The sequence below is a fragment of the Methylobacterium haplocladii genome, assembly GCF_007992175.1.
GTDB lineage: Bacteria > Pseudomonadota > Alphaproteobacteria > Rhizobiales > Beijerinckiaceae > Methylobacterium > Methylobacterium haplocladii.
On record NZ_BJZT01000007.1, the window covers coordinates 55941 to 111236 of the forward strand.

General features: G+C 69.3%; 52 protein-coding genes (2 of these 52 running past the window's edge). 22 read left to right on the plus strand and 30 right to left on the minus strand.

Features of this window, described 5'->3' with window-relative positions:
- A protein-coding gene (locus MHA02_RS04445; RefSeq protein WP_147076917.1) for an MFS transporter crosses the window boundary here: on the minus strand, nt 1–270 show its 5' end (the start). 1209 nt of this gene lie to the left of the window's left edge; only the first 270 of its 1479 coding nucleotides appear in the window; the start codon lies at nt 268–270; its stop codon lies off the left edge, out of view.
- A 118-nt stretch (nt 271–388) separates the two neighbouring features.
- On the opposite strand from MHA02_RS04445, the gene MHA02_RS04450 reads away from it, so the two are divergent.
- Nucleotides 389–691: a hypothetical protein gene (locus MHA02_RS04450; RefSeq protein WP_147076920.1), complete on the plus strand. Its 303-nt coding sequence runs from the start codon at nt 389–391 to the stop codon at nt 689–691.
- Here the strand turns inward: MHA02_RS04450 and MHA02_RS04455 are convergent.
- From MHA02_RS04455 to MHA02_RS04470, 4 genes are all read right to left on the minus strand, one after another.
- On the minus strand, nt 675–1787 hold the full coding sequence (locus MHA02_RS04455) for an ABC transporter permease (RefSeq protein ID WP_147076922.1): 1113 nt from the start codon (nt 1785–1787) through the stop codon (nt 675–677). The genes MHA02_RS04450 and MHA02_RS04455 overlap by 17 nt on opposite strands.
- A gap of 202 nt (nt 1788–1989) precedes the next feature.
- Nucleotides 1990–2913, minus strand: coding sequence for an ABC transporter permease (locus MHA02_RS04460; protein WP_147076924.1), 924 nt, complete (start codon nt 2911–2913; stop codon nt 1990–1992).
- A gap of 135 nt (nt 2914–3048) precedes the next feature.
- The gene (locus MHA02_RS04465; protein ID WP_147076926.1) at nt 3049–4647 is read right to left on the minus strand and encodes a peptide ABC transporter substrate-binding protein; all 1599 of its coding nucleotides are present in this window, start codon (nt 4645–4647) and stop codon (nt 3049–3051) included.
- A gap of 129 nt (nt 4648–4776) precedes the next feature.
- Complete coding sequence (locus MHA02_RS04470) at nt 4777–5214, minus strand: GlcG/HbpS family heme-binding protein (RefSeq protein ID WP_147076928.1); 438 nt, start codon at nt 5212–5214, stop codon at nt 4777–4779.
- A gap of 139 nt (nt 5215–5353) precedes the next feature.
- Here MHA02_RS04470 and MHA02_RS04475 point away from each other — a divergent pair, with 139 nt between their 5' ends.
- On the plus strand, nt 5354–6076 hold the full coding sequence (locus MHA02_RS04475) for a dihydrofolate reductase family protein (protein ID WP_147076930.1): 723 nt from the start codon (nt 5354–5356) through the stop codon (nt 6074–6076).
- 178 nt (nt 6077–6254) lie between these two features.
- On the opposite strand, the gene MHA02_RS04480 is transcribed toward MHA02_RS04475, so the two are convergent.
- Nucleotides 6255–6752, minus strand: coding sequence for a hypothetical protein (locus MHA02_RS04480; RefSeq protein WP_147076932.1), 498 nt, complete (start codon nt 6750–6752; stop codon nt 6255–6257).
- A 63-nt stretch (nt 6753–6815) separates the two neighbouring features.
- Nucleotides 6816–8726 (minus strand): ABCB family ABC transporter ATP-binding protein/permease, encoded by a 1911-nt coding sequence (locus MHA02_RS04485; protein WP_147076934.1) that lies wholly within the window; start codon nt 8724–8726, stop codon nt 6816–6818.
- A gap of 356 nt (nt 8727–9082) precedes the next feature.
- Between MHA02_RS04485 and MHA02_RS22005 the strand changes: the two genes are divergently transcribed.
- The 4 genes from MHA02_RS22005 (at nt 9083) to MHA02_RS04505 (ending at nt 13631) form a co-directional block, all read left to right on the plus strand.
- On the plus strand, nt 9083–11893 hold the full coding sequence (locus MHA02_RS22005) for an aq_1923 C-terminal domain (protein WP_170249015.1): 2811 nt from the start codon (nt 9083–9085) through the stop codon (nt 11891–11893).
- Nucleotides 11894–11974: 81 nt separating this feature from the next.
- Nucleotides 11975–12451 (plus strand): hypothetical protein, encoded by a 477-nt coding sequence (locus MHA02_RS04495; protein WP_147076936.1) that lies wholly within the window; start codon nt 11975–11977, stop codon nt 12449–12451.
- 200 nt (nt 12452–12651) lie between these two features.
- Nucleotides 12652–13065, plus strand: a complete 414-nt coding sequence (locus MHA02_RS04500) for a DUF1236 domain-containing protein (RefSeq protein WP_147076938.1) — start codon at nt 12652–12654, stop codon at nt 13063–13065.
- A 293-nt stretch (nt 13066–13358) separates the two neighbouring features.
- Nucleotides 13359–13631 (plus strand): hypothetical protein, encoded by a 273-nt coding sequence (locus MHA02_RS04505; RefSeq protein WP_147076940.1) that lies wholly within the window; start codon nt 13359–13361, stop codon nt 13629–13631.
- Nucleotides 13632–13650: 19 nt separating this feature from the next.
- Here the strand turns inward: MHA02_RS04505 and MHA02_RS04510 are convergent, their stop codons facing one another.
- Nucleotides 13651–14169, minus strand: a complete 519-nt coding sequence (locus tag MHA02_RS04510; RefSeq protein WP_147076942.1) for a TspO/MBR family protein — start codon at nt 14167–14169, stop codon at nt 13651–13653.
- 198 nt (nt 14170–14367) lie between these two features.
- Between MHA02_RS04510 and MHA02_RS04515 the strand changes: the two genes are divergently transcribed.
- Nucleotides 14368–15579: a trans-sulfuration enzyme family protein gene (locus tag MHA02_RS04515; protein ID WP_147076944.1), complete on the plus strand. Its 1212-nt coding sequence runs from the start codon at nt 14368–14370 to the stop codon at nt 15577–15579.
- Nucleotides 15580–15641: 62 nt separating this feature from the next.
- On the plus strand, nt 15642–16088 hold the full coding sequence (locus MHA02_RS04520; RefSeq protein ID WP_147076946.1) for a hypothetical protein: 447 nt from the start codon (nt 15642–15644) through the stop codon (nt 16086–16088).
- 116 nt (nt 16089–16204) lie between these two features.
- Here the strand turns inward: MHA02_RS04520 and mdoH are convergent, their stop codons facing one another.
- Complete coding sequence (gene mdoH / locus MHA02_RS04525) at nt 16205–18094, minus strand: glucans biosynthesis glucosyltransferase MdoH (RefSeq protein WP_147076948.1); 1890 nt, start codon at nt 18092–18094, stop codon at nt 16205–16207.
- 205 nt (nt 18095–18299) lie between these two features.
- Here mdoH and MHA02_RS04530 point away from each other — a divergent pair, with 205 nt between their 5' ends.
- Nucleotides 18300–19823 (plus strand): OpgD/OpgG family glucan biosynthesis protein, encoded by a 1524-nt coding sequence (locus tag MHA02_RS04530; RefSeq protein ID WP_147076950.1) that lies wholly within the window; start codon nt 18300–18302, stop codon nt 19821–19823.
- Between the two features lie 47 nt (nt 19824–19870).
- Entirely contained in the window at nt 19871–20737 is an 867-nt protein-coding gene (gene panC / locus MHA02_RS04535; protein WP_170249017.1) for a pantoate--beta-alanine ligase, read from the plus strand.
- 4 nt (nt 20738–20741) lie between these two features.
- On the opposite strand, the gene MHA02_RS04540 is transcribed toward panC, so the two are convergent.
- The 7 genes from MHA02_RS04540 to MHA02_RS04570 all read right to left on the minus strand — a co-directional run bounded on the left by MHA02_RS04540 (nt 20742) and on the right by MHA02_RS04570 (nt 27192).
- On the minus strand, nt 20742–21998 hold the full coding sequence (locus tag MHA02_RS04540) for an extracellular catalytic domain type 1 short-chain-length polyhydroxyalkanoate depolymerase (protein ID WP_147076952.1): 1257 nt from the start codon (nt 21996–21998) through the stop codon (nt 20742–20744).
- A gap of 81 nt (nt 21999–22079) precedes the next feature.
- On the minus strand, nt 22080–22487 hold the full coding sequence (locus tag MHA02_RS04545; protein ID WP_147076953.1) for a ribbon-helix-helix domain-containing protein: 408 nt from the start codon (nt 22485–22487) through the stop codon (nt 22080–22082).
- A gap of 94 nt (nt 22488–22581) precedes the next feature.
- Nucleotides 22582–23787, minus strand: coding sequence for a TMEM43 family protein (locus tag MHA02_RS04550; protein WP_147076955.1), 1206 nt, complete (start codon nt 23785–23787; stop codon nt 22582–22584).
- A gap of 174 nt (nt 23788–23961) precedes the next feature.
- The gene (locus tag MHA02_RS22585) at nt 23962–24336 is read right to left on the minus strand and encodes a hypothetical protein (RefSeq protein WP_238180191.1); all 375 of its coding nucleotides are present in this window, start codon (nt 24334–24336) and stop codon (nt 23962–23964) included.
- 248 nt (nt 24337–24584) lie between these two features.
- Nucleotides 24585–25475 (minus strand): YdcF family protein, encoded by an 891-nt coding sequence (locus tag MHA02_RS04560; RefSeq protein WP_373318338.1) that lies wholly within the window; start codon nt 25473–25475, stop codon nt 24585–24587.
- 110 nt (nt 25476–25585) lie between these two features.
- Nucleotides 25586–26557, minus strand: a complete 972-nt coding sequence (locus MHA02_RS04565) for a cell division protein FtsX (RefSeq protein ID WP_147076957.1) — start codon at nt 26555–26557, stop codon at nt 25586–25588.
- Nucleotides 26557–27192: a cell division ATP-binding protein FtsE gene (locus tag MHA02_RS04570; protein ID WP_238180195.1), complete on the minus strand. Its 636-nt coding sequence runs from the start codon at nt 27190–27192 to the stop codon at nt 26557–26559. Before MHA02_RS04570 ends, MHA02_RS04565 begins: the two co-directional genes overlap by 1 nt.
- Nucleotides 27193–27450: 258 nt before the next feature.
- Between MHA02_RS04570 and MHA02_RS04575 the strand changes: the two genes are divergently transcribed.
- From MHA02_RS04575 to MHA02_RS04585, 3 genes are all read left to right on the plus strand, one after another.
- Nucleotides 27451–28248 (plus strand): zinc-ribbon domain-containing protein, encoded by a 798-nt coding sequence (locus tag MHA02_RS04575; protein ID WP_147076961.1) that lies wholly within the window; start codon nt 27451–27453, stop codon nt 28246–28248.
- A 57-nt stretch (nt 28249–28305) separates the two neighbouring features.
- Nucleotides 28306–28875, plus strand: a complete 570-nt coding sequence (gene hpt, locus MHA02_RS04580) for a hypoxanthine phosphoribosyltransferase (RefSeq protein ID WP_147076963.1) — start codon at nt 28306–28308, stop codon at nt 28873–28875.
- Between the two features lie 182 nt (nt 28876–29057).
- Entirely contained in the window at nt 29058–29423 is a 366-nt protein-coding gene (locus MHA02_RS04585) for a response regulator (protein ID WP_147076965.1), read from the plus strand.
- Between the two features lie 130 nt (nt 29424–29553).
- Here MHA02_RS04585 and ggt read toward each other — a convergent pair whose 3' ends face one another.
- The 4 genes from ggt to MHA02_RS04605 all read right to left on the minus strand — a co-directional run bounded on the left by ggt (nt 29554) and on the right by MHA02_RS04605 (nt 34844).
- Nucleotides 29554–31311 (minus strand): gamma-glutamyltransferase, encoded by a 1758-nt coding sequence (gene ggt, locus MHA02_RS04590; protein ID WP_147076967.1) that lies wholly within the window; start codon nt 31309–31311, stop codon nt 29554–29556.
- 141 nt (nt 31312–31452) lie between these two features.
- Nucleotides 31453–32328 (minus strand): transporter, encoded by an 876-nt coding sequence (locus MHA02_RS04595; RefSeq protein WP_147076969.1) that lies wholly within the window; start codon nt 32326–32328, stop codon nt 31453–31455.
- Between the two features lie 411 nt (nt 32329–32739).
- Nucleotides 32740–33615 carry an SDR family oxidoreductase gene (locus tag MHA02_RS04600; protein WP_147076971.1) on the minus strand — a complete coding sequence of 292 codons (876 nt, stop codon included), beginning with the start codon at nt 33613–33615 and terminating at the stop codon, nt 32740–32742.
- Between the two features lie 71 nt (nt 33616–33686).
- A complete protein-coding gene (locus MHA02_RS04605; protein ID WP_147076974.1) occupies nt 33687–34844 on the minus strand; it encodes a YihY/virulence factor BrkB family protein in 1158 nt (385 codons plus the stop codon).
- 205 nt (nt 34845–35049) lie between these two features.
- On the opposite strand from MHA02_RS04605, the gene MHA02_RS04610 reads away from it, so the two are divergent.
- The 3 genes from MHA02_RS04610 to MHA02_RS04620 all read left to right on the plus strand — a co-directional run bounded on the left by MHA02_RS04610 (nt 35050) and on the right by MHA02_RS04620 (nt 36131).
- Entirely contained in the window at nt 35050–35352 is a 303-nt protein-coding gene (locus tag MHA02_RS04610) for a hypothetical protein (protein WP_147076976.1), read from the plus strand.
- Between the two features lie 103 nt (nt 35353–35455).
- On the plus strand, nt 35456–35899 hold the full coding sequence (locus MHA02_RS04615; protein ID WP_147076978.1) for a DMT family transporter: 444 nt from the start codon (nt 35456–35458) through the stop codon (nt 35897–35899).
- Nucleotides 35900–35927: 28 nt separating this feature from the next.
- Nucleotides 35928–36131 (plus strand): hypothetical protein, encoded by a 204-nt coding sequence (locus tag MHA02_RS04620; RefSeq protein WP_147076980.1) that lies wholly within the window; start codon nt 35928–35930, stop codon nt 36129–36131.
- 32 nt (nt 36132–36163) lie between these two features.
- On the opposite strand, the gene MHA02_RS04625 is transcribed toward MHA02_RS04620, so the two are convergent.
- Nucleotides 36164–36496, minus strand: a complete 333-nt coding sequence (locus tag MHA02_RS04625; RefSeq protein WP_147076982.1) for a hypothetical protein — start codon at nt 36494–36496, stop codon at nt 36164–36166.
- A gap of 55 nt (nt 36497–36551) precedes the next feature.
- Nucleotides 36552–37466: a manganese catalase family protein gene (locus tag MHA02_RS04630; protein ID WP_147076984.1), complete on the minus strand. Its 915-nt coding sequence runs from the start codon at nt 37464–37466 to the stop codon at nt 36552–36554.
- A gap of 204 nt (nt 37467–37670) precedes the next feature.
- Between MHA02_RS04630 and MHA02_RS04635 the strand changes: the two genes are divergently transcribed.
- Genes MHA02_RS04635 through MHA02_RS04650 form a run of 4 tightly spaced genes read left to right on the plus strand, consistent with a single transcriptional unit; the run spans nt 37671 to nt 40999 of the window.
- Nucleotides 37671–38813: an acyl-CoA dehydrogenase family protein gene (locus MHA02_RS04635; RefSeq protein ID WP_147076986.1), complete on the plus strand. Its 1143-nt coding sequence runs from the start codon at nt 37671–37673 to the stop codon at nt 38811–38813.
- A gap of 4 nt (nt 38814–38817) precedes the next feature.
- A complete protein-coding gene (locus MHA02_RS04640) occupies nt 38818–39561 on the plus strand; it encodes a PIG-L deacetylase family protein (protein ID WP_147076989.1) in 744 nt (247 codons plus the stop codon).
- Nucleotides 39558–40151 (plus strand): class I SAM-dependent DNA methyltransferase, encoded by a 594-nt coding sequence (locus tag MHA02_RS04645; protein WP_147076991.1) that lies wholly within the window; start codon nt 39558–39560, stop codon nt 40149–40151. Before MHA02_RS04640 ends, MHA02_RS04645 begins: the two co-directional genes overlap by 4 nt.
- Nucleotides 40148–40999 (plus strand): glycosyltransferase family 2 protein, encoded by an 852-nt coding sequence (locus tag MHA02_RS04650; protein ID WP_147076993.1) that lies wholly within the window; start codon nt 40148–40150, stop codon nt 40997–40999. Before MHA02_RS04645 ends, MHA02_RS04650 begins: the two co-directional genes overlap by 4 nt.
- A 33-nt stretch (nt 41000–41032) precedes the next feature.
- On the opposite strand, the gene MHA02_RS04655 is transcribed toward MHA02_RS04650, so the two are convergent.
- From MHA02_RS04655 to MHA02_RS22590, 5 genes are all read right to left on the minus strand, one after another.
- Complete coding sequence (locus MHA02_RS04655; RefSeq protein WP_147076995.1) at nt 41033–44524, minus strand: AAA family ATPase; 3492 nt, start codon at nt 44522–44524, stop codon at nt 41033–41035.
- Nucleotides 44525–44528: 4 nt separating this feature from the next.
- The gene (locus MHA02_RS04660; RefSeq protein WP_147076997.1) at nt 44529–45797 is read right to left on the minus strand and encodes a metallophosphoesterase family protein; all 1269 of its coding nucleotides are present in this window, start codon (nt 45795–45797) and stop codon (nt 44529–44531) included.
- Nucleotides 45798–45915: 118 nt separating this feature from the next.
- Nucleotides 45916–46845 (minus strand): VOC family protein, encoded by a 930-nt coding sequence (locus tag MHA02_RS04665; RefSeq protein WP_147076999.1) that lies wholly within the window; start codon nt 46843–46845, stop codon nt 45916–45918.
- Nucleotides 46836–47741, minus strand: coding sequence for an SMP-30/gluconolactonase/LRE family protein (locus MHA02_RS04670; protein WP_147077002.1), 906 nt, complete (start codon nt 47739–47741; stop codon nt 46836–46838). Before MHA02_RS04670 ends, MHA02_RS04665 begins: the two co-directional genes overlap by 10 nt.
- Nucleotides 47741–48670, minus strand: coding sequence for a DoxX family membrane protein (locus tag MHA02_RS22590; RefSeq protein ID WP_238180419.1), 930 nt, complete (start codon nt 48668–48670; stop codon nt 47741–47743). The genes MHA02_RS04670 and MHA02_RS22590 overlap by 1 nt, the downstream gene beginning before the upstream one ends.
- Nucleotides 48671–48797: 127 nt before the next feature.
- Between MHA02_RS22590 and MHA02_RS04685 the strand changes: the two genes are divergently transcribed.
- Nucleotides 48798–50369: a GMC family oxidoreductase gene (locus MHA02_RS04685; RefSeq protein WP_147077005.1), complete on the plus strand. Its 1572-nt coding sequence runs from the start codon at nt 48798–48800 to the stop codon at nt 50367–50369.
- Nucleotides 50370–50381: 12 nt separating this feature from the next.
- Here the strand turns inward: MHA02_RS04685 and MHA02_RS04690 are convergent, their stop codons facing one another.
- On the minus strand, nt 50382–51305 hold the full coding sequence (locus MHA02_RS04690; protein ID WP_147077007.1) for an alpha/beta fold hydrolase: 924 nt from the start codon (nt 51303–51305) through the stop codon (nt 50382–50384).
- Nucleotides 51306–51466: 161 nt separating this feature from the next.
- On the opposite strand from MHA02_RS04690, the gene MHA02_RS04695 reads away from it, so the two are divergent.
- The gene (locus MHA02_RS04695) at nt 51467–53437 is read left to right on the plus strand and encodes a potassium transporter Kup (protein WP_373318390.1); all 1971 of its coding nucleotides are present in this window, start codon (nt 51467–51469) and stop codon (nt 53435–53437) included.
- Between the two features lie 12 nt (nt 53438–53449).
- On the opposite strand, the gene MHA02_RS04700 is transcribed toward MHA02_RS04695, so the two are convergent.
- The gene (locus MHA02_RS04700) at nt 53450–53758 is read right to left on the minus strand and encodes a hypothetical protein (protein WP_147077010.1); all 309 of its coding nucleotides are present in this window, start codon (nt 53756–53758) and stop codon (nt 53450–53452) included.
- Nucleotides 53759–53995: 237 nt separating this feature from the next.
- Nucleotides 53996–55296, minus strand: the 3' portion of a protein-coding gene (locus tag MHA02_RS04705) for an acyl--CoA ligase (protein WP_174804647.1). It continues 229 nt past the right edge of the window; the window shows 1301 of its 1530 coding nt (coding positions 230–1530); the start codon falls outside the window, past its right edge — the gene reads right to left on this strand; its stop codon occupies nt 53996–53998.

Sequence of the window (55296 nt, forward strand, 5' to 3'; positions counted from 1 at the left end):
GCCGACGAGGTAGGAACTCGCCGCCAACCCGACATCGAATTCCGAAAAGGACATCGGCGCCTTGCGGAGCGCCCCGACGAGGGAGCCCGCCAGCGTCACCTCGAGCCCATCGAGCACCCAGGTGATGCCGAGTGCAATAATGACGAGGACGTGGAAGCGGCCCCAGGGCAGTCGGTCGAGCCGGGCGGCGATATCGGTGTCGATCACGGTGCCCATCGGCACGCGCTCGGGCGCCGTGGCCCCGGATTGGCCTTCGACCTTGCTCGCCATGACGCCTCGTTAACTTTGCTTGAAGACAGTTGTGGGAACGCACGGCGAATCGATTCGGACTCATCGGGTCGGAAAGGCGCGTGACGGCTCAATGGCTCGTCTCACGGGCCATGCCACCATGTCAGCCACCCTTCGCATCACCACCCTGCTTCTGGCCGCGGGCTTGACCGGAGCCATGGGGATCACCGCCGCTCCTCCGAAGGCCGCGGACGGTACGCTGGGCCGTGACCGCGCGGTCGTCGACCTCTCCGGTGCCGAGCGCTGGGCGCTACGCCCCACCAGGGTCACCGCCGCCGCAAACCTGACGCAGCGGCCGGGCTCCAAGACGATCGCGCTCTCGGATCTCCCGACCGAGCGGCGCACGGTGCGGGTGATCTACCAGGGCTACATGACGGCGGAGGCCATCAGCGCGGCTCGCTGAGGCGTGGATCGAGCGCATCGGCAAGCCCATCGCCCAGCAGGTTCAGGCTGACGAGGCTCACCACCAGAAGGCCAGCCGGAGCGGCGAGCATCCAGGGCGCGGATTCCAGTGCCCGCGAGCCTTCCGCGATCAGCACACCCCACGAAGTCGCCGGCTCCTGCACGCCGAGACCGAGGAACGACAGGAAACTCTCCAGCAGGATGACGCGCGGCACCAGCAGCGTCGCGGCCACCACGATCGGTCCCAACGTGTTCGGGACGATGTGGCGGGCGAGGATGGCCGGCGTGGTCAGGCCCAGCGCCTGTGCCGCGCGGACGAAATCGCGGCTCTTGAGGCTCATCGTCTGGGTACGGACGATGCGGGCCATGTCGAGCCACTCCACCGCCGCCACCGCCACCAGTACCAGCCAGAGGCCGGCGCGAAAGAACACCAGCAGCACGATCACGAAGAACACGAAGGGCAGGGCGTAGAGGATGTCGACCACGCGCATCATCAGCGCATCGACTGCCCCGCCGAGCATCCCCGACACCGCTCCATAGGTGACGCCGACGAGCAGCGCGGCGAGGGTCGCCGTCAGGCCGATCAGCAGCGAGATGCGGCCCGCCACGAGGCAGCGGGTGAGGAGGTCTCGCCCGAGGACGTCGGTGCCGAGCAGGAAATGCAGTTTCTGGACGCGTGCCTCGACGACGAGCCGGCGTCCGTCTTCCGAGCGTTCCAGGATGGTCGGCGGCCCGAACAGGTCGGAGCGGGGCAGGTAGCTCAGGCTGCGCTCGTCGATTCTTTGTGAGGCTGTGAGCGCGAGGCGAACGATACCGTCCCGTTCCGAAAAATCCTCGACGGTCAGTCGCATGCGGAAGGCGAGCCGGTCGATCGCCGGCCGCACCGTCTCGGGCCGCGGATGAGCCTCGAAGCCGGGCGCGGTCCGCACGAGATCCGGATAGATCCGCTCCGGCGTGTGGCCCGTCATGAACGGACCGAGCAGGCAGGCGAGGGCCACCGCAACGAGCGTGAGAAGCGCTGCGAAGGCCGGGCGGTTGCGGATCAGGCGTCGGCGGGCGAGGCCGGCGAGCGATGTAGCCGGGGTAGCGGTGCTCATCGGACCGGAATGTTCCACGTGAAACATTCGCGGCCGTGGCGGCTCTCCGGCTCGGTTCGCTCATGCTGACGTGCCCGCGCAGCTGGCCTCGAAGGAGGCCTCCAGCCAGCCGCGCGATCCCTTGGGGCCGCCTGCGAGGCGTTCTCGTCGCTGCGACACCTCAGGAAGCGGGGGCTTGTTTGGAGAGCCGTCCCACCAGCTGTCATGCCCCGAGCCTCAGCCGCGGGTCCAAGACGGCCGCCAGCAGATCCGCAACGAGGTTGAACGCCACCACCATCACCGCGACGAGCACCACGGTCCCCATCACCAACGTGTAGTCCCGGTTCAGCGCCCCATCGACGAAGTAGCGCCCGATCCCCGGTAGCCCGAAGATGGTCTCGACGATGACGGAGCCGGTCAGCAGGGCTGCCGCCACCGGGCCGAGGGTCGAGAGTACCGGGAGCAGCGCCCCGCGCAGGGCCTGCAGGGCGACGCGCCAGGGAGGCAGACCCATGGCGCGGAGCGTGCGGATATGCGGCTGCGTCAGCACCTCGTTGAGGGCCGAGCGCGTGAGCCGGGCAATGGCGGCGATCTGCGGCAGCGCCAGGGTGATCACCGGCAGCACCAGGTTTCTGGGGTTGCCGCCGTCCCAGCCGCCGACCGGGAGCCAGGCGAGGCTGAGCCCGAAGACGATCTGCAGCAACGGGGCCGTGACGAAGGTCGGAACGGCGAGGCCGAGAGAGGCGCCGATCCCGACGAGGCGGTCCGCCATGCGTCCGCGCCGGAAGGCGGCAAGGGTGCCGAAGCCCAGCCCCAGCAAGAGGGCCAGCGCCAAGGCGAGGCTTCCGAGCGTCGCCGAAACCGGCAGGCCGCGGGCAAAGAGATCATTCACGGTGAGGTCGCGAAACGAGAAGGACGGCCCGAGATCGCCTTTGGCCAGCGAGAGCAGGTACCGGCCGTATTGCACGATCAGCGGCTGATCGAGCCCGTAGAGCCGCTTGAGGTTCTCCATCGCTGCCGGCGGCAGCGGCCGTTCCAGATCGAACGGGCCGCCGGGGGCGAGCCGGATCAGGAAGAAGCTCAGCGTCACCACGACGAAGAGGGTCGGAATGGCCTGAAGCAGCCGGCGGAGGGCGTAGGCGATCATCGGCCGGGATGTCCCGCACACACACCGTCATTGCGAGCCGCAGGCGAAGCAATCCAGGACCAACAGGCCGACGTCACACACGCGGCCCTGGATTGCTTCGCTGCGCTCGCAATGACGGCGTTGGACATTACTCACCTACGACAGCGACAGAAAGCGCGTCGGCGCAACGTTGCGCAGGTTCGGGTGGACGCCATGCAGCCGGGGCGAGACCAGCGCTTTCGAGCGGTAGTGCAGCACCGGGATCCAAGGCAGTTCGTTCACCACGATGGTTTCCGCCTCGAACAGGAGACCGGCGCGCCGGGCGACGTCGCGCTCGGAGGCAGCCTTAACCAGCAATCCATCGAATGTCGGGCTCGACCACTTCCCGGCGTTGAACCCGTCATTGCCGGTCTTCAGCAGAAACAAGAAGTTCTGCGGGTCGGCATAATCGGCGTACCAGGAGTAGCGGGCGAGGTCGAAATCGCCGCCGTCCCGCAGGTAGGCGAAGTGGGTCTTGGCGTCCGTGTTGACGAGCCGGGTCTCGATGCCGAGGCCGCGCCACATGTCGGCCAGCGCCACCGCCGTGTTGCGGTTGTTGTCGGTCGTGTTGAAGCGGTACTCGATTGTGAGCGGTGTCTTGCCGGACCCGTATCCGGCCTCCGCCAGCAGCGCCCGCGCCTGCTCCTCGCGGTCGATCGGCAGGATCTCGCGGCCCGGCAGTTCCGGTGGATCGCGGTAGTTGTCGAGGCCCGGCGGGCAGAGCGAGTAGGCCGGCCCCATGGTCTCGCCCCAGACGGCCTGGGCTAGGAATTCGCGGTCGATCATCAGCGACAGCGCGCGGCGGATGCGGACGTCGTCGAACGGTTTCTTCCGCACATTCACCGCGATCGCCATCAATCCCAGCACCGGGCTGAGCTGGACCTGATCGCCGAAGCGCCGCCGCAGCGACACCATCTGGTCGGCCGGAAGGTCCGACAGGGAATCGACCTCGCCGGCCGCGTAGCGCCGCACGGCGGCCGAGAGATCCGGCGTCGGGATAAAGGCGACGGTCTCGATCGGGATCGCGGCGCTGTCGCGAAAATGCGGGTTCTTCGTCAGCGTGATGCGGTCGTTCGGCACCATGTCGACGAGGGCGTAGGAGCCGTTCGAGACGAGCCGGCCGGGCCGGGTGAAGGCGTCGCCGTATTGCGCGATCGAGGGCCGGTGCACCGGCAGCGAGGTCTGGTGCGTCAGGAGTTCGAGCAGGTAGGGCACCGGCTCGGCGAGGACGATCACCACGGTCCGCGGATCCGGCGCGGTCACGCCGAGCGTCTCCGGCGCCGCCTCCCCGCGGTTCACCGCGGCGGCGCCCCGGATCGGATAGAGCACCTCGGCATATTTCGCCGCCGTCTTCGGATCGAGAATGCGGCGCAGGCCGAACACGAAGTCTTCGGCCGTGACCGGATCGCCGTTCGACCAGCGCCCGTCGGAGCGTAGGGTGAACGTGTAGGTCAGGCGGTCGTCCGAGACGATCCAGCTCTCGGCCGCACCCGGGATGATCGTGCCATAGTTGTCGTAGGTGAGAAGCCCCTCGTAGAGGTCGCGCAGGATATGCGCTTCGGCCACCGTCGAGGCCTTGTGCGGATCGAGCGTCTCCGGATCGGCATCGTTGCCGCGCCGGTAGTTTTTGGTGCTAGCCTGCGCGGGTTGCCCCAGGGACAGGCCGAGCCCCAGCGCCGCACTGCCCTTGAGCCAGGAGCGCCGGGCGATCGTCATGGGCGCCCGGCTCGCGCCTCGCCCGTCATTGCGAGCGCAGCGAAGCAATCCAGGGCCAACGCGCCGACGTCACGGGTGTGGCCCTGGATTGCGTCGCCTCCGGCTCGCAATGACGGATGGGTCATTCTGTCAGGCCCCGGTCTCCGCGCGAAAGCCCGCGGCCTCGATACCGGCCACCGCGCAGATCTCGTCGTTGTCCGAAGTGTCGCCGGAGATGCCGACCGCGCCCAGCAGGCGGCCCTCGACGTCACGGATCAGCACGCCGCCGGGCACCGGCACCAACGCATCCGGCCCGACGAGATGGCTCACCGCCGCCACGAATTCTGGCTGGGCCTCGGCCCGCTTGGCGATGGCCCGCGAGCCGAGGCCGAGCGCCAGCGCGCCATTGGCCTTGCCCCGCGCGATCTCGGCGCGGCGCAGCGAGGTGCCGTCCTCGGCCGCGAGGCTCTTGAGGGCGCCACGGGCGTCGTAGACCACCACGCAAAGCGGCTTCAGGTCGCGCTCACGCGCGGTCTGAAGCGCTGTGGCAACGAGGGTCTGTGCCGCGGAGAGCGTCAGGTCGGGCATCGGACTTCCTCGATCGGTAACGTGGCAAAGGCCAACGTCGATAGCGCGCGGATGGGCAGGGTTGCAAACACGCGCCCTGGCCGTCGCGTGCGCGCAATCTAGTTGCCGCCACCGACTCCACTTCCGGAAGAGGTCCCGCATGACGACGACCGAGCGTCCCCACGTCATCTGTCACATGACGAGTTCGGTGGATGGCCGCATCAAGACGCGGCGCTGGACGACTCTCGACGCCGACGACCACTACGAGACCATCCACGAGCGCCTCGACGGCGACGCCTGGATGTGCGGCCGCATCACCATGCAGGGCTATGCCGACAGCGCGAAGCCGCTGTCCGAACAGCCCGACGCCAGCGAGGCCATCGACCGCTCCGACCACATCGCACGGACCGACGCCGCCGCCTACGCGATCGCGCTGGACGCCCACGGCCGCCTCGACTGGGGTGCCCGCAACGACATCGAGGGCGACCACGTCGTCGTCGTGCTCACCGCCGCCGTTTCGGACGACCACCTGCGGCGGCTGCGTGCGGGAGGCCAGTCCTACATCATAGCCGGCGAAACAACTGTCGACTTCCCGCTGGCCCTCCGGAAGCTGCGCCAGCATTTCGGCATCGCGCGGCTGCTGGTGGAAGGCGGCGGGCGCATCAACGGCTCGATGCTGAAGGCCGGCGTGGTGGACGAGCTGAGCCTTCTCGTCGCGCCGGCCGTCGATGGGCTCATCGGCACTCCGGCCCTGTTCGACGTCGAGGGGGGTGAGGACGAGAGTCTGGCATCCAAGTGCCGGCTGACATTGACGGGTTGCGAGCAACTCGACGGCGGGACCGTGTGGCTGCGCTATGGGATCAGTACCGTCGAGGCATCGTAAGGCTCAAAGGCAGGACCGTTCGAATGGAACGGTCCTGCCACCACCGGCGCCTCGCCGGTGGCAGCCCATCAGCGAGTGTCGCGTTCCAGGATCGGCCGTAGCCATGCTTCGAGGCCCGCTGGCGTGGGCAACGCAGGATGAGGGGCGTCGTGGCTGCCAAGGAGCGGCAGCGCGATCGTCACTGTCCCGCTAGACAGGTCTGCACCACCTCGCGGTACCCCGCTTCGCCCACATCGCTGCGCTGGAGCCGCACCGTCTTCGGGCCTGCCTGCAACTGCACCTCGCTCGCCCCCCAGATCGCCTTCCAGACCTCGCCGCCCTTCTCCAGGGCGACGGCGGTGACGTCCCAGTTGAAGGTGTAGTCGGAGAGGGCGACCTTCGAGACCTGCAGGCCGAAGCTCGCGCCGCCGGCGGCGACGCTGCCCTTGCCGTTCGCCTTGGCGAAGACGGCGGCGGCCTGCTTGGCGTCGAGGTTATGCACCGTCGCAAAAAAGTCGCCGGGGGCGGCACAGCCGATCTCGGCGATCAGGCATTCGAGCGCATTGTCCTCGTCGCAGAGCGAATCGTACACGACGATCTTGGCCGCGGCGTCGTCCTTGACGATGCGGCTGCGCGGCGCGGCTTCCCCCGCGACGGGGGCGAGGCAGAGCAGAACGACGACGAGCCGCTGGATCACGCTGGCGATCTCCCGGCGGCTTTTTTGCAAGGTGCCGCCGGGACTTCGATACCGCGAAGATGGTTAAGGGGCCGCAACCTCGAGCTCGCGTTCGTCCGCGTCGGTCTCCTCCACCCGGGCCAGCGCCTCGCGCGCCGCATCCTCCTGGCGCTGGCGGTTCCAAAGGGCGGCGTAGACGCCGTTGCGGGCCAGCAGCGTGGTGTGGTCGCCGCGCTCGACGATGCGGCCGTGGTCGAGCACCAGGATCGCGTCGGCGTTCACCACCGTCGAGAGCCGGTGGGCGATCACCAGCGTGGTGCGGCCCTGGCTGACCCGGTCGAGGGCCGTCTGGATGTCGCGCTCGGTGAAGCTGTCGAGGGCCGAGGTCGCCTCGTCGAGGACGAGGATCGGCGGGCCTTTCAGGATGGTGCGGGCGATGGCGACGCGTTGCTTCTCGCCGCCGGACAGCTTCAGCCCGCGCTCGCCCACCGGGGTGTCGTAGCCTTCGGGCAGGCTCTCGATGAAGCGGTCGATCTGGGCGGAGCGGGCGGCCTCGCGCACCTCCGCCTCGGAGGCCTCCCAGCGGCCGTAGCGGATGTTGTAGCCGATGGTGTCGTTGAACAGCACGGTGTCCTGCGGGACCATGCCGATGGCCGCGCGCAGCGCATCCTGGCGGATCGCGGAGATGTCCTGGCCGTCGATGAGGATGCGGCCGCCCTGCGGCTCGTAGAACCGGAACAGCAGGCGCGAGAGCGTCGACTTGCCGGCGCCGGAAGGGCCGACGATGGCCACCGTCTGCCCGGCCGGCACCTCGAACGACACGCCCTTGAGGATCGGCCGGCTGGGGATGTAGGCGAAGCGCACGTCCTCGAAGCGCACCGTTCCGCGCGGGACCCGGAGCGGGGGGGCGCCGGGCTTGTCCGCGATCTCGGGGTTCTGGTCGAGGATGCGGAACATGTCGTCGATGTCGATCAGCGCCTGTTTGATCTCGCGGTAGATCATGCCCATGAAGTTGAGCGGCATCGCGAGCTGCACCAGCATCGTGTTGACGAGCACGAAGCCGCCGATGGTGGCGCGCCCGGCCATGATGTCGGTGGCGGCGAGCCACATCACGCAGGTCATGCCGAGGGTGAAGATCACCGCCTGACCGGCATTGAGCACGGCGAGCGAGACGTAGGTCTGCGTCGAGGCCTTTTCGTACTTGGCCATCGAGCCGTCGTAGCGCTCGGTCTCGCGGGACTCGGCGCCGAAGTACTTCACGGTTTCGTAGTTCAGGAGTGAGTCGACGGCCTTGGAGTTGGCGTCGGTGTCGGACGCGTTCATCCGCTTGCGGATGGCGATCCGCCACTCCGTCGCCTTCCAGGTGTAGCCGAGATAGGCGGCGATGGTGACGGCGACGATCGCCGAATAGTGCCAGTTGAACTCCCAGGTGAGCAGGCCGAGCACAAGCGCCAGCTCGATGATCGTCGGCACCAGCGTCAGCACCATCAGGCGCGACAGCTCCTCGATCCCCGAGCGCCCGCGCTCCAGCACGCGGGTGAGGCCGCCGGTCTTCCGTTCGAGGTGGAAGCGCAGGGAGAGCCGGTGCATGTGCGCGAAGGTGCGGAGCGCGAGGCGCCGCACGGCATGCATCGCGACCTTGGCGAAGACGCCGTCGCGGATCTGCGTCAGCGCCGCCATGGCGATGCGCGAGAAGCCGTAGAGGGCGATCATCGCCACCGGGATCGCCCAGATCCCCGTCGGGATTTTTTCCGCGTGCGCGCCCTGGGGGGCGCCCACCGCCGCCACGAGGGCGTCCGTCGCCCATTTGAAGGTGAACGGCATCACCATCGTCAGGCTCTTGACGACGAGGATCAGGCCGAAGGCGAGAAAGATCCGGCGCTGCAGATCGGGCCGGCCGGCCGGCCAGAGATGCGGCCAGAGCTTCTTGTAGGTGGCCAGGAGGCCGGGGCGCTGCGGCGCGCCCTCCGCCGCGGGGGCGGGTTGGGTTGTCATGCGGGAGGTTTTTCTTACGCGGAGGGTGACCGGGCGGCATATAGGGACATCGCCGCGCCGAAGCACCTGCTGCCATCGCAGACCGAGTCCGCGCGGGGCTTCGGCCGCGCGTCGCGGACAGGCGGCTTCCGATCCGGCCTCATAATTTCTGCCGATACAGACAAGTTCCTGAAGCAATTTGGGACGTACGGACAAGCCGCCGGCCGGACGGTCCGCCTCCGCCCATGCATAAGTACAGTTCGCCATTGTCCCGCTTCGCGAATCGGTGACCTCTGGCGGCCGGAGCGGTCGGGATCGTTCCGCGGGAACGGCTTGGTTCCGACATGGGCCGCCGGCGACGTGCGGCCTCCTTCTTGATGAGTGTCACGGTGCTGAAGCTCGCTCCCCTGCTCCTCACGTTCTTCCTCGTGCTTCAGCCGGCCTTCGCCCAGGCGCAGGGCCTGACGCTGAACCGCATCAAGTCGCTGCTGGTGGAGGCGGGCTTCAAGGACGCGCGGGTCGAGGACAGCCTCGTCCTCGTCGACGGGCTCGGCCGCTTCGACAGCCAGGCCGCGGTCGGGCTGGCCGAGGACAAGTCGACCTTCATGATCTCGACCAATTGGGACATTCCGGCCGAGAAGCAGAAGGCCATCCCCGCCCTCAAGATGCTGACGGCCAACAGCTACGGCTATTTCGTGTTCGCGCTCGTCGGCGACGAAGGCGAGCTCTCGCTCAACATCGAGGCGACCTACGACAGTTCGCTGATCTCCAAGACGATGCTGCGCAAGGCCATCGAACAGTTCGTCGAGACCGTCGACGGCAACGAGGAGATCTGGAACACCGACAAGTGGGTCGCGGAGGGCAAGGGCGCCAAGCCCGAGCCGGCGAAGCCGGCCGTGGCGAAACCTCAGCCCCCGGCGGCCCTGGCGCAATCGGTGGCGGCGGCCGTGGCCGCGGTGGCCAGGCCCCTGGCCATGCCGCGCCTGCTGTTCGCGTCGCGGAAAGCCAATGGCTTCGGAGACGTCGCGCCGCGGCCCTCCGCCGCCTTCCCGCAGGGCGACACGCTGCTGGTCTATCTCGAGGCGGCTGGCCTAAGCGTCGCCCCGGGCGAAGGCGGCAAGAACCGCGTCGGCATCGCCGTCGACTACGAGGTTCGGACCTGGGCGCGCCAGAGCGTCTACGCCCGCAAGACCGATCTCGACCAGACCGTCCCGGTCGAAGGGGCCGAACAGCCGCCGCTCTACGTGACGAGCGCCATGGCGTTTCGCGATCTGGCGCCGGGCTCCTACGTTCTGACCTTCTACCTCCGGGACACGCTCAACGGCCGCACGACGCAGGGCGACCTCCCGTTCACGGTGGTGCCGGCCGCGGCGCCGCGGGCCGAGACGCCGGCTGCCGCTGCGCCCGCCGTCCCCCCGGCCTCGGCGCCCCCGCCCGTGGCGGCGATCCCGCCCGCCGCACCGAAGCCCGCCCCCCGTCCCGCCGCCCCGCCGGCTAAGCCCGTCATCTCCGCGCTCGGCAGCGACGGCCTGCTGGCGCTCGGCCTGCGCGCCGGCCGCGACGGCAAGATCTACGCGGCGCCGCGCATCGAGGTCCGCGGAACCGCCATGTCGGCCGACGATCTCGCCAAGCTGCTCGATCCCGCGACGGCGGCCAAGCCCTGGGAGCGCCTCGTCGCGATCACGGCGCGCGAGATCACCGTCCCGGAGATCCGGATCGAAACCGCCGCCGATCTCGGGGCCGAGACCGTCGTGCTGCGCGACGTGCGCGTCATCGACGTGGCGCAGGGCCGGTTCGGCTCCGTCACCGTCGGTGGCGGAGATTTCTCGAAACCCGGCGAGGTCGGCGGCAAGATCGGCAGCTTCACGCGGCTCGACGTCGCCGCCCTGGATCTGGCGCTGCTGGCATCCCTGGAGGAGCCGGCCAAAGAGGCTGCCGGCGAGGCGAAGCCGGTCTACCGCAGCTTCGCGATCGAGGGGCTCTCAATCCCGGGCGTCGCTCCCGGGGATGTCACCCGGATCGCCCGGATCGCCAGCCGCGACGTGCGGGTCCGCCCCCTCGCGCAAGGCTGGCGCGGCTTCGGCCAGCAGATCAAGCCTCTCGGCGACGACGATGCCCCGGCGCAGACCCGCATCGCCGCGCTCGCGCCGATGGCGGACCTCCTCGATGCATTCGAGCCCGGCAGCCTCGACGTCACCGGCATCGAGGTCGTGACCAGCGTGCCGACTGCCAGCTCGGTTCGCATCGCCCGCATGGGGTTCACCACGGACCGCGACGGGCCGGGCGAGGTCCGGGCCGACGGATTGACGGTGGTCTCGCCGGAGGGGCAGGTGCGCCTCTCCTCCTTCGCGGTCGAGGGCATCTCGCTGCGCTCCGCCATCGCCGGGATGCGGACCGTCGCGTCCCAGGGCTCGACCGAGCTCGGGCCGGCGGACATCCGCCGCCTGGTTCCGCAGATCCGTGCGATCCGCTTCGGCGGCACCGACGTGGATGTGACGCAGGACGGGGACGGCCCCCTGCGCTTCTCGATCGGCGCGGTCGAACTGGAGACGGCCGACCCGGTTGACGGCGTCCCGACCGGCCTGCGCTTCGCGATCAACAACTTCGTCGCCCCGATCGCGGCGGCGCAGAGCCTCGATGCCACGGGCCAGGTGGGAGCACTCGGCTACACCACCCTCGGACTGACGGGGCGGCTCGATCTCGGCTGGAACGAGGCGGCCCGGCAGGTCGTGCTGAAGGAGCTCTCGATCGACGGAGCCGGCATGGGCACCGTCACCGCCCGCGGCGTCGTGGCGAACGTCTCGAAGGACGTATTCAGCCCCAACCCCTCCCTCGCCACCGTCGCGGCGCTCGGCACGGCCATCGAATCCCTCGATATCGATATCGAGGACCACGGCCTGCTGCAGCGCGCCCTCGCCGCCAAGGCCGCACAGGGCGGCGGGACCGTCGATTCCGCACGGACGGAGGTCGCGGCCATGGCGACGCTCGGGGTGCCGGCCCTGCTCGGCGACGCACCGGACGGCAAGACTCTCGGTCAGGCGCTGGGCCGGTTCATTGCCGCGCCCGGCCGGCTTCACATCGGCATCAAGGCGAAGCAGCCGCCGGGCCTCGGCATCGCCGATTTTCAAACCGTGTCAAACCCGGCCGCGTTCTTCGACAAGGTGCAGGTGGTGGCGGAGCCACGCTGAGCAGGTTCCGGACAGGACGAACTAGCCGGCAGAGACGCGCTGTCTCGCGGCATCCAAAGACGCAGGGGCCCGAGCTTCGTGATGAAAGCCGCAAAAATCCTGTTGGTGCTCGGCGCGCTCGCCGCCCCGGCCCCGGCGACCGCCGAGAGCCTGACCCTCAACCGCGTCAAATCCCTTCTCGGAGAGATGGGTTTCAAGCCCAAGCCGACCGAGGACGAGGCACTGACGCTCGAAGGCTTGGGCAGCCGCGGGGCCAACCTCTTCTTCAGGCTGTCGAAGAACGGCACGGCGCTGACGATCTACAAGGCTTGGCCGATCTCTGCGGATAAGCAGGACGTTATCCCGGGCATCGCGATGCTGAAGGCGAACAACGGCCACCCGTTCAGCTTTGCCCTGTTCGGCGAGCCGGGAGAGCGCGCCTTCGACATCGAGAAGACCGTGGACGGCGCCCTCGTTTCGAAGGCCATGCTGCGCAAGTCGATCGACCAGATGCTCGAGATGATCGACAGCAACGAAGCGCTTTGGGACACCGATAGCTGGCCGATCAAAGCGAAGTAATCGTGCGCCGGGTTCCAAGCGCGGGGTCGAACAGCTGCGATTGGGAGGACGAGCGGAAGGATCTTCGCAGCCGCGCGGCGGCTTGGAGAAAGCGCGGCCCTTCTCGATGTTTCGATGCATCCCTTTCCGAGGTGACGACGTTACCGGGCCACGTCCGTATCGCTACTGCGGTGCGGAATCACCGAAACGGAGTTGCTTCCATGACGCTCAAGACCCTTCTCGCCGTATCCGCCTTCGCCCTCGCGCTGCCGATGGCCGCGCAGGCCCAGGGCACCGTCCGTGGTGCGGAGCGCGGCGCCCAGGAGGGCGGCGATGCGGCTGGTCCGATCGGTGCGATCGTCGGTGGGGCCGTCGGCGCCGCGACGGGCACCGTCGGTGGCATCCTCGGCGTCGAGGATCGTCCGCGCTTCCGCTCCTACGTCCGCGAGCGGAACGTCCGCTCCTACGATTACGACGGCCGCGTCGCCGTCGGTTCGGCGCTGCCGAGCGCCGGCGTGACCTATTACGACGTCCCGAGCGAGTACAGCGTCGCCCGCGGCACCCGCTACACCGTGGTCAACGACACCCCGGTGCTCGTCGACAGCCGTGGCCACATCGTCGAAGTGCTCAACTGAGCCTTTCGATTTCGGCGGCTCGTTCGAAGCCTGCCCGAGACGGCCCCGGCGCCCAGCGCCGGGGCCGTTTTGTTGAATCGCTGCTGTTTTCGTCCACTGGTCGACAGTTTTCGGGTATTGCTGCGCAACGCTTGAGCGCCTCGCCCGTTAAGAGGCTCGAAGGACGCGCTGTGCAGGTTCAGCCGCAGTGTCCCGCGGTTTTGCGTCGAGAACCTGCGTCCGACCACCAGTCCGAACACGTTCGTGCCGGCTTGCCGAGGCGGGCTCATTCGGCGATCCGAGGCGCACCCGTCATGACCAGCGACGACGACACCAAGCTCCCGGAGCCGGTCCGCGACCATCTCGGCCAGCAGCTCCGCACGATCTACACGGTCGGCGAGGACAAGCCGCAGTTCCTCGGTGACGAGGCCGGCGTGCCCGAGGAATTCGCCCCGCAGATCGAGCGGCTCGAAACCCGCCTCAAGACCCACGAGGAGGGCACCGAGGCGGTCGAGCAGGCGCTCGACAAGATCCTCGACGCGTTCGGCGTCGTCGGAGAAACCAAGGCGCCGGGCCGGGCGGTCTGAGATCCGGCCTCGTGCGCGATCAATTCAGCTGCCAGATCGCGGCATTGAGCAGCGTCGCGAAGGCGACCCAGGCGGCATAGGGCACGAGCAGCCCGGCCGCGGCACGATCGAAGCGCCAGGACAGGCGGATCGTCCAGAGAATCATCACCAGCATTGCGAGCGAGACCACGAGCCCGGCCCCGATCGCGTGCGCGGCGAAGAAGACCGGCGTCCAGGCGGCGTTGAGCGCGAGCTGCGCCAGGAAGGCGGCGAGCGCCAGCCACCAGGCCCGGCCCGTCGGCCCCGCCACCGGCCGCGCTCCGAGCAGCCGCCAGAGCGAGACCGCGATCATCGTGTAGAGGATGGTCCAGGCGACCGGGAATGCCCAGTTCGGCGGGTTGAAGCTCGGCTTCCGGATCACCGCGTACCAGCCCTCGATATTCGACCCGGTGGAGAGCGAGCCGACCGCCGTGGCGAGGGCCACCGGAAGGATCGCGGCCGCGATCCGGGGAAGCGTGGGCAGCACGGGGCGCGCGGGCACCGCGAGGTGGTCGGTCATGGGTGTTCGTGGTCCTCAGAGCATCATGCGGGAACGTGGAATCCGGCTTCCCGACAACATCGTGCGGTAACACGGAGCTATCGGGTGCTGCCGTTTCGGCGAAAGAGCAGTGTCCGATCAAGGATCGTGGCCGTTGCACCGGCGGGCCGCATCGCCCAAGGCAGTGGCTCGTCGTGAGACAACGCCCGGAGAGACATCATGCCTCCCAACTCGCAGCCGCCCGATCCGGATGCAGCGGAGCCGGGCGACGAGCCGGCTGCTCCTTACGCGAAGCGGACGCTCGCCGCACAGGCCATGGGGCAGATCGACCCGGTGACGAAGGCGGTGGTCCCACCGATCCACGTCTCCACCACGTTCCAGCGAGACCCGGACAACGCCTACACCTCCGGCTTCGCCTACGGCCGCGCCGACAACGCCACCGTGCGCGAGGCCGAGAGCGTCATGGCGATGCTGGAGGAGGCCGAGGGGGCGTTGCTGTTCGGCTCCGGCATGGCGGCGGCGGCGGCGGTGTTCTGCGCCCTCGAGCCGGGCGACCACATCATCGCACCCCGGGTGATGTACTGGGGCCTGCGGCGCTGGCTGCAGCAGGAGGGTCCACGCCTGCAACTGTCCGTCGATTTCGTCGATACGGAAACGCCGGAACGGCTCCGTGCGGCCATGCGGCCGGGTGCGACGAAGCTCGTCTGGATCGAATCGCCCGGCAACCCGCTCTGGACGGTCACAGACATCGCGGCGTCGGCCGAGATCGCCCATGCGGGGGGCGCCCGCCTCGCCGTCGATTCGACGGCAGCCTCGCCGATCCACACCCGGCCGCTCGGGCTCGGGGCGGACATCGTCATGCACTCGGCCACCAAGGTCCTGAACGGCCATTCGGACGTCATCGCCGGCGTGCTGGCCGTGCGGCAGGCGGATGCGTTCTGGGAGCGGATCACCGCGATCCGCGCCGGCTGGGGGGCGATCCTCGGTCCGTTCGAGGCCTATCTGCTGATGCGCTCGCTCCGCACGCTGCATCTGCGCGCGAGCGCGCAGGCCACCGGCGCTGCGGTGCTGGCCGAGCGCCTCTCCGGCCATCCGCTGGTGAGCGGCGTGCTCTATCCGGGCCTGGCCGGACATCCCGGCCACGCCATCGCCGCCCGGCAGATGGAGAACGGCTTCGGCTTCATGCTCTCGATCCGGGTGACGGGTGGGGAGGAGGCCGCCATCGCCACGGCGGCCCACGTCAGGCTCTGGAAGCGCGCGACCTCGCTCGGCGGCGTCGAGAGCCTGATCGAGCACCGCGCCTCGGTGGAGGGGCCGGGTACGCCCTGCCCGCCGGACCTGCTGCGGCTCTCCACCGGCATCGAGGACCCGGGCGACCTGTTCGACGATCTCGATCAGGCCCTGCGGGCAGCGCATGATAGAGCGCGGTAACCGGCACCGTATCGTTTTCGGTTTCCGCGCGTTGTCCGGCCAAATCCACTGGAGCCGAGACGATGCGACACCCGATTCCGATGCTCTGCACTGCGCTCGGTCTGACCTTGCTGGCCGGTTCCGCCCTCGCCGAAGGGCCGCCGGATCTCGACGTCGAAAAGACCTGCCGCTCGTCGGGGCGGGTCCAGGTCGGCTTGAGCGAGAAGGAGAGCCAGGACGGCTGCCTGCGCTCGGAGCGCGCGGCCCATGACGAGCTGAAGAAGCGCTGGAGCGAGTTCAGCCTCGACGCCAAGGCGCAATGCTCGAAGCAATCCGAGGCCGGCGGCTTCCCCTCCTACGTCGAGACCGTGACCTGCCTCGAACTCGCTACCGGGACCGTCCCGGCCCAGACGAACGGCGGCGACCCCGCGCCGAAAGGTGCCGCGACCGGAGGCGAAAAAGGAAGCCCGCTCACTGCGGAGCCCTCGCCCAAGGAGCGCACCAACCCGATCGACGTGCTCAACAAGTAGCTGCGAGGCGACGGGCTTTTCCCCCAGAAGGGCTACGGCCTGTACGGATCCGATCCACCATCCCGCCCGCACCTCACGGCGAGAGTGTGGGTGGGGCGGAGGGAATGCGAGCGATCTCAGCGCGACGAAGGCGCGTCGACTGCCGGGATCCACACGCCCGGACCCGTCGTCCCGGCCGGGGCCGGCACGGGCAGCCGGCCGTGGTGCAGTTCGGCGAGTTCGCGGGCCGGCCGGGTGTCGTCCTCGGTGAGGAAGAGGCCACGGGCCTTCGAGCGGAGACCCAGCGTGCTGCTGCTGGTCAGCACGCTCTGGGCCGGGCTCGCGAGCAGCGCCAAGGCGACCGGCCCCATCCAGAGCGCCAGCCACGGGTCGGCGGCGTAGGCCAGCAGCGCGGTGAGTGCGAGGCCGACGACGATCCCGTCGCTCTGCAGGCGGCAGGCCTCGCGCCACGGCACGCGGCGGTCGTCGCGGGCCTGGGAATCCCAGCGGACCACGCGGCCGGCGAGCGTCGTCAGCACGGCGCCGGAGGCGAACAAGGCCATCACCGGCCAGAGCAGGATCCAGGTGACCTGCTCGATCGCGGCGCTCTTGAGCAGGGAGCCGGTTCCGCCGAAGGCACTGCGGCGCTCGGGCGAGGCGAGCACGTAGCCGAGGCTCAGGAGCTTCGGCAGCGCCATCACCGTCAGGACGAGGGCGGCGAGGATGTGGGCGGCCGCCGTGCTGCCGGTCAGCCCGTAGCCGAGGAGGCCGAGGTCTCCGGTGCGCACCGCCTGGACCGTTCCGAGCGCCAGGAAGGCGACCCAGACCGGATAGGCGAGATACATCAGGATGCCGACGGTCATGTGCCAGCGGCTCGCCCAGCCGAACCCCTTCATCGGTGCGACCCGCCCGTGCTGCAGGTTGCCCTGGCACCAGCGTCGGTCCCGACCGAGGAGGTCGATCAGGTTCGTCGGCATCTCCTCCCAGGTGCCGCCCATCTCCGGCAGGAGATGCACGTCCCAGCCGGCCCGGCGCAGCAGGGCACCCTCGACGATGTCGTGACAGAGGATCTCGCCGCCCAGCGGAGCCTTGCCCGACAGAACCGGAAGCTCCGCGTTCTGCGCGAAGGCGGCGATGCGCAGGATCGCGTTATGACCCCAGTACGAGCCGTCCGGCCCCTGCCAGGTCTCGAGGCAGCGGAGCGAGAGCGGCGCGTAGAGCCGCACGGCGAATTGTTGGATGCGGGCGAACAGCGTGTCGCGGCCGGCGGCGTAGGACACGGTCTGGATCAGCCCGGCCCGCGCATTCTCCTCCATCAGCCGTGCGAGGCGGCGCATGGTGGCGCCGGTCATCAGACTGTCGGCGTCGAGCACGATCATGAAGTCGTATGCGTCGCCGTGGCTGTGGCAGAACTCGGCGATGTTGCCGGCCTTCCGCCCGAGGTTCTTGTCGCGCCGGCGGTAGCGGATCGTCGGCATGCCGTGGCCTTCCGACTCGGCCCAGGCCTGGATGCGCGAGAACTCGTGCTCCTCGACGGCGCTGACCGCGCCCTCGCGGGTGTCGGACAGGACGAACAGGTCGATGTCGGAGCCGTCGCCGCCCTCGCGCTGGAGCGAGCGCGCCATGACGCGGACCGCGGCGAAGACCGCGATCGGGTCCTCGGCGTGGATCGCGACGACCGCCGCCGTGCGCGACCGGCCTGTGGCACGCGGGGCGATCGTCTCCGAGCGGCGCTCCAGCGCCGACTTCACCCGGTCGCCCATCAGCGCGGCGGCGAGCCCGTAGACGTATTGCCAGGCCGTGAACACCTGCCAGGCCATGGCCAGCACGAACAGGACGAGGACGCTCCAGGCGAGCGCGCCCACCGGCACGCCGAAGGCGGAGACAGCCGCCCAGGCGATCGCCGCGGTGGTCGCGAGCGTCGGCAAGGCGAGCGCGAGGCGGCGCAGCAGGAACGAAGGGCGCCCGGCGTCGTTGGGGGCCGGTCCCTCGACCCCGGGAGCTTCGTGCGACAAAGGTGAGGACATGCGGGTCGCGAGGGCTCGATGAAAGACCGGGACCACCCGCCCGGATCAGGAGGATGGATTGCGTGAGCGCCCCGAGACTGCTTCGGCCCGGACAGACGGGTCCCGGGAGGCTCGCTTCTCGCGGCGAGGATTGTTGCGGACGTCGCTCGCGTCGGCCGCAGGCGTGCTTCTGCCTAGTGCGTTCGACCTGAATGGTGCCAGAACGATGGCGCAGAATGCCGCTCCCCCTCTTCCGGAGATTCCGGCGACCTACGAAAGCTTCGTCGAGCGCGCGAAGTCTCTCGCCGGCCAGACTTATCGCCCGGCGCCCGAGGACCTGCCGCAGGAGCTCGCGGCCCTGAACTACGATGCCTACCAGCGCATCGTCTTCCGGCCCGAGAAGACGGTTCGTCTCGGCAATCGCTTCTCGCTGCAGCCCTTCCACCGCGGCTTCCTGCAGCGCAAACGCGTCGACATCGCCCTGCAGGCCGCCGACGGGTCGTCGCGGCGGCTCGACTACGATGCAGCGCTGTTCGATCTCGGGCCGGCCCTCCAGGGGCGGACGTTTCCGCCGTCGCTCGGCTATGCCGGCTTCCGGCTGAACTTCGGGTTCGACCCCGCCAACCCCGCTGCCCAGGAGGAATTCCTGGTCTTCCTCGGCGCCTCGTATTTTCGCCTGCGCGGCAAGGGCCAAGTCTACGGCCTCTCGGCACGGGGCGTGGCGGTGAACACCTTCGGCCCGGGTACGGAAGAATTTCCGGATTTCACGGCGTTTCGGATCCTCGAACCGAGCGAAAACTCCGAAAACATCACCATCTTGGCGCTGCTCGACGGGCCGAGCCTGTCGGGCGCCTACCGCTTCGTGGTGACGCCGGGCGATCCCGCCCACATCGCCGTCAGCGCGTCGCTGCATCCGCGCCGCGAGATCGCGCGGCTCGGACTGGCGCCGCTGACCAGCATGTTCCTGCACGGGGAGAACGGCGCGGGCGCGCGGGGTGCCGAGCCGTTCGACGACTTCCGCCCCCAGGTTCACGATTCCGACGGCCTCGTGGTGGAGACGGCGGGCGACCGGCTCTGGCGGCCCCTCGTCAACGGGCGCAGGACCACCGCCATCTCGGCTTTCGAGACGAAGCCGCTGCAGGGCTTCGGCCTGCTCCAGCGCGACCGGCGCTTTGCCGATTACTTGGATGTCCAGGCCCGCCACGAGGACCGGCCGGGGCTCTGGGTGAAGCCGGAGGCCGGAAGCGCGGCCTTCGCGTCCGGCGCGGTACAGCTCTTCGAGATCCCGACCCGAGAAGAATACACCGACAACATCGTCGCCGCCTTCGTGCCTACGGCGAAGGTCGTTCCGGGCCAGCCGCTCGATCTCGCCTACGGCCTGACCACGGTCGGCGCCGAGCCGGTTTCCCTGCTGCCGGGGTCGCCCGCCCGCGTGGTCTCGACCCGCGTCGGCTCGGCCGAGCGCCTGCGCCCGACCAATCCGCCGAGCCCGCAGCGCCGCCTCTACGTCATCGACTTCGCGGGCGAAGGCCTGCCCACCGACCCGAACGCGCAGATCGACGTCGCCCTCTCGGCCAGCGCCGGCGCCTTCGTCGATCCCTTCACTGAGCGGGTCCCCCAGACCGGCGGCTGGCGCCTCTATGCCGAATACCGCCCGCCGAACCCGCTCCCGCCCGGCGACGTCGTGTTGCGTGCGCGGCTCTCGCATGCGGGCCGGGCGATCACCGAGACCTGGGATGCGGTGGCGTAGGCGGAGCTCCACGCCTACATCGGCGGCCGAGACAGGAGCCGTCCCCCGTGCCCACCACGATCCCCGTCGTCTTCGAAGCCGTCGATCCGCTGCGCCGTCAGGTCCGCGCGTGGCGGAGTGCGGGCGACACCATCGTGCTCGTGCCGACCATGGGCGCGCTGCACGAGGGCCACCGCGCCCTCGTCGCCTACGCCAAGACCAACCTCGGCCGGCGGGTGGTGGCGAGCATCTTCGTGAACCCGACCCAGTTCGGGCCGACCGAGGACTTTTCGCGGTATCCGCGCGACGTCGCCGCCGATCTCGCGGCGCTCGGCGAAGCCGGTGCGGATGCGGCCTACGTGCCGGGCGCCGAGACGATGTACCCGGAGGGCTTTGCCAGCCGGATCGAACTCGACAGTCCGTCCGAGGGCCTGTGCGGCGCGTTTCGCCCCGGCCACTTCTCGGGCGTCGCCACGGTGGTGACGAAGCTCATCAACCAGGCCCAGCCCGACATCGCGCTCTTCGGCGAGAAGGACTTTCAGCAGCTCCAGGTCATCCGCCGGGTCACCCGCGACCTCGACATGCCCGTGGCGATCGCCGGCATGCCGACGCTGCGGGAGGCGGACGGCCTCGCCCTGTCCTCGCGCAACCGCTACCTCAGCGCGGCCGAACGCGCCGTGGCGCCGCGCCTGCACGCGGTGCTCGCGTCGATTGCAAAGGACCTCGCGGCGGGTGGCGAGGCCGGTCCGCTCGTTGCGGACGGTCTCGCCACGCTGGAGGCCGCGGGCTTCGGGCCGGTGCAGTATCTGGAGGTGCGCGACGCCGAGACGCTGAGCCCGGTCGCACGGGTCGAGCGGCCAGCCCGCGTGCTGGTGGCGGCCTATCTCGGCAGGACCCGGCTCATCGACAACGTCGCCGTCGCGCCGGGCGCCTGACCGTTCAGTGCCGCAACGCGCCGAGCCTGTGCTCCGCGAAGAAGTCGAGCATGGCGCGGGAGGCGTCGGGGCCGAGGGGGTCGGTGTAGCTGCTCGTCTTGCTGCCGCCGGACCAGGCGTGGCCCGCGCCGTCGATACGCCAGGACTCGACCTGGACGCGCCCCTGCCCGTCCGCATAGCGCGTGCGGGCGTAGCGGTGGCCGCCGGGTTGCGTGCCGCTCTCGCGGCGGGGTGACAATCCGGCAATTCCGGCCTGGGCCAGCACCTCGTCGCCGTTCTTCGGGTTCACGGTGGCGTCGTTCGCACCGTGGAAGACGATGGTCGGCACGCGCACCGCATCGCTCGCCTGCCCCGTGCCGAAGCCCGAGCCTCCGCCGGGCTGCTCGGCGCCCGGCGCCCCGGCCCGCATCGCCATCAGGGCGGAGGGCAGGTCGCGGGCGCAGCCGGCCGCCAGCCCCGAATGGACCCCGACGCCCGCGAAGAGGTCCGGATAGGCTCGGGCTACGTTGACCGCCTTGGCACCGCCGGCCGACAGGCCCGCGATGTAGACCCGCGACGGATCGATCGGGTGCTCGGCGAGAATCGCACGGGTGAGCCCGGCGATGATGCCGGATTCGCCGCGCTCGCGGCCCTGGTCGTTGGGCTGGAACCAGTTCCAGCACTTCTGGGCGTTGGCGCCTTGGATCTGGCGCGGATAGGCGACGTAGATGCCGTCCTGCTGCGCCAGTTCGTTCATGCGGGTGCCTGCGGCGAAGTCGTCGGGCGACTGGGTGCAGCCGTGCAGCATCACCACGAGGGGGCGCGGTCCCGTCTGTCCCGTGGGAATGAACAGCTTGTAGTCCCGCGTGCCGGCGGCGTTCGAAAAGCTGCGCTCGACGAAGCGCGGATCGCTCGGACCGCGGCGTTCCGGTTGCGTTCCGGGAAGGTCGAAGCCGCCCAGGCCCTTCGAGAGCGGAGCGAGGCCGCGCAGGCCCTTGAGCACCTGACCGAGCCCCTCGCGCAGGCCCTTGGGCAGGATCGCGGCGTGCGTGTCGGCATCCATCGGCTCGGGCCGGGTCGCCTGCGCCCTGAACGTGCCGGTCTCGTCGGCGACGAGATCGATGGTCGGCGACGTCTGGCCGTCGGTTCGGGATGCGGGCGTCCGCTCCGAAAAACCCCGCTGGAGCAGCGCGGTGGCTTCCTGCAGCTTGCCCGACTGCGTGAGGCGGGCCGCTTCCGTCAAATCCGAAATGTTCGGCATCGTGAAGGCATGGTCGGTCATCGGAATCGCTTTCTGCGAAGGCCCGACACGCCGCCCCGAGGCGCGCGTCATCGGGTGATGAAGGGAAAACCGCGAACAGAATCAGCGGAGGCGGTCGGCCAGGGCTGCGCGGACGGCCGGGCTCGCCTGGAGGCTGCCGAGCACTTCGATCGAGGCGATGGTGGCGCGGGCGAGGTCCGCCGGCACGTCGGCGGCGATCACGGCGAGGCCGAGCACCCGGATGTCGAGCATCTCGCCGGCCGCCTGCACGGTCTCGAGATCGGCCCGCCGGAAGTGCCGCAGCCCGAGCTCGACCCTCTTGCGGGCCACCGACTGCCGCGTGACGTCGGCATGCCGCTCGACCTGGTTGCGGATCGCCGTGCGGATGAAGTCGCTGCGGTTGGCATAGACGCCCTCCGACACGAGCAAGTCGATATGCCCGAGATCGACATAGCCGAGATTGATCGTGATCTTCTCGGTGTCGCCAGCCTTGGTGGCCGCCTGTCTCATCGAACCATCTCCTGACCATCCGTCTGGATGGTATATGGAGGGCCTATGCTGCGTTGCAACCCCGGCGGAGCGTGCCTCCGCCGCGGCAGGATCCTCAGGCCGGAGCCAACCGGGCGGGGCTGCGGCGGCGCAGGCGCAGCTGCCGGAAGGCCAGGGCCAGCACGACGGCGCCGGCGATGATGCCGCCGGCGAGCAAGGGCCGGTAGACGAACCAGGCGATGGCCATCACCGTCGGCCCGACCACCAGGGTGGCGACGAGGGCGACGAGGAACGTCGCGCCGCCGACGAGGCTGCCGAGGATCGGCACGTAGCTCGCCAGGATGTTCACCGGCGCGAACAGCATGACGAAGCCGACCAGCAGGAACAGCAGCGCGACGGCCCGGATGATCCAGGTGAACAGCCGGTTGTCGTCCTGGCCCATCTGCACGACGGCGTCGGCCGAGTGGGTGCCGGTATAGCCGAGCAGGATCTCCTGGCCGTTGCTGGCGCGGTAGGCTTCGAGCCCACCCGGCTCCTGCCGCCCGATGAAGGAAGCCGGCCCCTCGGGGACGATCTTGTAGGTGATGCGCATGTCGCCGACACGCGGGCTGTCGGGGCTCTCGCCGGCATAATAGCCGCCCCCGCTCGCCTGCACCGGCCGGCCGAGCGCCTTCTTCGCGGTCGCGACGCCCGCTTCGTCGACGGGGGTGTCCTCGGCCCCGCCGAGCAGCAGCACGGCCTTGGCGCCCACCGGAACCGCCCCGACCATCGCGTCGGCAGCGCCGAAGTCGCGGCTCTTGAGGGTGAAGGCCGGGTTCTGGTGGCCCGAGGGCGCGTGGAAGCTGCCGGAGGAGACTGCGCTCGACGACCACTCGCGGGAATAGGTGAACTTGCGGTCCTGGCCCGAGCCGGATTCCTTCTCGTGCCACTGGTACATCTCGACGTTGCGCGAGAGCTTCAGCCCCTTTGCCTTCACGCCGAGCGCGTCGTCGGCGACGCCCTTGGCGCTCGCCGTCGGCCCTGAGACTTGAATGAGTTTGTCGTTATAGGCCGGGTCGAGCCGGTCCGCTGGGACCGAGTGGACCAGCCGCCCGACCTCGTCGAGGGCGCGGGCGACCTTCACCGCATGGCCCTCGTTCCAGAACAGGCCGGCGCAGGCCAGCGGGATCAGGATGAGGCCGACGACGAGGGCGCCGATGCTGTCGCCGAGCCGGGCGCCGATGCCCTGGGGCGCGGCGACCTCGTCGGCGCCGCTGGCGAGCGCGGAGCCCAGTGTTTCGTCACCGCTCGTGGAATCGAAGGTCCACTCGTCGTCCGCCATGTCATCCCCCGGTCCGCCGTAGTCTCGACGGTCGAGACAAGCCTAGCAGGGGCCGCGGGCGCCTTCGATACTGAATTTCGGCGCTACGTCGTCTTGGGACCGGAAAAGACACCGGCATCAGACGTCCGAATTGCAATCCCCGGATGTTCTTGGGGGGCGCTCGCTACCGCAAGCTCAGTTGAGATAAGCGCGGATCGCGACGGGGGCGAGCATCTCGCCGTCTTCGGTGACGATCCAGGGCTGCTTGGTCGGGTCGGCCAGCACCTGCGCTGCGGCGCTCAGCGCTTCGCGCAGGCTCGCGTAATGCGTCGAGACCGCCCGTGCCGCGTCGCCCGCGAAAGCTGGCCACACGGCGAGATCGGCCGGCCGTTCGAGCGCTTCGGTTTCCATCACGTCCATCCTTCCCGTCGCGGGATTTTCTGGGTTCGCCCTGCGCCGGATATTCGATGCAGCGGCGCCCGACCCGATGACCATCGTCCCCGGCTCTTGAATGCGCGGTGACGTCGGCAGCAGGCCTTCGTTCAGAATCGTATTGTTGCACTGCAGCATAAACAAAAGATGTGCACCATCGCACGTCGGCGTCTCACGCGCCCCGCCCGGAGGGGGCTGGCGATGCCGTAATCCGATCCGGCATCTCGGCGTGGCGATGTCTCGGAGCTTTCAGATGCTGGTGCCGCTCGTCTCGCGCCGTCGGCGTGGCACCCATCGGGCTGCGGGATCACCGTCCGCTACGCCGCAGGCGTCTGAGATGGGACTGTAGCTTCTGGCGGATCGGCCGGACACGGTCCGCGCCGCGCTCAGTTCGCCGCGTGCAAATGCGGCTCGGCCACCATGCGCACCGGCGCCTTCGAGGGCTTGCCGCGTCCGATCAGCACCGCGAAGTGGGATTGCTCGGGATCGCCCTCGATCCGGGTGCGCAGCCAGGCGGCGAGAAACTTGACGTATTCGGCCCCGACGAGACGGGCGACGGCGGGGTCCTGCCACCAGCGGCCGATCTCGAACCCATCCGTGACGACCGGGTAGGGCACCACCGCCTCGCCGTCGGTGAGGGCGTGCTCGATCTCCACCAGGGTGCGCGGCATGTGGTAGTTCGAGGTCACCACAGCGATCGTCTCGAAGCGGTTGCGGCGCATCCAGCGCCGGGTCTCGATGGCGTTGCCGATGGTGTTGCGCGCCCGGTAGTCGAGGTCGACACAGCAATCGATCCAGCGGCCCTGGCTCGGATTCAACCGCGCAATCTCCTCGCGGCTGGTGCGCTCGTTGACCCCGGAGATCAGCAGCCGGCGTCCGTAGCCCCCGGCCAGCAGCTCGATCGCGTCGCCGACGCGCTGGGCGCCACCGGTCAGCGCGACGATGCCGTCGGCGCGGCCGCTCGGCCGCCGCTCCATCCGCTCGATCGTCGCCACGAACGCGAGAAACCCGCCGAACAGCGCGACCGCTCCGAGCGCGCCCGCGCCGAAGAGCGCGCGCCGGACGAAGCGCAGCCGGGACGGCGGTCGAGGGACGCTCAGGGCCTGCATGTCTCGGTTGCCGTCATGCGCCGGGCGGGCGCGGTCCCGGAAGCCGGCATTCTGCCATGCCCAGCCGACAGCCTCCAAGGCCGCCACCGGGGCGGTAATGCTGAGGTCGCGCGTCCTTATGAGCGTGCGCAGGGTCATCCTCCCGAGCGTAGCCGCGATTGCGGCCATGGAGAGGCGCAAACTCTCCTCCTGCACGGGTTTACGAATGGTTAACGCCATCTGGGGGCGAATCCGCAAGTGCCGCTGCGGACTCGCGAAAACGCGCTCCGATGCCTGGCTCAGTCGAGGAACCGGCGCACGGTGATGCGCGAGACCACGCCGGTGACGACGGAAGCGATCACACCGATGAGGACGATGATGGCGTAGCCGCGCCAGCTGATCTGAAAGGTGCCGAACAGGGCCTCGATCTCGTCGCCGGCCGGCCCGGAGCGCGAGATGCGGGCCAGCACGCCGGCAAGGGCGAAGGCGAGGAGCGCCGCGCCCGCGCCGATGGCGCCGCCGCGCAGGCCGAGGCGGAAGAACCGGCTCTGGAAGGCGCGGGCGATGTAATCGTCGTTGGCGCCGACGAAGTGGAGCACCTCCACCACCTCCTTGTTGCCGGCCATGGCCCCGCGGGTGGCGAAGATCACGGCGAGGCCCGTCGCGGCGAGCACGAGTGCAACGATGCCGATGCCGATTCCGACGAAGGTGTTGGCCATGGTCGAGAGCCGCTGCAGCCAGAGCGCGTGGTCGTCGAGGCTGGCGACGCCGGGCAGCGCCTCGGTCAGGCTTGTCCGCAGGGCCTTGAGGTCGGGCGCCTTGTCGGAGGCGAGCTTGAGGGTGATGAGCCGCGGCACCGGAAGGTCCGAGAGATCGAGGCCGCTGCCGAGCCAGGGTTCGAGCAGACGTTCGGATTCCGCCTTGGTGAAGACCCGCGCCTCGGCGATGCCCGGCGCCGCCTTGGCGATGCCTTCGGCGCGCGAGACGTCGGCGTCGATGTTGCGGCCGGGGCCGGGGCGGACCTGGACGGTGACCTCCTGCGCCACCGCCCCCTGCCACTGCCCCGCGCTCGACGCGACGATCTCGGCCGCGCCTGCGCAGAGCGCGGCGAGGAAGGTGAGGATCGCGATCACCGCGGCGAGCGCCCGGCTCGCGGCGGAATCCGTCGGCACCAGCGGCGCGTTCCGGCGCAGGGTCGGGGGCAACGGCGGTTCTGCAGCCTCGGGCGGCGGAGCGGCGGCGGGGCGAGACGGCGCGCGGGTCTCGGCCATCAGGTTTCGATCCGCAGCCGGCCGTCGCCGAGGACGAGGCGGCGGGCGTCGATCAGGTCCATCAGCCCGAAATCGTGGGTGGCGATCAGCACCGAAGTGCCGAGCTTGTTCAGCTCCATGAACAGCCGGAGCAGGCGCCGCGCCAGCGTCGGGTCGACGTTGCCGGTGGGCTCGTCCGCGAGCAAAAGGTCCGGCCGGGCGATCAGCGCCCGCGCGATCGCCGCACGCTGCTTCTCGCCACCCGAGAGCAGCGGCGGCAGCACGTGCATCCGCTCGCCGAGGCCGACCCAGCGCAGCAACTCGACGACCTCGGCCCGATAGTTGGTCTCGGAGCGGCCCTGGACGCGCAGCGGCAGGGCCACGTTCTCGTAGGTCGTGAGGTGATCGAGAAGTCGAAAGTCCTGGAACACCACGCCCATGCGCCGGCGCAGGCCGGTGAGCGCGTCGCTGGAGATGCCGCTGACCTCCTCGCCGAAGACCGAGACGAGGCCGCGCGTCGGGCGCACCGAGAGCAGGATCAGGCGCAGCAGCGTGGTCTTGCCGGCACCCGAGGGGCCGGTGAGGAACTGGAACGAGCGCGGCGCGATCTCGAAGCTGACATCGGACAAGACCTCCGGCCCCAGGCCGTAGCGCATGCCGACGCTCTCGAAGCGGACCGCCGGCGCCTCCGCGCCGGACAACAGGCTGCCCGTCTTCGTCCCAGCCACGTGTACCCCGCCTCGCACCCCGCCCGCCAAGGCCCGCTCCGTCGCGTGGATCGTTCGCAAGGATCGGATCAGCCGGGCCGGCTTCCGCCCCGTTTCACGGCCGGTTAACCCTGTTCGCGCAACAACCGTTTCGGTCCTTTTTCCGCGCGCGGCAACCCGCCGCCGGAAGTGCCGAACCGATTTGCCATGCTGATCGCCTGCCCGGCCTGCGCCAGCGAGTACGAGATCGAGGGCGTCCTGGTGGGCGCCGAGGGGCGCTCCGTACGCTGCGCCGCCTGCAGCGAGACCTGGTTCGTCGGGCCGGAGAGCGAACAGCCGGACGACGCGGTCGACGCCTGGGAGGCCGCCTTGCACGAGGAGGTCCCGGAGGAGACCGTCGCGGCGCCGAGCCCCGTCATCGACCAACCCGTTCCGCCGCCCCGCAAGGCGAAGGCGAAGCCGTCTCCGAAGACATTGGCCATTCCGCGTCTATCGCCAGCCCTCGCCGCCGGGCTGGCCGTGTTCGCGATCCTGCCGCTGGCCCTGCTCGGCCGGGCCACGGTCGTCCGGGCGATGCCGCGGAGCGCCGGCCTGTTCTCTGCCGTCGGCCTGCCGGTGAACCTGCGTGGCGTCGCGTTTCGCGATGTCACTGCGTTCCGCAATCCGGCCGAGGGTGCGAACCCCACGCAGCTCGTCGTCGAGGGAGACCTCGTCGGCGTCGCCCGCGAGCGCGTCACGGTCGCATCGCTTGAAGTCGAGCTGCGCGATGCCCACGGCCAGTCGGTCTACCGCTGGACGGTCCCGCCCTCGCGCGCCGCACTCGAACCGGGCGAGACGGCACGGTTTCGGGCCAGCCTCTCGGCACCCCCGCCCCACGGCTCTCAGGTGCTGGTGCGCTTCACCGATGCGGACGCTTCGGAGGCCAAGCAGGCGGCGAAGGCCGCCGCTCCTACGGAGCCGGAGAAACCGGCCCCCGCCGCCGATGCGGGGCACGGCCATCACTGAGGCCGTGGCACGGTCGGGCACGCGTGCTATTGAGACGATCCCGACAACGAGGCGTGCATGACCTCTGCTTCCCGACGCGTTCGCGTCCTGTTCGACGAAGCCGCCATCGCGCGGCGCAACGAGGAACTCGCGGCCTCGATCCTCGCTGCCAAGCCGGAAAACCTGCTCGTCGTGGCGGTGCTCAAGGGCAGCTTCATGTTCGCGGCCGACCTGCTGCGCGCGCTGCACCGGGTCGGCCTGTCGCCGCAGGTCGAGTTCGTGCACCTGTCGAGCTACCGCACCGCCACGGTCTCCTCCGGTCAGGTCGAGATTCTTCGCGATGTCCAGAGCGAGGTCAGGGGGCGCGATGTCCTGCTCGTCGACGACATTCTGGAGTCCGGCCGCACCGTCGTGTTCGCCAAGGATCTGCTGATGGCGCGCGGCGCCAAGCGCGTGCTGACCGCGGTTCTGCTCGAAAAGCCCGGCAAGCGCGCCGTGACCATCGACGCGGACTTCGTGGGCTTCACGTGCCCCGACGTGTTCGTCGTCGGCTACGGCATGGATGCGGCCCACGCCTTCCGCCAACTCCCCTTCGTCGGCCTCGTCGACTACGACAGCACCGACCCGGACCTCTTCGGCGGGGCGTAAGCCCGGCCGCCGAGCGGAACGGCCGCGGTTCCTGCACGTTGGCTGCGCGCGTGATCGCGACGACACGTCGCGTCTCACGCCGCTCTTCGCATCGGCCGCAGATGCTTGACAGCCCCGTCGCGTCCGCGCCTGTTTCCTGCGATACCGTTCGGTATCTCCTCCCACGGTTCGACACCATTCCCATGGCGCGCATTCTCCTCGTCGACGACGAGGACACCATCCGCGGTTTTCTCAAGCGCGGGCTCGAGCTCGACGGTCACGCCGTTGTCACCGCGATCGACGGTAGCGACGGGCTCGACCGCCTGTCCGAGGCCTCGGGCGATTTCGACCTGATGCTTACCGACATCCGCATGCCGCTGATGGACGGCATCGCCTTGGCGCTCGCGGCCAAGCGCGACTATCCGGACCTGACGATCCTGCTGATGACCGGCTTCGCCGACCAGCGCGAGCGCGCCCGCGGCCTCGACGCGATCGTTCTGGATGTTCTGACGAAGCCGTTCTCGCTGGCGGATCTGCGCTCGACGGTGAAGCGGGCTCTGGCGGCATAGGACCGGTTGTTCGGCACTCCGGGGCTCGCCGCAGGCGAGAACCCGGAACCCACCCGGCACGCTGCGGCCAGTCCTGGGTTCCGGGTTCCGCTGCGCGGCCCCGGAATGACGATAAGGGTTCTGAATATCGTCAGTACCCCTCGGCCAGCGTCCCCCGCTGACGCTGGTCCGATGCGCCTGCGATCAGGCGCCCATCGAACATCACCGAATTCGCGGAGCCCGAGGGCGCGCCGACCTTCACCTGATAGCCCTGCTGCTTCAGCAGCCCCACCGTGTCGGGCGAGACGCCCTCCTCGACCATCAGCACGTCCGGCTGCCACTGGTGGTGCACCCGCGGCGCGGCGACGGCCTCGGCGAGGTTCATGCGGAAATCGAGCACGTTGACGATCACCTGCAGGACCGTGGTGATGATGCGGCTGCCGCCGGGGCTTCCCGTCACCAGGAAGAGCTTTCCATCGCGAAACACCATGGTCGGCGTCATCGAGGAAAGCGGCCGCGCGCCCGGCGCCACCGCGTTCGCCTCGCCGCCGACGAGCCCGTAGGCGTTGAGCGCGCCGGTCTTGGCGGAAAAGTCGTCCATCTCGTTGTTGAGAAGCACCCCGGTGCCCTCGGCCACCAGCCCGATCCCGTAGGAGAAGTTGAGCGTGTAGGTGTTCGCGACGGCGTTGCCGGCGGAATCCACCACCGAGAAATGCGTGGTCTGGTCGGGCTCGAAGGGCAGCGGGTTGCCGGCCTTGATCTCGGCTGCGGGCCGGGCGCGGCTCGGGTCGATCTGCCGGCGCAGGGTCTCGGCATAGGGTTTGGCGATCAGCCCCGCGACCGGCACCCTGGTGCGCGCCGGGTCGCCGAGCCACGCGGCGCGGTCGGCATAGGCCGGCTTCATCGCCTCGGCCAGCGTATGGATCGCCCGCGCGCTGCCGGTGCCCATCCCGGCGAGATCGTAGCCCTCCAGGATGTTGAGGATCTCGATGAGATGGACGCCCCCGGAGCTCGGCGGCGGCATCGAGACGATCTCGCTGCCGCGATAGGTGCCGCGCACCGGCGTCCGGATCTCGGCCCGGTAGGCGGCGAGGTCGGCCGCCGTCATGATCCCGCCTGCGCCCTGCACCGCCGCCGCGATCCTCTGCGCGATGGCGCCGGTGTAGAACGCGTCCGGTCCGCCCTCGGCGATCGCGTGCAGCGTACCGGCGAGATCGCGCTGCACGAGGTTCGCCCCGCGCTTCAGGACCTGGTCCCCCTGGAAAAAAATCGCGCGGCTCGACGGCCATTGCCCGAGCAGGCCCGAGGCGCGGGGCAGGGAATCGGCAAGGCCCGATTCGACCGGGATGCCCTCGCGCGCCAGGGCTTCCGCCGGCGCGATCAGCTCGGCGAGGCTGAACTTGCCGGAGCCGTAGTGGCGATGCGCCTCGGCGAGGCCGCGCACGGTGCCCGGAACGCCGACCGCCTTGCCCGTGCGGGTCGAGGCGGCCTTGTCGGGCTGGCCGTCGGCGCCGAGGAACATGCCTTCGGTCGCGGCCCCCGGCGCGGTCTCGCGAAAATCGATCGCCACGGTCTCGTTGCGGTCGGCCAGATGCACCAGCATGAAGCCGCCGCCGCCGAGATTGCCCGCCCGCGGCAGGGTCACGGCGAGGGCGAAGCCCACCGCCACCGCCGCATCGACAGCGTTGCCGCCGCGCTTCAGGATGTCGACGCCGATCCGCGTCGCATGCGCCTCCTGCGACGACACCATACCGTGGCTCGCCAGCACCGGAAGGACGCGGGCGTCTTCCGCCTGTAGCGGTGTCGTGCCGAGCGACCCGGGCGTCGGGTCGGCCTGGGCGAGCGCCGGTTCTGCGAGCAGAAGCAGGCAGGCGAGGGAAGCGGCGAGGTGGCGAGTCGCTGACGGCATGTTGGCGACATAGCGCACGGTCTCATGGAGACACGTGTTCGTGGTTCGCATCGCCGCAAACGAGAGCGGCGGACTGCTCCCAGCCCGCCGCCCTGTCGTCAGGATCGATGGCCGCCGCGCCCCGCCCCGGGCGTCCGGCCGTTACGGCTGGTTGCGGGCCAGAAGGCCGCCCATCGGCGCGCCGGGCTCGGCCTGTTTGTAGAGGAAGAAGACGCTGCGCAGCCAGCCGCGGGTGTCGTAGCCACCGTAGTTCCGCTCGATCACGTCGCGTGTCACGTAGGCCTGGATGAAGAAGTCGCCGAAGTTGTAGCCGACGAGGCCGCCGACGGCGACCTGGCCCTGGTGGCGATAGTTCAGCCGGTTCGTCGGCAGGTCGGTCGAGCCGAAGGCGACCGGGCCGATCTCCCACTTGCCGAACTTCTTCGTCGCCGTGACGTCGAGGTTGAGGAAGTCCGGGTAGAAGGCGCCCTGCTTGTTGGTGGCGTCGAGATAGGTTCCGTAGAGGAGGTTGCCCGTCACGTTCCAGCCATCGCCGTTATAGGTGGCGGCGAAGCGCTGCTGGATCGAGCCCTGGTTGATCAGGAACTGCGTATCGATCGGCAGGTAGCCGCCGAGCAGGTAACTGACATTGAAGTTGCCCGAGAGCTTCCAGGCGAGCTGGGCCGCGACCAGCGGCACGCCGATACCGCTCTGGTAGCGCCCGCCGGCCGCGGCCGAGCGGGCCGCCACGACGGGTTGGATGTAGATGAGGTGCAGGCGACCGCCGAAGATGTGGACGCCCGGGACCCAGACGACACCCGGCAGGTTGATGTTGCTCTCGGACTGGACGGGCGAGGTGTCGCGGATGCCGAAGCTCGACGTGTCGAGCAGGATCAGGCCGATCGGCAATTGGGCGCCGGTGGGCAGGCCGAGGGTCTGACCCGGCTGCGCGGCCGAGGCGGCGTGGGCTGCCGTGCCCGTGAAGCTCAGAACGAGCGCACCGAGCGCCGCGACGGTCCTGCGAAATCGAGCCTTCATCCTGCACCACTCCGGGGCTTCAAACCGGCGCCTCGCGGATCCCGAGGCGCACTTGAGCGGTTATCCTTGCCGGAATTCTAAATACATGCACGGACTCAAATGCAGTCGAATTGCTTCAAGTCCAAGGTGTCGCGCAAACGACACGGTCTAAGTTAAATAAAATCTCTGTGTGGTGGAATAAAACCGGAGAGATAGACGTGCTGTGATCGGATACTTGCTTGTCGCTTGCGCTATCTGCCGTGGCGACGGCGAGCCGATAGACGCGGCGCGGGGTCGCATCCGTCAAGAAGTATCCTGAGGCCGTCGAACGATCGCTGCGGCGGTGGATTGTGCGGCAAGCGCCGAAACGGCGCGGTAACAGCCGGGGCAAGACGCGCGGAGCGTGCCCCGATCCCAGCCCGGCGCAGGTATCTAGAAGACGGGCATGGCCCCCGCGACCGTGATCAACGCACCCGACGTGTAGCTGCTCTCCCCGGAGGCGAGCATCACGTAGGCCGAGGCGAGTTCGGCCGGCTGGCCCGGGCGCCCGAACGGTACCTGGTCGCCGAAGGACTTCACCGCGTCCTCGCTCATGCCGCTCGGGATGAACGGCGTCCAGATCGGCCCCGGCAGCACGCCGTTCACACGGATACCCTTCTCGGCCAGTAGCTGCGAGAGGCTGAGGACCATGTTGCTGAGCGCGCCCTTGGTGGCGCTGTAGGCCAGGAGCGTCGGCATCGGGTGCTTCGAATTCACCGAGGAGGTGAAGATCACCGAGGCGCCGGGCTTCAGGTGCGGCAGCGCCGCCTTGGTCACGTAGAACGGGCCGAACACGTTGGTGCGGAAGGTTTTCTCGAAGATCGCGTCCTCGATGGCGTCGAGCCCCTGGTTCGGCTGCTGGAAGGCGGCGTTGTTCACGAGCACGTCCAGGCGACCGAATGTGGAGACCGTGCGTTCGACGATTTCGCGGGCATAGGCCGGATCGGTGATGTCGCCGGGCAGCAGCAGGGCGCGACGGGCCGCCTTTTCGATCCAGGCGCCGACGGCTTCCGCATCCGCCTGCTCCTCGGGCAGGTAGGCGATCGCCACGTCCGCGCCCTCTCGGGCATAGGCGATGGCGACGGCCCGGCCGATGCCGCTGTCGCCGCCGGTGATCAGCGCGGCTTGGCCTTCGAGCTTGCCCGAGCCCCTGTAGCTCGCTTCGCCGTGGTCCGGCTGCGGCGTCATCTTCTCGGTCTTGCCGGGAAAGCTCTGGGGCTGCCCCTCGAAGGGCGGGCGCGGATACTGGTTCAGCGGATCTGTGGTCACGAGGGCCTCCGGTGGAATGCCGCGACAACCATTCGGTCCTCGCGGTGTTCCGGGAGGCATGCTCCGCTGCGCTAACTGGCCGCTCCGACCGTGTCGGCCATGCGGGCCTCGCGGGTGCCGAGCGGCTGCGGTGCGCCGACCGTGGTGTCTTCGGCCGTCTGGTGCTCCATCTCGGCGTTCACTTGGGCGCCCATCAGCACGATGATCGTCGAGATCCAGATCCAGGTCATGAAGCCGATCGCGGCACCGAGCGACCCGTAGGTCTGGTTGTACTTGCCGAAATTCGAGACGTACCACGAGAACAGCAGCGAGCCGGCGAGCCAGAGGAAGGCGGCCAGCACCCCGCCTGGCGTCACCCAGCGCCAGCGCGGCGCATCCCGGCTCGGGCCGTAGCGGTAGAGCAGCGCCAGGGCGCCGATGACCACCAGAAACAACGCCGGCCAGCGCAGCAACGCCAGCCACCAGGCGTTCTCGCCCAACCCCACGAACGCGAAGACGATCGGCAGCACGACGATGGCACCGAAAGCCGCCACGATGAACAGCAGCGCACCGGCGGTGAAGCTGAGCGAGACGAGATTGAGGACGAAGAAATTCCGCTTCTCGCGCTCGTTGTAGACGAAGTTGAGCGCGTCGAAGACGTGCTTCATGCCGCCGTTGGCGCTCCACACCGAGAGTACGATGCCCAGCGCCAGGGAAAAGCCGAGGGTGGCGTCGCCCTTCTCGTTCAGCCGCTTGACCTGTTCGCCGACGATCTCGAGGGCGCCGGCGGGCAGCACGCCCTGGAGCGCGGCGAGGTTGTCGTTGATGGTCGAGGCGTCGGCAACGAGACCGTAGATCGAGACCAGGGCGGCAACCGCCGGAAAGATCGCCAGCAGGGCGAAGAAGGTGACGCCGGCCGAGACCAGCATGATCCGGTTCTCGCCGACATCGCGATAGGTGCGCATCGCGACGTCCTTCCAGCCCTTCGCCGGGATCTGCGTCGGGCTCCTGGCTTGCCGGCCCCGGTCCGGTTCGGATCGGGCGACGGCGTGCGCTTCGGCGCCTTCATGGGATGGCGAGGGCTCACGGGCGGCCGGCGTGTCGGACTGCCCCGACGCGGCGGCCTTCGCGGCGCGCCTGGGCAGTGCGACCACCCCGATCAAGGCCGCGCCGAGGGCGGCGGTCCAAAGCAGGCCGGCATTGCGATCCGGGCTGGCGATGACCGCCTTGCCCTCGGTTGAAAGAGTCATTCGCCACCCTCGACACGCTGCCCACCGGCGGTGAACGCGGCACGCCGATCGATCGTGCGTTCGCAGCTCACAAAAAAGTGAGCATCTTCACGAGGGTCTCGGCTTGTTTCGGATTCCGGTGGGCTGGCGCCCGGATCGGTCCCGGCGGTGAACCTTCGGCCGTGCGGCCCGTTGCCGAGGCTCTCTACACCGTAGGATTCTGCGAATGTCCAAGACGATCACGGCTGCGTTCACGACTCGCCGCGACGCCGAGATGGCCGTCGAGCACCTCGTGCAGGAGCATGGCCTCGACAGGAACGCCGTCCGCATCGAGACGGTCTCGGACGCGAACACGGCAGGGACCGAGCCGGCCGGCGGCGACGTGGAGGGCGGCCACGAGAAGACCGCGACCGAGGGTTCGCCGGCCCTGGCCGGCAAGATCAAGGTCTCGGCGGATGTCGACGAGGCCGCGGTCGACAAGGTCCGTTCGTCGTTCGAGACCTACGGCGGCACCGGGACGGCCGCATAGACCCCACGGCATCCGCCTTTGCGGATGCGACGCCTGCCCTCGCCGGAGGCGCAGGACCTCCGGTCAGCCGTCATGGCCGCACCGAGCCGATCGGACTTGCGCCATGTGGTACCTTTACGGCTTCGTGCTCCTGGCCGGCGTCGCCAACGCCGTCCAGGCCGGGCAGAACGGCGCTCTGTCGAAGGGGCTCGCGCAATCCCTGACCGCCGGGCTGATTGTGGCCGCCGGGACGATGACCTGCATTCTGGCAGCCGGTCTCCTCTCCGGGCGTCTGGCTTGGCCGACCTACCAGCAGGCAGCCGAGATGCCGTGGTGGGCCTGGTTCGGCGGATTGATGGGCGGCGGCATCATCCTCGTGCAGTTCGTCGCCGCCCGCCAGGTGGGAGCCGCTCCGTTCCTCGGTCTGCTCGTTACCGCTGGCGTGCTGACGTCGATCGTGCTGGACCATTTCGGCTGGATCGGTTTCGAACAGCATCCGGCCGGGATCTGGCGCATTCTCGGTGGCCTGCTCATGGTCGTCGGCGTCGCCCTCGTCGCCGTGTCCTGAAGACGAACACCCTCGGAGACCCACGACCATGACGGCCAGCGAATGCGACGACCTCAACCGTGCGCGGGACGCGCTGACGCGGCAACGCAGCGCCATCGCCAAGCGGCTGTCGGGCATCGAGCTGGCGCCCGTTTCGATGGCCGAGGACCTGACGCGGGTGCTCCTGGCCATCGAGGCCGTCGATCGCGCATTGTCGGATGCCGGACGCCCGCATCTTCCGGCCGAAATGTGAGGGCCGCAGGCGTGCCAGCACCTCCGTGACGGTCAGGCGGTCCCCTCGGACTCCGGCAACGCGGCGTACCACGCGGCATAGTCCGTATTTCGGGCCATGCGCCGGTTCAGGTCGGGCGTGCCGTCCGTCCACCAGACCGGGCCGCGTTCGCCGAGCGCCGTCTTGGCCGCATCGACGGCCGCCCGCGCCTTGGTGATCGCCGCCGGATCGCCGTCACGCTTGCCGTGTTTGACCGCCCGTCTCGCGTCCATCAGCGCGTGCACGAGCTCGTCACGCCGCGCCGGTTCGAGGTCCGGCCGCTGGCGCCGCCACAGCCGGCCCCGCACGACGATGTAACGACCGTCGGGCGTCACCACCGGGCTCATCACGAAACCTGTCGTTCGGCCCGGCACGATTTCGAGCGCCGGGCCTTCGTCATGCTCAGCGGCTCTTCTTGTAGAGCTTGCTCGCGATCTCGAAGATTTCCTGCGGGGCATAATCCGGGGCGAAGGCGCCGTAATTCCCGTCGAGTTCCGGGATCTTGCCGCCCTCAGGATAGCCGTCGACGATCTCGAGCTGGCCCGGCGGATCGCCCGGCAGCGCAACCTCGTCGTTCGACCAGACGCCGGCAGCCTCGGCGTAGTCATCCGGGCTGAAGCTGTACAGGCGGCGGTGGCTCCCCTCCTGGAGATACTTCTGGCACTCAGGGATCTTGTCCAGAACGATGTTCGGCGTCGGCAGCATCTTCTCGATCTCGACGCCGGTGAGCTTCTTCAGCGCGAGCGCGTAGGCATGGGCGTGCACCGAGCCGCGCACCAGCAGGTAGCCGCAGACCTCCCGGCCCGTCGGGTCCTTCAGGGTCTCGTAGACGCGCAGCTTGTGGATGCGGGCACCGCATTCGAGGTGGAAGTTGTGCAGGAGGTCGATGATGAGGTTACCGGTCGTCGTTACCATGTCCATGTTCCAGGACGCGGCGTTGGAGTTCATCGGCATCGCGCCGCCGCCGTTCGACAGGAAGCTGCCGGCGAGCCGGATGTCCTGCATGTCGTGGAACGGCGCCTTGGAGATGTCGACGTTCTCGGTGTCGTCGCCGGGGCCGTTGTTCAGCATCGCCACGCCGGTCGAGACCAGCTCGACATGGCCGAGCTCCTCGGCGAAAATGCTTGAGACGAGGCTGTAGAATGGCCGCAGCTTGGTCTTGTTGCGGAAGTTGAAGCTCTGAAACATGTAGTTTCCGAGCGTCGACATCTCGCCGTACTTGCCGCCGAGCAGCTCCTGCAAGGCCGCCGCAGCGTTCGGATCGGGACGCTTGGGCTGGGGAAGCTCGGCCTGGAGCTTGTCGATGCGCATGAACATGGAGAAGAACCTTCTCGTTGGGTGACGATCCGTACGGCTACCCACCGCGTCGAAGGGATGTTCCGGAAAACACGAAAGCTGTTTGGCCGCATGGGACACGATCGACCGATCATGGACGGTCGGACGTTGGATCGAAGCATGCGACAGCAGCGCGCGGCACTTGCCGGCCGAGACGGCTGACCGAACAGGACGATCATCGCGACGATGCTGGCCACCCTCGACCCGACGCCCGCGAGCCCGTCTTCGTTTCTCGCGGAGGCCGAAGCGGCCGTCGCGCATGCGACATCCCTCGGTGCAAATCTCGACCGGCACGACGCGTTTCCGACCGAGGCCATCGGGCATCTGCGCGAGAGCGGGCTGCTGAAGGCGCCGCTGCCAGTGGCGCTCGGCGGCATCGGTCTCTGCGAGCGGGACCAGGTCGCCGCGCTGCGCGAGGTCCTGTTTCTCGTCGGGCGCGGCAGTCTCGCGCTCGGCCGGCTCTACGAAGGCCATGTCAACGCGCTGGCCCTGATGATCCGCTACGGCAGCGCAACAACGCGGGAGCGTCTCGCCGGGGAGGCGCGGGACGGGCACCTGTTCGGCGTCTGGAACACCGAGCCGGATCCGGGCGGCCTCTCGCTGACGCACGACGACGGACTGCGGCTCGAAGGCGCCAAGAGCTACGCGTCGGGCGCCGGCCACGTCACCCGGCCGCTGGTGACGGCACGCACCGAGGACGGGCGGCGGCTGATGCTGGTGGTGCCGCTCGAACCCGGCACGCGCGCCGACACGACGGCGTGGCGGGCGCACGGCATGCGCGCCACCGCCACCGGCACGCTGGCCTTTTCCGGAATGCGCATCGACGCCGACGCGGTGATCGGCGCACCCGACGACTACTTCCGCCAGCCGATCTTTTCCTGCGGGGCTTGGCGGTTCCTCGCGGTCCAGTGCGGTGGCATCGCCGCCGTGTTCGAGGCGCATCGCGCGCATCTCCTCAAGACCGGCCGCGGCGGGGATCCGCACCAGCGCGCCCGGCTCGGAGCGGCGGCGACGGCGGTCGAGACCGCCCGCCTGTTCGTTGCCCGCGCCGCCACGGCCGCAGCGGGGGCGGAAGCCGATCCGGAAGGCGCGGTCGCCTACGTCAATCTCGCGCGGGGCGCCGTCGAGCGGGCGGGGCTCGACGTGATCGAACTGGCCCAGCGCTCCGTCGGACTGTCGGGCTTCCTCGAAGGGCATCCGCTGGAGCGACGCGTGCGCGACCTCGCGACCTACCTGCGCCAGCCCGCCCCCGACTACGCCCTGGCCCAAGCCGCGGGTCATATCCTCGATGCGCCGGGTCCGTTCCATGCGCTCTGGCAGAACCTGTGACGCCATGCGCGCCGACGCTTTCTTCGCCGCCCTGGAGCGCATGCCGGTCGCTCCGTTGGAGGCGATCCTCGGCACCGGCGGCCTCGTCGTCGTGGCCCCCCATCCCGACGACGAATCCCTGGGCTGCGGCGGCCTGATCGCGCTGGCCTGCGCGGCGGGACGCGCCGTGCGCCTCGTGGTGCTCAGCGACGGCTGCGGCTCGCACACCCACTCCCGCACCCATCCGCCCGAGCGCCTGCGCGCCTTGCGCGAGACGGAGACGCTGAACGCGGTGGCGGAACTCGGGCTTGCCGCCGGGCACCTAAGCTTCCTGGGGCTTCCCGACGCCTCGGTGCCGAGCGGCGGCCCGGACGCCGAAGCCGCTGCCCGGGCGATCGCCGCGGCGGCCCGGGCCTGCGAGGCCGGCGCGGTCTGCGTCACCTGGGGCCACGACCCGCATTGCGACCACCGGGCCGCCGCCGCCATCGTCGCCCTGGCCCGGCCGCACCTCGGAAACGCACGCGTACGCGTCTTCGCCTATCCGGTCTGGGGATGGACCCTGCCGCCCGAGACCGAGGTCGGCCCTCCACCCGCGGGCGTTCGGCTCGACGTCGCCCAAAACATCGCGGCCAAGCGCCGGGCCATCGCCGCCCATGCCTCCCAGACCACGGCGCTCATCGCCGACGATCCCGGCGGCTTCCGGTTGGAGCCGGCGATGATCGACCGGCTCTGCGGCTCCCATGAAGTCTTCGTCGAGCTGCCCGCATGAGCCGCCACCCGACCTCGCTGTCGCCCGACTACTTCGCCGGGCTCTATGCCGACGATCCCGATCCGTGGCGCTTCGCCAGCAGCGACTACGAGCGCGCCAAGTACGCCGCGACGCTGGCAGCTCTGCCGAGGCCTCGTTATGCCGCTGCCCTGGAGATCGGCTGCTCGATCGGCGTGCTGACCCGCCAACTCGGCGGCCGCTGCGATGCCCTGACGGCGCTGGACGTCGTGCCGGCCGTACTCGACACGGCGCGAAAGACCTGCGCCGACCAGCCCCGGATCCGCTTCCTGCAGGCCGCCGTTCCAGGCGACTGGCCGGGAGGGCGCTACGACCTCATCCTGCTCTCGGAGGTGGCGTACTACCTCGACCGGGCGGATCTCGAACGCCTCGTCGCCTGCGTGAGAGAGGCCCTGCTGCCCGGCGGCGACGTCGTCCTCGTCCACTACCTCGGCGCGACCGACTACCCGCTCTCGGGCGACGAGGCAGCCGACGGCTTCATCCAGGGAGCCGCTGGCTTCGCCGGCATCCTCGCGCAGTCGCGCACGGCCGAGTACCGGCTCGACGTCCTCCGAAAAGCCGGTGCCGCATGAGCATCGTCAGCGTCGTCACCCTCAACAAGGGCCGCCGCCCCCATCTCCTGCGCCTGCTCGAAGGCGTTTCGCAGGGAGCGCCGCCGGATGAGTGCGTCGTCGTCGAGATGGGCGGCGATACGGCCCCCCTGCCCGATCCCGGTTGCCCGGTGCACCGGGTCCAGCGTCCGAGCGACGGCCTGCCGCTGGCCGCCGCCCGGAACGCGGGACGTGCTGCGGCCTCCGGCGAGACGCTGATCTTTCTCGACGTCGATTGCATTCCGTCCGCCGATCTCGTCGAAAACCTCGCTGCGGCTTTGCGGGAGCACGACGGCCTCGTCTGTTGCGAGATTCGCTACCTCCCGGCGGGCGCGGTGGCAGATGGCTGGACGGCGCAGGGTCTCGACCGCGTCGGACAGCGGCATCCCGTCCGAAAATTCCCGACGCAGGGCGTCGTGCCGGCCGAAAAACCCGGATTGTTCTGGTCGCTCGCCTTCGCGGTGCGGGCGGCGACCTTCGATCGCCTCGGCGGCTTCGATGAAGGGTTCGATGGCTACGGCGCTGAGGACACCGATCTCGCCTTCCGCGCCGAGGCCCTCGGCGTTCCTGTGTTGTTCACCGCCGGCCCCCGCGCCTGGCACCAGCACCATCCCTCATGCGACCCACCGCTCCAGCACTTTTCGGACATCGTCCGCAGCGCCCAGCGCTTTCGCGAGCGGCATGGCCTCTGGCCGATGGAGGGCTGGCTCGATGCCTTCGCGGAGCGCGGGCTGATCGCCTGGGACCGGGGTGACGCGCTCACGGTGCTGCATCCGCCGACACCGGCGCAGATCGCCGAGGCGCGGCTGGCGCCGGACCGGGCGTTCTGAAGGGCTCTCGATCGACTGCCGCAGGGATGGCGTTCACGCCGCCGGCAGGGCGCCCGACAGTTCGTGAATCCGCACCGACGGGCTGATCGTCCGTGCCACGTCGCAGAGATGACGGTGGTGGGTGAGGTAGACGACCTGACCGATGCCGGCCATCTCGGCGAGCAGGCGAAAGGCTTCCTCGGCGCGGAAGTCGTCGAAGGTCTCCATGATGTCGTCGGCGATGAAGGGCAGCGGTGCGCGGGTCCGCACGAACTCGTCGTAGCCGGCGACGCGAAGCGCCAGATAGAGCTGGAAGCGCGTGCCCTTGGACAGCTCGCTCGCCTGCTTCGAGCCGCCGCCTGCGGCCAGCGCGATCAGGGTCTCCGCATCCTTGCCCGGCTGCGCCGCGAGCCCCGTATAGGCGCCACGGCTGATGGTGCGGAAGGCCTCCGAGGCGCGGGCCATCATCGCGCTGCGGTGGCGCTCGCGATAGACGCGCAGCCCATGCTCGGTGGCGGCGGTGCCGGCCCGAAGCTGCAGGTAGCGGAGCGCCCCGTCTTCGATTTCGAGCAGCGTCGTGCGCCGCTTCCCCTCGATCTCGGCGACCGTGTCGTCGCCGCCGATCGCCTCGACTTTGCCGATGGCGTCGCTGCGCTGGGCGAACAGCTCCTGGCAGAGCCGGTCCTGATCGCCGAAGCGCGCCTTCAGCTCCGAAAATTCCGCGTCGAGGGCCTGTCGGTCGGCGTCGTCGAGCACTTTCTCGGCTTGCCCGATCGCGTCGAGCCGCAGGCCGTCGAGGATGTCGTACTCGGCCGCCTCGGCCTGCGTGCGCAGCTCGCTACGCCGGGCGACGTCGGCGAGCCGTGCGGCGACCGCTTCGAGCGTGGCGACGCCGAAATGCGCGGTCATCGCTTCCTTTCGCCCGGCATGGATCGCCAGTGTCGCGTCGAGGGCGGCCTTGCGGGTGGTTGCCGCCTCGATGGCCTCGACCGCCTTGGCCCGCTGGTCGCGCTCGGCGACGGCCTCGCGAATGCGCTCCGCGATCCGCCGGGCGAGATCCACGGGATCCTGGTGCCTGGCCTCGATCCGCATGAGGTCGGCCAGCGCCGCGACGTGCTCGCGGAACGCCTCCTGGTCCTTCGTCATCTTCCCGATGCGGTCGGTGAGGCTCGCCTTGCGCTCGATGGCCGGCACGAGCTGGTCGAGGGTCGCCAGCATCTCGCGCACCGTCCCGACGCCCGGCGCCGTGCCGGTCTCGCCGAGCCAGCAGCGCGAACAGGTTTCGCCCCAGGCCGCCGTCCAGTCCGCCTCCCGCGCCTGCGCTGCCTCGACGGCCCGACGGCGGGCGGCGAGGTCGCGCTCGCGTTCTTCGACCGCCTTTCGCAGCCCCCGGATCTCGGCCTCGCGGTCGAGGGCGTCCTGGGCCGTGGCGAGAAGCGCGCCGAACGCGGCCTCCGGCGCGACGGCGAGGCCCGCGGCGTCCAGCGCGGCGGCCAGCCGTGAAACGGCGTCGCGTGCGTCGGCTTGGGCATCGCGAAGTTCGGATTCCGCGGCGTTCAGCGCCTCGCGCGCGGCGAGCGCATGGGCGCGCCGCGTCAGCCAGCCGTCGAGCTCCGCCGGGCTCATCGCCGGGTCGAGCGCGCCGGCGATCTGGCGGATGTTGTTCGCGATGTCGTCTCGGAGCGCCTGCAGCGCCTGTTCGGCGTCCGCATCGCGTTCCTGCGCCCGACGCAGCGCCGCCTCGGCGACGGCGAGGGCCTGTCCGCGCTGATGCAGGCTCGCCAGATCCGCCATGCGGCCGAGCCGGCCGGCCGCCACGATGTCATCCTTGCGCAGCACGGCCTCGAATGCGTCGGCCGACGCCGCGGCGAGGTCGCGCCGATGCGCGGCCCAGGCTTTTTCTCGATGGACGCGCAGCTCGGCGGCGTCCTGATCGCTAATGAGGCCGGTGGTGCCGGCGATGGCGTCCCGCTCGGCCTGAAGCCGCCCGACCTCGCTCGTGAGCCGCTCGATCTCGGCGGCGTGCCGGGCGCAGGCCGCCTGCTGCGTCTCCAGTGCGGTCTTCCAAACCTGGACCGTCGCCGGCTCCGGGCAGCGCAGGGCCAGGAGCCCGTCGGCCTCGCCCTGCCAGGGGGCCAGGACGCGAAGCCGGTCGGCGAGCTTCGCCCGTTCCGCGTCGCGGCCACGCTCGGCGAGTTTTTGACGCGCCGCGTGATCCGATCCACGCAGCGCCGACAGGGTGGCGGCGAGACCGGCCAAAGACCTGTCCGACCTCGCCCCGGCAGTGCCGCCGCCGAAGGCCCCGAGCTTCTCCGTCGCCTCCGTGAGGCGCCGCTCGGCATCGGCGTGTTCCGTGACGGCGGCGGCACCCGCCGCGTCGAGGCCCGCGCGGGCCTCCATCAATTCACGCAGACGGCCGACGATCGAGGCGCCGAGGACCAGCCGGCGCGGGTCGGCCTCGTCCGGCCGTTCCAGGTGGGCGAGAATGCCGGCGATGGCGAGGTCGGCCGCGCGCACCTGCACCCGCCGCTCGGGCAGATCGATCTCGGCGGTCGCGTAGCGTGCACGCAGCCCGTCGAGCCACTCGAGGTCGCCGTGCAGCCGCAGAGCCGCCTCGTCGACCGTGACCGCGTCGATCTCGGCCTGCAGCTTGGCGAGATCGTCCGCGGCCGTCTTCAGCCGGATGCCGAGTTCGATCTCCTGTTTCTGTAGCGACGGAAGTTCCTGCGACCAGCCGGCCGGCGCGTCCGGTAGGTCCGCCAACGGTGCGAGTCGCTCGCGGAGGTCGCGCAGGGCCGCGAGCCGCGGCAGGGCGTTGAGGGAGCGCAGGATCGCATCGATACGGCCCTGCAGGCGCGCGCGCTCGGCGATCGCCTCGTCGTAGAGCGTCGTCGCCCGGTCGCGGGTCGCGACCAGCCGAGCATAGTCAGAGGCGAGGGTGTCGAATTTCTCCTTGTCCGCCTTGAGGTCCGCGAGGCGGGTCTTGAGCTCGGCAAGCGTTCCGCCGCGAGCGCGATACCTGTAGAAACCTTCCGCCTCCGCCCGCAGGCCGAGCAGGTTGCGGCTGAGATCGGCGAGACCGGCACCGGCCGAGAACAGCAGCTCGCCGAGATCCCCTTTGCTGGCCAGGATGCTCTCGCCGCCCTTCTCCAGCGTGTCGTCGTCGAGGGAGAACATGGTGCGATAGGCATCGCGATCGATGCCGCCGAGATCCGCTCGGATCACGGTCTCGGGGATGGGCCGATCGTTGCCGTCGAGCAGGCTATTCTGCGGGCGCTTCATGCGCGCGAAGCTGCGCGGGCCGTCGGCAAAATCCAGCACGCCGCCGATCCGCATGGTCGGGTAGGGGTGGAGGAAGTTGTAGGGGCTCTGCCCGCCGATCCCGAAGATCAGGTCGAGGAAGGCCGCCAGCGTCGTCGACTTGCCGGCCTCGTTCGGGCCGTAGACGACATGCAGATCCGGCACGCCCGCGACCCGCTCGCCGAAATCGATCGCGTGGTCCGTGAACTTGCCGTAGCGGGTGAGATCGAGACGCTTGAGCCGCATCGTCTCAACCGCGCTCGTCGAGCGCGTGGAGCCGCGCGAGAACCGCGTCGGTGCCCTCGCGGGCGTGGCGGGCGAGCAACGTCTCGTAGGAGGCCCGATCGGAGCCGAAGCTGTCGCGGCATTCCGGGGGGAGCTGCCCCTTGAGCTCGTCGGCGATGCCCGCGAGTTCTTTCCGGAAGGCGTCGGACGCGAGCACCTCGTCGTCGATCAGGCGACGCAATTCGTGCAGCGGGTCGGACCGGGAGGGCGAGGCGTCCCCCGGCTGCGTGCAGGCGATCTCGAGCTTCTCGATCCAGCAGGCGCCGACGAGGCCAGCGTGGGCTTCCGCCTCGGCCTTCAGCAGATCGCCGTCGCGGCGCATGCGCCAGGCGAGCGGCGTTGTGCCGGTGAGGTGCAGCCGGGCGACGAGGTGTTGTGCGGCCACGCGCATGCGCGCCGCTTCGAGTGCGCTGCCGACGGCGCCGATCAGATCGCGCCACTCCGCGATGCCGGTGGCATCTACGGTGACGCGCTCGAACTGCGCGACGCCGATGGCGCGCTCCTCGACCCGGATCGCGCGGTCGTCGCCGATCGTCACCAAGCTCACCGATTTCGGGCCCGCCTCGTTGATGTCGCGGCCCTGCGGCATGCCCGGCATCACGATGGTGCAGTCACCCTCCAGCACCGAGCGCTTGTGGATGTGGCCGAGGGCCCAGTAGCGAAATCCGGTGGCGCGCAGGTCCGCCGGGCTGCACGGCGCGTAGAGATCGTGGCCCTCCGCGCCCGCGAGGCTGGTGTGCAGGATGCCGATGTTCACGGCGCCCTCGACCGCCAGGCGATACTTGGCCAGCAGGCTCTCCGGGGCCTGGGCCTGGGAAAAGCTCAGGCCGTGGATCGCGACGGAGAAGCGATCGCCGTCGCGGTCGATCGCGACGGTATCGGCCCGGCCGCCGAACACGGTCACGGTGTCGGGAAACACGAGTTCCTTGGTGATCTTCGAGAGAGCGTCGTGGTTGCCGCGGATCACGAAGACCCGGATGCCCGCGGTATGCAGACGCCGGATCTGATCGGCCAGGAACCGGGCCGTCTTCATCGAGGTCTGCTCGCCGTCGTAGAGATCGCCGGCCAGCAGCAGCGCGTCGACCCGCTCGTCGAGGCAAAGATCCACGATCCGTATCAGCGCCTGCCGTGTCGCATCGCCGATCAGGGCGGCGAGGTCGGGACTGCGCAGCGCCAGCGAGCGCAGCGGGGAATCGAGATGAATGTCCGCCGCGTGGACAAAGCGATACGCCAAAGACCCGGATGCTCCGCAACGCCCTCCCGGTCCGAGTGCCGGGGCTTTCTTGGAGCCTCGATTATCTCCGATGGAGTCGGCCGTTTCAACGCGCCAAGCCGGCCGTCCACCGGGACCGTCAGGCGTCAGCGGTCAGCAGGAGGTGATGCCCGTCGGGATCGCGCAGCAACGCCTCGGTCCCGCCGTCGGGCCGGATGACGGGGCCGGGCGAAACGCGATGCGCCGGCAACCTCTCGTAGGCTCGTGCGAGAGCGCCCGGATCGCTCATGGCCAGCACGAGGCGCGTCGCGGCGCTGTCGGTTGCCCGCATCGTCGCGGTCGTGTGGTCTCGCTCGGTACGATAGCAGAGCAGTTCGAGGTGCGGCGCTGCCCGGCCGGGCAGGCTGAGGCCGGTGACGGCGACGTCGGGCCGCTCGATCCCGTCGAGCCGCGCCTGCTCCGGTCCCCGATTGTGCGAGCGCGACGAGACCCGGAAGCCGAGGATTTCGTAGAACGCGATGCTGCGCTCGGTCTCCGCGACCGAAATCGCCGAATGATCGATGCCGAGGCCGACATTTCGGGAGGATGGTTGCCGCCAGATTTCGGGGATGCCGCCGGCCGGGAACGCGAGCAGTTCGAGGGGATGGCCCTCGGGGTCGCGGAACTTGAACGCCGTGACGCCGCCGGACGATGCGGGCAGACGCTGGGGTCCGCCTTGCGAGATCGGCTTCCAGCCGGGCACGCCGGAAAGCCGGCCGTAAGCCGCCTCCATATCCGAGACGATCATCGCGAAGTGCTGGAACAGCGGGCTCCAGCCGGGCACGTCGCCGGGATAGGGCGCGCCCTGCGGCGTCAGGCCGACGAGATCGATGATCTGCTCGCCCAGTCGCAGGCTCACCACCCGTGCGCGCTCGACGGTCACGCCGAAGAGCCGCGAGGCAGGCTCGCTCGGCCACTCCGCCTCGCCGTCGCGGACGAACCCGAGACCTGTTTCATAGAACGCCGCGAGCCGGTCGGGATCGACGGCATTCAGGCTGATCCGGGCGATCCGTTCGACGCTCACGGCCATTGCACGCCTCGGCGGTTCAGAAAGATCGCGAACAGTGTGTGCGAGCCGCCGATGAACAGGCGGTTTTTGGCGGGGCCGCCGAAGCAGAGGTTCGACACCCGGTAGGGAATCAGGATCTTGCCCAGCAACCGGCCCTCGGGGCTCAGGCAATGCACGCCGTCGGCGGCGCTCGACCAGACGTTGCCGTCCTCGTCGACGCGCATCCCATCGCAGTAACCGGGCTCGATCTTGTGGAAGACGCCGCCGCCCGTGAGCGTGCGCCCGTCCCCGGCGACATCGAACACACGGATGTACTGGCGCGGGTTCGCATGGGTCTGGTCACCGGTCTCGGAGACGTAGAGCCGGCTTTCGTCCGGCGAGAAGGCAAGGCCGTTCGGACCGTCGAAATCGCCTGCCGCGACGGTGATCGCGTTCGTGTCGGGATCGAAGCGGTAGAGCGCCGGAGGCTGCTCGGAGACCTGCCGGCCGCCTTCGTAGTCGTTCGAGATGCCGTAGACCGGATCCGTGAACCAGATCGTGCCGTCGGACTTCACCACCACGTCGTTCGGCGCGTTGAGCCGCTTGCCATCGTGGTGGGTGACGAGCGTGGTCACGCTGCCGTCGAGTTCGGTCCGATAGAGGCAACGGCCGCGATGCGAGCAGGCGATCAGACGGCCCTGCAGGTCGCGGGTCTGACCGTTGGCGTAGTCCGAGGGCGCGCGATAGACCGAAAACCCCTCGTCCTCGATCCAGCGCATCGTGCGGTTGCGCGGCAGATCCTGGAACAGCAGGCAGCCGGAATCGCCCATCCAGACCGGCCCCTCGATCCAGCGGAAGCCTGATCCCAGCCCCTCGAGCGGTGCGTTCTCGAGGATGTAGCCGGCAAAGCGCCGGTTGTGGACCTCGACCCCGTCCATCACTTGAAGCGGCAGGCCGCGTCGATGGTCGGCGGTGTGTCGTACTGGACGATCATCAGCACGGCCGGCTCGTCGCCGACGGTGCCGGAAAAGTGGCCCTTCCTGCCGTCCCGCTCCTGGGTGTTCTGGTCCTCGCCGAAGGAGATTTCGCCCGGACCCATCTCGACGCGGCTGCCGTCCATCGCTTCGACGAACCAGCGGCCGGAGAGCGGGATGATCCACTGGGGCTTCGGGTTCTCGTGCCAGTCGCCGGTCCAGCCCACGGGCTGCACGGTGACGAACACGGTGGCGCCGTCATGCGTCTTCCGGCCCTGCCATTGCGGCGCGGCCGGCGGGCTCATCGACTTCTTGTCGAACTCCGTCATCGCGCAGCGGGTGTGGCGGCTGACGCCCGCCGCATCCGTCCAGAGATGCCAGTAGGGGATCTTGGGCTTGTCCTGATCGCTCACGGTGCGGCCTGTCTGCTGGGTGGCGTGCGTGTCGTAGGGGCGCGAGGAGGCGAACGGATCGGCGAAGAAGGCGCCCACCGACCCTGCCGTCGTGCCGAAGGTCACGAGCAGAAACCCGCCGGCCAGGGCGAAGTTCTTCAGAAAGTCCCAGAACAGCTCGCGGCCCCGGCCGCCGCTCCAGAAGTCGCCCGGTTTCCAGAATTGCTTCCAGAGCAGCGCGGTGACGCCGCAATAGCCGGCGAGCACGAAGGCCGCCGCGCGATCGGCGATGCCGGTCAGGATGCCGAGGGACATCACGATCTCGACGGTGAGGCCGGCGAGGATCAGCACGGTCGCCAGCGCCTTCGAAGCGGTGATCTGGCTCGCCTGCCCGACTGCGCCGCGAAAGTTCAGGATCTTGTCGAGCGCGCTGAAGGGCAGGAACAGCAGCACCAGCAGCAGACGGATACCGAAGGCGATCACGATGCCGAGACTCGCCATGAACCTTCCTCCGCCGACCGCGCGTTGATGGGCCGATCCGGAAAGACGCGGGCCGGGCAAAGGTTTCGAGTGCCGGCCCGCGCCATGCATCCCCTGCGCCGGATCGGGCGCATCGCGAGGACGACCCATGACCGAGCGGCACTACGACGTCGTGATCATCGGCTCCGGCCCGGGCGGCGGCACGATGGCGTGGCGGCTGGCGCAGACGGGGAAGCGCGTGCTGCTCCTGGAGCGCGGCGACTACCTGCCGCGCGAGCGCGAGAACTGGGACAGCCAGGCCGTCTTCGTCGATGCGCGCTATCAGGCGAAGGAGACGTGGTTCGGTGCCGACGGACGGGAGTTCCACCCGGGCCTGCACTACTATGTCGGCGGCAATTCGAAGGTCTACGGCGCCGTCCTTCTGCGGTTGCGCGAAAAGGACTTCGGCCCGGTTCGCCATCCGGACGGCGTCTCGCCGGAATGGCCGCTGAAATACGATGTGTTCGCGCCGTATTACCAAGCGGCGGAGGAGCTTTACCACGTCCACGGCCTGCGCGGCGAGGACCCGACCGAACCGCCGTCCTCGAAGCCCTACGCCTACCCGCCGGTCAGCCACGAGCCGCGCATCCAAGAGCTGTTCGACGGCCTCAAGCGCGAGGGCCGCTCGCCCTTCCACCTGCCGGTCGGCGTGATCCTCGACGAGCGCGACGGCAAGCCGTTGCCGCACTCGGCCTGCATCCGCTGCGACGCCTTCGACGGTTATCCCTGCCTGACCAACGGCAAGGCGGATTCGCAGGTGATCTGCGTCGATCCGGCCTTGAAGGCGCACGACAACCTCACGCTGATGACGAACGCCTATGTCGAGCGGCTCGTCACCGATCCGGCCGGGCGCACGGTCACCGGCGTAGAGGTGAGGCGCGGCGAGAAGACCGAAACCTATTCCGGCGACATCGTCGTGGTGGCCTGCGGCGCGCTCTCCTCGGCGCTGCTGATGCTGCGCTCGGCGAGCGACGCGCACCCGCAGGGCCTCGCCAACGCCTCGGGGCAGGTCGGGCGCAACTACATGCGCCACAACAACGCGACGGTGCTCGCCGTCTCGAAGACGCCGAACCCGACCAAGTTCCAGAAGACGCTCGGCCTCAACGACTACTACTTCACCGATCCCGACAGCGATTTCGACTTTCCTCTCGGCCACATCCAGATGGTCGGCAAGTCGGACGGCGTGCAGATCCACGGCGAGGGCTTGCCGGCCTTTTTACAGTGGTTCCCGGAAATGCCCTTCGATTGGATCGCCAAGCACTCGCTCGATTTCTGGCTGACCTCCGAAGACCTGCCGCTGCCGGGCAACCGCATCCACTACGCCGACGGTCGGGTCCGGCTCGACGTGACCGAGACCAACATGGAGGGCCACCGGCGGCTCAAGCAGAAGCTGCGCGACCTCTGCGAAAAACTCGACATCCACCCGCACCTGTTCGACCGGTCGCTCTATCTCGGCAAGGACGTCCCGATCGGCGGCACCGCGCATCAGGCCGGCACGCTGCGCTTCGGCGAGGATCCGGCCACCGCCGTGCTCGATCTCGACTGCCGGGCGCACGGAATCGACAACCTCTACGTGACCGACGCCAGCTTCTTCCCCTCGATCGGCGCCGTGAACCCGACACTGACCATCATCGCCAACGCGCTGCGGGTGGGCGACCACATCGCCGGGCGGCTCGGTTAGCGAGGAGCCCGCTCACTTCAGGAAATCGCGCACCGGCTCCAGCGAAACTGTTGGCCCCTCTTCCTGCGGCACGTGCCCGAGGCCGGGCAGCGCCACGAGCTGGGCACCGGCGATGCGGCTGAGGTAATCGGCGGCGTTGGCGATCGGGATCATGGCGTCCTTCTCGCCCCAGAGCAGCAGGGTCGGGGCCTGGATCCGGCGCAGCAGCGGATCGGGATCGACGAGGACCGCCTGTTCCATGCGGGCGATCATCGCATCGCGCACGCCCGGTGCCAGCATCAGGTCGCGGTAGCGCGTCACGACATCGTCCGTGAGGCGGGACGGGTCGGCATAGGCGGGTCCGAGGCTCATTCGCACGAAGGCCGTCGGCAGAACGAAGCGCAGCAGCCGGAACGAGGCCGGTACGTCCGGCAGCTGTCCGTAGCCGGCTCCGGGGGAGGCGAACCCGTCCGGCGAGATCAGCACCAGCCGGTCGACCCGCGCGGGCTTCTCGGCGGCGAGCTTCCAGGCGATGCGTCCGCCGATCGAGTTCCCGATCAGGCTCGCCCGTGCCACGCCGAGCCGGTCCATCAGCGCGATCAGCACCTCCAGGCTGCGGCGGTCGGAGTAGTCGCCGGTCGGATCGGGGCCGGTCAGGCCGGCGCCCGGCAGATCGAACCGGATCACGCGGCGGTCGCGCGACAGGGCCCCGGCCCAGGGCTCCCAGGTGTGAAGGCTCGATCCGAAGCCGTGCAGCATCACGATCGCCGGCGCGTCGCGCGGCCCGCTATCCCGGACATGCAGGCGAACCCCGGCGACCTCGACGAAATCCGTCGGCGCATCGGCGTAGCGGGCCTCGACGACGGAGCGTGCCTTGTCCGGCGTGTAGAGCCAGATCGCCCCCGCGATCAGCGCCACCGCGATGGCGAGCGACACGATCACCAGAGCCAGCTTCATGCGGTGTCCTCGGGAGCTCACGCCGTCTGGCCGATCCCCTAGCACGGTAAACCGACACGAGCCTGTGATCCGAAGGGGATAGTCGATCCGTCGCTCTGGACGCCGGTCCCGGTTCGGCTAACTCCCATGAGCAGATTCGTGACCACGATCGGAGCCGTCTGGTGAGCCAAGCTGCCGCGCCGGTCGTCGATACGCCCGCCATCGCCCGCAAGCCCGGGGCGGTGCGCCACGGCGCGGGGCCGGCCGTGATGCTGGGGGCGCTCGGTGTCGTCTACGGCGATATCGGCACCAGTCCGCTCTACGCCTTCAAGGAGGCGGTGAGGGCTGCAACGGCCGGCGGCGCGCCGGTGCCGTTGGCGGCGACCGGCGCCGTCTCGCTGATCCTGTGGGCGCTGATTCTGATCGTCTCGCTGAAATACGCGGTGCTGATCCTGCGCGCCGACAACCGGGGCGAAGGCGGCATCGTCGCGATGCTGGCGCTGCTCGGCGCGCGGCACGCCGAGGCCCGGACGCGCCAGCGGCTTCTGCTCGTCGTCGGTCTCATCGGCGCGGCCCTGCTCTACGGCGACGGCGCCATCACTCCGGCGATCTCGGTGCTCTCGGCCATCGAGGGTCTCAAGGTCGAAGCGCCGGGACTGTCGCGCTTCGTGGTGCCGATCACCCTCGCGATCCTGGTCGGCGTCTTCTACGTCCAGCGTAAGGGCGTCGCCGTCATCGGGCAGGTCTTCGGGCCGGTCATGCTGGTCTGGTTCGTGGTGCTGGCCCTCATGGGCGTCGGCGGCATCGTCCACGCGCCGCAGATCCTGTCCGCCGCCAACCCGCTGAAGGCGGTGGAGTTCGTCACCCATGCCGGCTGGCATGTCAGCTTCGCGATGATGGGCGCGGCGTTCCTGGCCGTGACCGGCGGCGAGGCGATGTATGCCGATCTCGGGCATTTCGGCGCCTCCGCGATCCGCAAGGCCTGGTTCTGCCTCGTGCTGCCGGCGCTGGTGATCCACTATTTCGGGCAGGGCGCGCTCCTCATCGTCGAGCCGGACGCCATCGAGAGCCCGTTCTACCGCCTCGCGCCGGAATGGGCGCATTACCCATTGATCGGCCTGGCCACGCTCGCGGCCGTCATCGCCTCGCAGGCAGTGATCTCCGGCGTCTTCTCCTTGACCCAGCAGGCGATCCAGCTCGGCTTCATGCCGCCGATGCGTGTCGTCCATACGGCGCGCGACGAGCGCGGCCAGATCTACGTGCCGGCGGTGAACTGGCTGCTGGCACTCGCGACCATCACGGCGGTGCTGATCTTCGGCTCGTCCGATGCCCTCGCCGGCGCTTACGGCATCGCGGTGTCGGCCCTGATGGCGATCACCACGCTGCTCGCCGCCCTCGTCGCGCTGAAATGGGGCTACAACCCCATCGCCGTCTTCGCGCTGAACGGGGCCTTCCTCGTCATCGACCTGATCTTCCTCTCCGCCAACAGCGTGAAGCTGTTCGAGGGCGGCTGGTTTCCGCTGGTGCTCGCCTTCACCGTCGCCTTCCTGATGCTGACCTGGATGACCGGCAATCGCCTGCTAGAGGCGCAGCGCAGGACGCTGCGCCAGCCGGAAGCGGAATTTCTCGCCGAGCTCGCCTCGAACCCGCCCGTGACGCTGCCGGGCACCGCGGCCTTTCTCGCCGCCGGCCCCGAGGGCATTCCGATGGCGCTCGGCCGGCTGGTCGAGCGCAGCCGCTGCCTGCACGAACGCATCCTGCTGATCACCGTGATCTACGAGGAGGAGCCGGTCATCCCGACGAGCGAGCGGGCGAAAGTCACCCTGGTCGCCTCCGGGATCCGCAAGGCGATCTCGCACTACACGCCGGGCATGGAGCGCGTCGTGCTGCGCTACGGCTTCATGCAGAAGGCCTCGATCCCCGAAGGCCTGCGCTGCGCCGTGGCGAGCGGCCTGCTGCCGCCCGAGTTCATCGAGGACCTGACCTATTTCGTCGGTCACGAGGCGGTCATCCCCTCGCCGACCAATCCCGGCATGGTCAGCTGGCGCGAAGGCCTGTTCGCCTTCATGAAGCGCAACGCTGAACGCACCGGCGCGCATTTCGGCCTGCCGACGCGCCAAGTGGTCGAGGTCGGCACCGAGATCGAGATCTGAGCGGGCCACTCCTCAGTCGTCGTCGGCCGGGCTGCCCTTGAGGCGCTGCTGCGAGGCGACGCATTCGCGCATCGCGTCCTCGATCCTGGCGTCCTTGGCGCCGCCGTAGGTTGAGATGTCGTCGATGCACTTGAGGAAGTAGCCGCTCGTGAAGCTCTCGTTGAGCGCGATGAACGACTTCCCGAACCGCGTGGCGAGCTGCATGCGATCCATCGCCGAGGCGTTGACCCAGGCGGTCAGCGGATCGCTCATCGTCAGGGCACGCGCCGGAATCGGCAGGATGAGAACCGCGACGAGGGGCAGGACAGTCCTGAAACGCATGGTGCAAAAATCTCCCGGATGTTATTCTTAAAGGTCCCAAGCTATAGGCTGTGACCTCAGATCATCCGGATTTAGAGTTTTTTGCGCGCGAAGCAAAACGTTCGATTTTGTTCTCTACGTTCCGATGACTATTTGCAATCTTATCTTATTCTGATGCGGCGTCCTCTGTTCTGCGTCTTCACCCGAGCCACCGGTCGCCGAAACACGGCGACGGGCGGCTCCAGTGAAAACAGACCCTCACACCAGCCCGAGCTTCTCCGCCAAGCCGATCCGCTGCAGCTTGCCGGTGGCGCCCTTCGGGATCTCGTCGAGGATCACGATCTTGGCCGGGACCTTGAAGGGGGCCAGCCGCTCGGAGGCGAAGCCGCGGATCTCCTTCTCGCCGGCCGAGGCGCCCTCGCGCAGCACGATCGCGGCGGCGACGTCCTCCCCGAGTTTGTCGTGCGGCGTGGCGAACGTCACGCATTGCGCCACGGCCGGGTGGTCCATCAGGATCTCGTCGATCTCGCGCGGCGAGATCTTTTCGCCGCCGCGGTTGATGATCTCCTTGAGGCGCCCGGTGATCGAAAGGTAGCCCTCGGGCGTCAGCACGCCCTGGTCGCCGGTGCGGAACCAGCCCTGGCGGGTGAAGGCCTCGGCATTGGCCTTCTCGTTGTTCTCGTAGCCCGTCATGACGTTGTCGCCGCGGATCACGATCTCGCCGGTCTCGCCGGCCGGCAGCGGCTCGCCCGCGAGGTCGACGACCGCGATCTCCGGTCCGGCGGCGAGGCCGACCGAACCGGCATGGTGGGGCTTGGGCGGCAGCGGGTTGGAGGCCATCTGGTGGGCGGCCTCGGTCATGCCGTAAGCCTCGATCACCGGGGCGCCGAAAGCCGCCTCCAGCTCGTTCATCACCTGCGGCGGCAGGGAGGAGGACGAGGAGCGGATGAATCGCAGCGGCGTGGCCTCGATCACCTCGCGGTTGCGGGCTGCGCGGCCGAGGATCGCCTGATGCATGGTCGGGACGCCGGTGTACCAGGTCGGCTTCACCTCACCCATCCAGCCGAAGAACTTGAGCGCGTTGAACCCCGGCGTGCACGAGACCTGTCCGCCGGCCGAGAGCGGCGCGAGGATGCCCGCGATCAGGCCGTGGATGTGGAACAGCGGCATGATGTTGAGGCCGCGATCGTCGGGCGTGAAGGCCAAAGCGGTGCGGATGTTGCGCGCCGAGGCGCAGACGTTCGACTGCTTCAGCGGCACGATCTTCGGGCGCGACGTGGTGCCGGAGGTATGAAGGACGAGTGCGATGTCTTCGGGTTTCGCCGGACCGCCCTCCGCCGCTTCTCCCGATCCTTCGCCGGCGAAGGACAGCGAGAAGCTGCCGGCGCCCTGGTCGGGCTGCGGGGTCAGGCGGGCGACGGCCACGCCGAGCTTTTCCGCGACGGCGACCGCAGCCGAGTCGCTTCCCTCGGCGACGATCAGCAACTTCGCATGGAGATCGTTCAGGTAGAACTCGAACTCGTCCGCCTTGTAGGACGGGTTCAGCGGCGCCGAGGTGC

Coding starts and splice junctions, on each gene's coding strand:
- MHA02_RS04500 (WP_147076938.1), top strand. CDS start 12,652: ATGACGCTCAAGACCCTTCTCGCCGTATCCGCCTTCGCCCTCGCGCTG.
- MHA02_RS04460 (WP_147076924.1), bottom strand. CDS start 2,913: ATGATCGCCTACGCCCTCCGCCGGCTGCTTCAGGCCATTCCGACCCTC.
- MHA02_RS04485 (WP_147076934.1), bottom strand. CDS start 8,726: ATGACAACCCAACCCGCCCCCGCGGCGGAGGGCGCGCCGCAGCGCCCC.
- MHA02_RS04610 (WP_147076976.1), top strand. CDS start 35,050: ATGTCCAAGACGATCACGGCTGCGTTCACGACTCGCCGCGACGCCGAG.
- MHA02_RS04575 (WP_147076961.1), top strand. CDS start 27,451: ATGCTGATCGCCTGCCCGGCCTGCGCCAGCGAGTACGAGATCGAGGGC.
- MHA02_RS04605 (WP_147076974.1), bottom strand. CDS start 34,844: ATGACTCTTTCAACCGAGGGCAAGGCGGTCATCGCCAGCCCGGATCGC.
- MHA02_RS04530 (WP_147076950.1), top strand. CDS start 18,300: ATGGCGCAGAATGCCGCTCCCCCTCTTCCGGAGATTCCGGCGACCTAC.
- MHA02_RS04550 (WP_147076955.1), bottom strand. CDS start 23,787: ATGGCGGACGACGAGTGGACCTTCGATTCCACGAGCGGTGACGAAACA.
- MHA02_RS04630 (WP_147076984.1), bottom strand. CDS start 37,466: ATGTTCATGCGCATCGACAAGCTCCAGGCCGAGCTTCCCCAGCCCAAG.
- MHA02_RS04625 (WP_147076982.1), bottom strand. CDS start 36,496: ATGAGCCCGGTGGTGACGCCCGACGGTCGTTACATCGTCGTGCGGGGC.
- MHA02_RS04665 (WP_147076999.1), bottom strand. CDS start 46,845: ATGGCCGTGAGCGTCGAACGGATCGCCCGGATCAGCCTGAATGCCGTC.
- MHA02_RS04510 (WP_147076942.1), bottom strand. CDS start 14,169: ATGACCGACCACCTCGCGGTGCCCGCGCGCCCCGTGCTGCCCACGCTT.
- MHA02_RS04615 (WP_147076978.1), top strand. CDS start 35,456: ATGTGGTACCTTTACGGCTTCGTGCTCCTGGCCGGCGTCGCCAACGCC.
- MHA02_RS04515 (WP_147076944.1), top strand. CDS start 14,368: ATGCCTCCCAACTCGCAGCCGCCCGATCCGGATGCAGCGGAGCCGGGC.
- MHA02_RS04520 (WP_147076946.1), top strand. CDS start 15,642: ATGCGACACCCGATTCCGATGCTCTGCACTGCGCTCGGTCTGACCTTG.
- MHA02_RS04475 (WP_147076930.1), top strand. CDS start 5,354: ATGACGACGACCGAGCGTCCCCACGTCATCTGTCACATGACGAGTTCG.
- MHA02_RS04690 (WP_147077007.1), bottom strand. CDS start 51,305: ATGAAGCTGGCTCTGGTGATCGTGTCGCTCGCCATCGCGGTGGCGCTG.
- MHA02_RS04540 (WP_147076952.1), bottom strand. CDS start 21,998: ATGACCGACCATGCCTTCACGATGCCGAACATTTCGGATTTGACGGAA.
- MHA02_RS04655 (WP_147076995.1), bottom strand. CDS start 44,524: ATGCGGCTCAAGCGTCTCGATCTCACCCGCTACGGCAAGTTCACGGAC.
- MHA02_RS04545 (WP_147076953.1), bottom strand. CDS start 22,487: ATGAGACAGGCGGCCACCAAGGCTGGCGACACCGAGAAGATCACGATC.
- MHA02_RS22005 (WP_170249015.1), top strand. CDS start 9,083: ATGAGTGTCACGGTGCTGAAGCTCGCTCCCCTGCTCCTCACGTTCTTC.
- MHA02_RS04685 (WP_147077005.1), top strand. CDS start 48,798: ATGACCGAGCGGCACTACGACGTCGTGATCATCGGCTCCGGCCCGGGC.
- MHA02_RS04565 (WP_147076957.1), bottom strand. CDS start 26,557: ATGGCCGAGACCCGCGCGCCGTCTCGCCCCGCCGCCGCTCCGCCGCCC.
- MHA02_RS04505 (WP_147076940.1), top strand. CDS start 13,359: ATGACCAGCGACGACGACACCAAGCTCCCGGAGCCGGTCCGCGACCAT.
- MHA02_RS04455 (WP_147076922.1), bottom strand. CDS start 1,787: ATGAGCACCGCTACCCCGGCTACATCGCTCGCCGGCCTCGCCCGCCGA.
- MHA02_RS22585 (WP_238180191.1), bottom strand. CDS start 24,336: ATGCTGCAGTGCAACAATACGATTCTGAACGAAGGCCTGCTGCCGACG.
- ggt (WP_147076967.1), bottom strand. CDS start 31,311: ATGCCGTCAGCGACTCGCCACCTCGCCGCTTCCCTCGCCTGCCTGCTT.
- MHA02_RS04470 (WP_147076928.1), bottom strand. CDS start 5,214: ATGCCCGACCTGACGCTCTCCGCGGCACAGACCCTCGTTGCCACAGCG.
- MHA02_RS04585 (WP_147076965.1), top strand. CDS start 29,058: ATGGCGCGCATTCTCCTCGTCGACGACGAGGACACCATCCGCGGTTTT.
- MHA02_RS04620 (WP_147076980.1), top strand. CDS start 35,928: ATGACGGCCAGCGAATGCGACGACCTCAACCGTGCGCGGGACGCGCTG.
- MHA02_RS04560 (WP_373318338.1), bottom strand. CDS start 25,475: ATGGCCGCAATCGCGGCTACGCTCGGGAGGATGACCCTGCGCACGCTC.
- MHA02_RS04570 (WP_238180195.1), bottom strand. CDS start 27,192: ATGCGCTACGGCCTGGGGCCGGAGGTCTTGTCCGATGTCAGCTTCGAG.
- MHA02_RS04450 (WP_147076920.1), top strand. CDS start 389: ATGTCAGCCACCCTTCGCATCACCACCCTGCTTCTGGCCGCGGGCTTG.
- MHA02_RS04495 (WP_147076936.1), top strand. CDS start 11,975: ATGAAAGCCGCAAAAATCCTGTTGGTGCTCGGCGCGCTCGCCGCCCCG.
- MHA02_RS04700 (WP_147077010.1), bottom strand. CDS start 53,758: ATGCGTTTCAGGACTGTCCTGCCCCTCGTCGCGGTTCTCATCCTGCCG.
- MHA02_RS04465 (WP_147076926.1), bottom strand. CDS start 4,647: ATGACGATCGCCCGGCGCTCCTGGCTCAAGGGCAGTGCGGCGCTGGGG.
- hpt (WP_147076963.1), top strand. CDS start 28,306: ATGACCTCTGCTTCCCGACGCGTTCGCGTCCTGTTCGACGAAGCCGCC.
- MHA02_RS04650 (WP_147076993.1), top strand. CDS start 40,148: ATGAGCATCGTCAGCGTCGTCACCCTCAACAAGGGCCGCCGCCCCCAT.
- MHA02_RS04670 (WP_147077002.1), bottom strand. CDS start 47,741: ATGGACGGGGTCGAGGTCCACAACCGGCGCTTTGCCGGCTACATCCTC.
- mdoH (WP_147076948.1), bottom strand. CDS start 18,094: ATGTCCTCACCTTTGTCGCACGAAGCTCCCGGGGTCGAGGGACCGGCC.
- MHA02_RS04640 (WP_147076989.1), top strand. CDS start 38,818: ATGCGCGCCGACGCTTTCTTCGCCGCCCTGGAGCGCATGCCGGTCGCT.
- MHA02_RS22590 (WP_238180419.1), bottom strand. CDS start 48,670: ATGGCGAGTCTCGGCATCGTGATCGCCTTCGGTATCCGTCTGCTGCTG.
- MHA02_RS04595 (WP_147076969.1), bottom strand. CDS start 32,328: ATGAAGGCTCGATTTCGCAGGACCGTCGCGGCGCTCGGTGCGCTCGTT.
- MHA02_RS04635 (WP_147076986.1), top strand. CDS start 37,671: ATGCTGGCCACCCTCGACCCGACGCCCGCGAGCCCGTCTTCGTTTCTC.
- MHA02_RS04645 (WP_147076991.1), top strand. CDS start 39,558: ATGAGCCGCCACCCGACCTCGCTGTCGCCCGACTACTTCGCCGGGCTC.